This is a genomic window from Nostoc sp. S13 (assembly GCF_029379315.1).
Taxonomy (GTDB): Bacteria; Cyanobacteriota; Cyanobacteriia; order Cyanobacteriales; family Nostocaceae; genus Nostoc.
Window position 1 is genome coordinate 1 of record NZ_JAQYWQ010000021.1, and the last position, 57,671, is coordinate 57,671.

50 protein-coding genes and 1 pseudogene (1 of these 51 running past the window's edge) are annotated in these 57,671 nt (G+C 42.1%); 32 read left to right on the forward strand and 19 right to left on the reverse strand.

Features of this window, described 5'->3' with window-relative positions:
* From PUQ00_RS09575 to ispD, 3 genes and pseudogenes are all read right to left on the reverse strand, one after another.
* Positions 1-242, reverse strand: a pseudogene (locus tag PUQ00_RS09575) (hypothetical protein); the annotation flags it as partial.
* A gap of 39 nt (positions 243-281) precedes the next feature.
* A complete protein-coding gene (gene scpB, locus PUQ00_RS09580; RefSeq protein WP_300415521.1) occupies positions 282-824 on the reverse strand; it encodes an SMC-Scp complex subunit ScpB in 543 nt (180 codons plus the stop codon).
* A gap of 143 nt (positions 825-967) precedes the next feature.
* Positions 968-1,651: a 2-C-methyl-D-erythritol 4-phosphate cytidylyltransferase gene (gene ispD, locus PUQ00_RS09585; protein ID WP_300415523.1), complete on the reverse strand. Its 684-nt coding sequence runs from the start codon at positions 1,649-1,651 to the stop codon at positions 968-970.
* Positions 1,652-1,720: 69 nt separating this feature from the next.
* On the opposite strand from ispD, the gene PUQ00_RS09590 reads away from it, so the two are divergent.
* Entirely contained in the window at positions 1,721-2,680 is a 960-nt protein-coding gene (locus tag PUQ00_RS09590) for a glycosyltransferase family 9 protein (protein WP_300415525.1), read from the forward strand.
* 450 nt (positions 2,681-3,130) lie between these two features.
* Here the strand turns inward: PUQ00_RS09590 and PUQ00_RS09595 are convergent, their stop codons facing one another.
* Positions 3,131-4,516 carry a response regulator gene (locus PUQ00_RS09595; protein ID WP_300415528.1) on the reverse strand — a complete coding sequence of 462 codons (1,386 nt, stop codon included), beginning with the start codon at positions 4,514-4,516 and terminating at the stop codon, positions 3,131-3,133.
* A 726-nt stretch (positions 4,517-5,242) separates the two neighbouring features.
* Between PUQ00_RS09595 and PUQ00_RS09600 the strand changes: the two genes are divergently transcribed.
* From PUQ00_RS09600 to PUQ00_RS09725, 26 genes are all read left to right on the forward strand, one after another.
* A complete protein-coding gene (locus PUQ00_RS09600) occupies positions 5,243-5,917 on the forward strand; it encodes a VWA domain-containing protein (protein ID WP_300415531.1) in 675 nt (224 codons plus the stop codon).
* 50 nt (positions 5,918-5,967) lie between these two features.
* Complete coding sequence (locus PUQ00_RS09605; RefSeq protein WP_300415533.1) at positions 5,968-6,750, forward strand: PP2C family serine/threonine-protein phosphatase; 783 nt, start codon at positions 5,968-5,970, stop codon at positions 6,748-6,750.
* Positions 6,751-6,807: 57 nt separating this feature from the next.
* Positions 6,808-8,976 (forward strand): tetratricopeptide repeat protein, encoded by a 2,169-nt coding sequence (locus tag PUQ00_RS09610; RefSeq protein WP_300415535.1) that lies wholly within the window; start codon positions 6,808-6,810, stop codon positions 8,974-8,976.
* A gap of 730 nt (positions 8,977-9,706) precedes the next feature.
* Entirely contained in the window at positions 9,707-10,480 is a 774-nt protein-coding gene (gene rfbF / locus PUQ00_RS09615; RefSeq protein ID WP_300415536.1) for a glucose-1-phosphate cytidylyltransferase, read from the forward strand.
* A 95-nt stretch (positions 10,481-10,575) separates the two neighbouring features.
* The gene (lhgO, locus tag PUQ00_RS09620; protein WP_300415538.1) at positions 10,576-11,790 is read left to right on the forward strand and encodes an L-2-hydroxyglutarate oxidase; all 1,215 of its coding nucleotides are present in this window, start codon (positions 10,576-10,578) and stop codon (positions 11,788-11,790) included.
* A 312-nt stretch (positions 11,791-12,102) separates the two neighbouring features.
* Positions 12,103-13,131: an SDR family oxidoreductase gene (locus PUQ00_RS09625; protein ID WP_300415540.1), complete on the forward strand. Its 1,029-nt coding sequence runs from the start codon at positions 12,103-12,105 to the stop codon at positions 13,129-13,131.
* A gap of 200 nt (positions 13,132-13,331) precedes the next feature.
* Positions 13,332-14,600, forward strand: coding sequence for a class I SAM-dependent methyltransferase (locus PUQ00_RS09630; protein ID WP_300415542.1), 1,269 nt, complete (start codon positions 13,332-13,334; stop codon positions 14,598-14,600).
* Between the two features lie 209 nt (positions 14,601-14,809).
* Entirely contained in the window at positions 14,810-15,817 is a 1,008-nt protein-coding gene (locus PUQ00_RS09635) for a glycosyltransferase family 2 protein (protein ID WP_300415544.1), read from the forward strand.
* Positions 15,818-15,867: 50 nt separating this feature from the next.
* Entirely contained in the window at positions 15,868-16,719 is an 852-nt protein-coding gene (locus PUQ00_RS09640) for a phytanoyl-CoA dioxygenase (protein WP_300415546.1), read from the forward strand.
* A 284-nt stretch (positions 16,720-17,003) separates the two neighbouring features.
* Entirely contained in the window at positions 17,004-17,561 is a 558-nt protein-coding gene (rfbC, locus tag PUQ00_RS09645; RefSeq protein WP_300415548.1) for a dTDP-4-dehydrorhamnose 3,5-epimerase, read from the forward strand.
* A gap of 102 nt (positions 17,562-17,663) precedes the next feature.
* A complete protein-coding gene (locus PUQ00_RS09650) occupies positions 17,664-18,902 on the forward strand; it encodes a glycosyltransferase (protein ID WP_300415550.1) in 1,239 nt (412 codons plus the stop codon).
* 228 nt (positions 18,903-19,130) lie between these two features.
* Positions 19,131-20,444 carry a Gfo/Idh/MocA family oxidoreductase gene (locus PUQ00_RS09655; RefSeq protein WP_300415551.1) on the forward strand — a complete coding sequence of 438 codons (1,314 nt, stop codon included), beginning with the start codon at positions 19,131-19,133 and terminating at the stop codon, positions 20,442-20,444.
* A 302-nt stretch (positions 20,445-20,746) separates the two neighbouring features.
* Positions 20,747-21,847 (forward strand): glycosyltransferase, encoded by a 1,101-nt coding sequence (locus tag PUQ00_RS09660; RefSeq protein ID WP_300415553.1) that lies wholly within the window; start codon positions 20,747-20,749, stop codon positions 21,845-21,847.
* A gap of 126 nt (positions 21,848-21,973) precedes the next feature.
* Entirely contained in the window at positions 21,974-24,202 is a 2,229-nt protein-coding gene (locus tag PUQ00_RS09665) for a polysaccharide biosynthesis tyrosine autokinase (protein ID WP_300415555.1), read from the forward strand.
* An 863-nt stretch (positions 24,203-25,065) separates the two neighbouring features.
* A complete protein-coding gene (gene hepC, locus PUQ00_RS09670; protein WP_300415557.1) occupies positions 25,066-25,779 on the forward strand; it encodes a heterocyst development glycosyltransferase HepC in 714 nt (237 codons plus the stop codon).
* A gap of 190 nt (positions 25,780-25,969) precedes the next feature.
* Positions 25,970-27,811, forward strand: coding sequence for a heterocyst formation ABC transporter subunit HepA (gene hepA / locus PUQ00_RS09675; protein ID WP_300415559.1), 1,842 nt, complete (start codon positions 25,970-25,972; stop codon positions 27,809-27,811).
* A 108-nt stretch (positions 27,812-27,919) separates the two neighbouring features.
* Complete coding sequence (locus tag PUQ00_RS09680) at positions 27,920-28,759, forward strand: hypothetical protein (RefSeq protein WP_300415561.1); 840 nt, start codon at positions 27,920-27,922, stop codon at positions 28,757-28,759.
* A 74-nt stretch (positions 28,760-28,833) separates the two neighbouring features.
* On the forward strand, positions 28,834-30,036 hold the full coding sequence (locus tag PUQ00_RS09685) for a glycosyltransferase family 4 protein (RefSeq protein WP_300415562.1): 1,203 nt from the start codon (positions 28,834-28,836) through the stop codon (positions 30,034-30,036).
* Positions 30,037-30,331: 295 nt separating this feature from the next.
* Positions 30,332-31,324 carry a glycosyltransferase family 2 protein gene (locus PUQ00_RS09690; RefSeq protein ID WP_300415563.1) on the forward strand — a complete coding sequence of 331 codons (993 nt, stop codon included), beginning with the start codon at positions 30,332-30,334 and terminating at the stop codon, positions 31,322-31,324.
* 432 nt (positions 31,325-31,756) lie between these two features.
* Positions 31,757-32,959, forward strand: coding sequence for a glycosyltransferase family 4 protein (locus PUQ00_RS09695; protein WP_300415565.1), 1,203 nt, complete (start codon positions 31,757-31,759; stop codon positions 32,957-32,959).
* Complete coding sequence (locus PUQ00_RS09700; protein ID WP_300415567.1) at positions 32,877-33,833, forward strand: glycosyltransferase family 2 protein; 957 nt, start codon at positions 32,877-32,879, stop codon at positions 33,831-33,833. Before PUQ00_RS09695 ends, PUQ00_RS09700 begins: the two co-directional genes overlap by 83 nt.
* A gap of 97 nt (positions 33,834-33,930) precedes the next feature.
* On the forward strand, positions 33,931-35,376 hold the full coding sequence (locus PUQ00_RS09705) for an O-antigen ligase domain-containing protein (RefSeq protein WP_300415569.1): 1,446 nt from the start codon (positions 33,931-33,933) through the stop codon (positions 35,374-35,376).
* A gap of 35 nt (positions 35,377-35,411) precedes the next feature.
* Positions 35,412-36,533: a glycosyltransferase family 4 protein gene (locus PUQ00_RS09710; protein ID WP_300415571.1), complete on the forward strand. Its 1,122-nt coding sequence runs from the start codon at positions 35,412-35,414 to the stop codon at positions 36,531-36,533.
* A 939-nt stretch (positions 36,534-37,472) separates the two neighbouring features.
* Entirely contained in the window at positions 37,473-37,976 is a 504-nt protein-coding gene (locus PUQ00_RS09715) for a hypothetical protein (RefSeq protein WP_300415573.1), read from the forward strand.
* A 424-nt stretch (positions 37,977-38,400) separates the two neighbouring features.
* Positions 38,401-39,264 (forward strand): hypothetical protein, encoded by an 864-nt coding sequence (locus PUQ00_RS09720; RefSeq protein ID WP_300415575.1) that lies wholly within the window; start codon positions 38,401-38,403, stop codon positions 39,262-39,264.
* Positions 39,265-39,443: 179 nt separating this feature from the next.
* A complete protein-coding gene (locus tag PUQ00_RS09725) occupies positions 39,444-40,703 on the forward strand; it encodes a glycoside hydrolase family 10 protein (protein WP_300415618.1) in 1,260 nt (419 codons plus the stop codon).
* Between the two features lie 396 nt (positions 40,704-41,099).
* Here the strand turns inward: PUQ00_RS09725 and PUQ00_RS09730 are convergent, their stop codons facing one another.
* The 4 genes from PUQ00_RS09730 to PUQ00_RS09745 all read right to left on the reverse strand — a co-directional run bounded on the left by PUQ00_RS09730 (position 41,100) and on the right by PUQ00_RS09745 (position 45,254).
* Positions 41,100-42,581, reverse strand: a complete 1,482-nt coding sequence (locus PUQ00_RS09730) for a site-2 protease family protein (protein ID WP_300415577.1) — start codon at positions 42,579-42,581, stop codon at positions 41,100-41,102.
* Positions 42,582-42,845: 264 nt separating this feature from the next.
* The gene (locus PUQ00_RS09735; RefSeq protein ID WP_300415621.1) at positions 42,846-43,868 is read right to left on the reverse strand and encodes a spore photoproduct lyase family protein; all 1,023 of its coding nucleotides are present in this window, start codon (positions 43,866-43,868) and stop codon (positions 42,846-42,848) included.
* 103 nt (positions 43,869-43,971) lie between these two features.
* Complete coding sequence (locus tag PUQ00_RS09740) at positions 43,972-44,328, reverse strand: hypothetical protein (RefSeq protein WP_300415579.1); 357 nt, start codon at positions 44,326-44,328, stop codon at positions 43,972-43,974.
* 539 nt (positions 44,329-44,867) lie between these two features.
* The gene (locus PUQ00_RS09745) at positions 44,868-45,254 is read right to left on the reverse strand and encodes a helix-turn-helix domain-containing protein (RefSeq protein WP_300415581.1); all 387 of its coding nucleotides are present in this window, start codon (positions 45,252-45,254) and stop codon (positions 44,868-44,870) included.
* 162 nt (positions 45,255-45,416) lie between these two features.
* Between PUQ00_RS09745 and PUQ00_RS09750 the strand changes: the two genes are divergently transcribed.
* From PUQ00_RS09750 to PUQ00_RS09760, 3 genes are all read left to right on the forward strand, one after another.
* On the forward strand, positions 45,417-45,716 hold the full coding sequence (locus PUQ00_RS09750; protein WP_300415583.1) for a muconolactone Delta-isomerase family protein: 300 nt from the start codon (positions 45,417-45,419) through the stop codon (positions 45,714-45,716).
* Positions 45,717-45,774: 58 nt separating this feature from the next.
* Entirely contained in the window at positions 45,775-46,398 is a 624-nt protein-coding gene (locus PUQ00_RS09755) for an NAD(P)H-binding protein (protein ID WP_300415585.1), read from the forward strand.
* Between the two features lie 236 nt (positions 46,399-46,634).
* Positions 46,635-47,075 carry an SgcJ/EcaC family oxidoreductase gene (locus PUQ00_RS09760; RefSeq protein WP_300415587.1) on the forward strand — a complete coding sequence of 147 codons (441 nt, stop codon included), beginning with the start codon at positions 46,635-46,637 and terminating at the stop codon, positions 47,073-47,075.
* Positions 47,076-47,167: 92 nt separating this feature from the next.
* Here the strand turns inward: PUQ00_RS09760 and coaBC are convergent, their stop codons facing one another.
* The 3 genes from coaBC to PUQ00_RS09775 all read right to left on the reverse strand — a co-directional run bounded on the left by coaBC (position 47,168) and on the right by PUQ00_RS09775 (position 49,483).
* Complete coding sequence (gene coaBC, locus PUQ00_RS09765; protein WP_300415589.1) at positions 47,168-48,403, reverse strand: bifunctional phosphopantothenoylcysteine decarboxylase/phosphopantothenate--cysteine ligase CoaBC; 1,236 nt, start codon at positions 48,401-48,403, stop codon at positions 47,168-47,170.
* A gap of 92 nt (positions 48,404-48,495) precedes the next feature.
* Positions 48,496-48,708, reverse strand: coding sequence for a DUF2555 domain-containing protein (locus PUQ00_RS09770; RefSeq protein WP_300415591.1), 213 nt, complete (start codon positions 48,706-48,708; stop codon positions 48,496-48,498).
* Positions 48,709-48,862: 154 nt separating this feature from the next.
* Complete coding sequence (locus PUQ00_RS09775) at positions 48,863-49,483, reverse strand: alpha/beta hydrolase (RefSeq protein WP_300415623.1); 621 nt, start codon at positions 49,481-49,483, stop codon at positions 48,863-48,865.
* 720 nt (positions 49,484-50,203) lie between these two features.
* On the opposite strand from PUQ00_RS09775, the gene PUQ00_RS09780 reads away from it, so the two are divergent.
* The gene (locus PUQ00_RS09780) at positions 50,204-50,995 is read left to right on the forward strand and encodes a YdcF family protein (RefSeq protein ID WP_300415592.1); all 792 of its coding nucleotides are present in this window, start codon (positions 50,204-50,206) and stop codon (positions 50,993-50,995) included.
* 347 nt (positions 50,996-51,342) lie between these two features.
* A complete protein-coding gene (locus PUQ00_RS09785; protein WP_300415594.1) occupies positions 51,343-51,564 on the forward strand; it encodes a hypothetical protein in 222 nt (73 codons plus the stop codon).
* Positions 51,565-51,569: 5 nt separating this feature from the next.
* Here PUQ00_RS09785 and PUQ00_RS09790 read toward each other — a convergent pair whose 3' ends face one another.
* The 8 genes from PUQ00_RS09790 to PUQ00_RS09825 all read right to left on the reverse strand — a co-directional run.
* Complete coding sequence (locus PUQ00_RS09790) at positions 51,570-51,824, reverse strand: ferredoxin-thioredoxin reductase variable chain (RefSeq protein WP_300415596.1); 255 nt, start codon at positions 51,822-51,824, stop codon at positions 51,570-51,572.
* A gap of 45 nt (positions 51,825-51,869) precedes the next feature.
* Entirely contained in the window at positions 51,870-51,998 is a 129-nt protein-coding gene (locus PUQ00_RS09795; RefSeq protein WP_300415598.1) for a hypothetical protein, read from the reverse strand.
* A 173-nt stretch (positions 51,999-52,171) separates the two neighbouring features.
* The gene (locus tag PUQ00_RS09800; RefSeq protein ID WP_300415600.1) at positions 52,172-52,357 is read right to left on the reverse strand and encodes a hypothetical protein; all 186 of its coding nucleotides are present in this window, start codon (positions 52,355-52,357) and stop codon (positions 52,172-52,174) included.
* A gap of 602 nt (positions 52,358-52,959) precedes the next feature.
* Positions 52,960-54,504 carry a bifunctional phosphoribosylaminoimidazolecarboxamide formyltransferase/IMP cyclohydrolase gene (purH, locus tag PUQ00_RS09805; protein ID WP_300415602.1) on the reverse strand — a complete coding sequence of 515 codons (1,545 nt, stop codon included), beginning with the start codon at positions 54,502-54,504 and terminating at the stop codon, positions 52,960-52,962.
* Between the two features lie 183 nt (positions 54,505-54,687).
* On the reverse strand, positions 54,688-55,194 hold the full coding sequence (locus PUQ00_RS09810; RefSeq protein ID WP_300415604.1) for a hypothetical protein: 507 nt from the start codon (positions 55,192-55,194) through the stop codon (positions 54,688-54,690).
* Between the two features lie 175 nt (positions 55,195-55,369).
* The gene (locus tag PUQ00_RS09815) at positions 55,370-56,899 is read right to left on the reverse strand and encodes an AAA family ATPase (RefSeq protein ID WP_300415606.1); all 1,530 of its coding nucleotides are present in this window, start codon (positions 56,897-56,899) and stop codon (positions 55,370-55,372) included.
* Positions 56,900-56,980: 81 nt separating this feature from the next.
* Positions 56,981-57,580, reverse strand: a complete 600-nt coding sequence (locus tag PUQ00_RS09820; RefSeq protein WP_300415608.1) for a 50S ribosomal protein L25/general stress protein Ctc — start codon at positions 57,578-57,580, stop codon at positions 56,981-56,983.
* A gap of 83 nt (positions 57,581-57,663) precedes the next feature.
* Positions 57,664-57,671: the end of an adenylosuccinate synthase gene (locus PUQ00_RS09825; protein WP_300415610.1), read on the reverse strand. 1,336 nt of this gene lie beyond the right edge of the window; the window shows 8 of its 1,344 coding nt (coding positions 1,337-1,344); its start codon lies off the right edge, out of view; it ends in the stop codon at positions 57,664-57,666.

A 57,671-nucleotide genomic window follows, 5' to 3' on the forward strand; every position in this document is an offset into this window, starting at 1 on the left:
TGGGCATTGGGCATTGGGCATTGGGCATTGGGCATTGGGCATTGGGCATTGGGCAATTCAATTTTGGATTTTGGTGAAGCAGCGCGGGAACAGGGGGTTTCCCCCATGAGCGACTGCACCAAGCCGTTCGCGTAGCGTCTCCCCTTGGGAGAAGGGATTGACGATAGCGGAGCGTTAGCGAGTCCGCGATAGCGCAGCGTTAGCGAGTATTCGAGCGTCGCGTCTTTTGGATTAAATTTCAATTCTTTAATCTAAAATCTAAAATCTAAAATGTAAAATTCTTACTCCCCACTCCCTACTCCCTTTAGTTCTAGTTCTAGTTCTAGTTGTTCTTCCTTCTGGCTGGTGGAAAGTATTTGCGGGAGTTGTTCGATTTGGAAATACTGATGAAATTTCGGCGTTACTTGGAGCGAGTAGGAGCGAGAATCACTGTCTCGGCGCTTTCGGATAAAACCAAGTTCGACGAGTTCTGGAACGTGTTGATATACTCCTGAACCGCGCAAGTTAATCAAGTCAGTCTGGAGTATGGGACTATTAAGGGCGATCGCTGCCAAAGTCCGCAATGCACCTACACCCAATTCCACTGGTATCATAGTTTGCACCAAATCATGAAATTCCGACCGGAGTTGCAAACTGTAACCATCTGGGGTTTCTATCACCTCTAGGGCGCTATCTCGATGGGCATAGTTGTCCATTAGTTCAATTATGCCTTCCTTGACAGTGGCGCGATCGCACGCGGCATACTCGGCGATTTCGCCGAGCGACAAGGGTTTACCCTTTAAATAGAGAATTGCTTCTATCTTCGTCGCTGTGGCTGTAATCATTTAGTCATTGGGCATTGGGCATTGGGCATTGGCAACTCAACAATGGACACCTGATAATAAATAGGTGTGTGGGATTATATACTAATAAGCTAAATATGTCAAAAATATAAAGGGAGTTATTTTCTCCTGACCTCATTTTTCCCTCAAAAGCCTCTACTCGTGAGGATAAATTCTGCGATCGCTAAATCTTGAGGAGTAGTCACTTTTAAATTTGTCTCCTCTCCCTCGATAATTCGGACTTCGATGCCGCACTTTTCAAATAAAGCGGCATCGTCAGTTACTTGCCAATCTTGACGGACACCTTCAGCATGGCACTGTTTCAACAACTTGACATCAAATCCTTGGGGAGTTTGTGCCGCCCATAGTTGTCGTCTGTCGGGTGTTTTTTGAATTATGCCTTGTTCATTGACAACTTTGATGGTGTCTTTGACGGGCACACCAGCAATTAAACCGGGACAGTGGCGAATGGCTTCAGCACAAGAGTTAAATAAATCTGGTGTGGCCAGACATCTAGCGCCATCATGAATCAACACTTGTTTTGCGGCTACTGGTAGCGCCTGTAAGCCATTGTAAACAGATTCTTGGCGGGTGGAACCACCTTGAATCAATTCCACTGGTTTAGTCAGCTTCAGATCGGTGATAATTGCTTTGAAATCAGACCAGTCAGTAGGTTGAGAAATAATCCCGATCCAACTGATTGTAGTGGCGGCTTCTGCGGCTAATAGAGTCCAAGCAATAATTGGTTGCGATCGCACGAGCAGCAGGAGTTTATTGCGGTTACTGCCCATTCTTTTTCCCATTCCCGCAGCTGCAATTAGTAAATACACAGAATTCCTCAATCTTTAAGCTATATATTTTCCCCTAAAATAGGGAGCGAGTAAGCGTCAATAAATATTATGCGAGTAGTAGCCCTTGTACCTGGCGGAATTGGCGACCAAATTCTCTTGTTTCCGACTCTAGATGACCTGAAGCGCCATTACCCTAACGCTCAGATAGATGTCGTTGTTGAACCCCGGTCAAAGGCTGCCTACCGAGTGAGCAAGTCAGTTCACGAGGTACTGACCTTTGATTTTCAAGACCGTAACAGTCTGGCAGACTGGGGTAACTTGATAGGCACAATTCGCGATCGCGAATACGATGTTGCCATTGCTGTTAAGCAAAATTGGTTGGTGGATCTTTTACTCTGGTTGACGGGAATTACTATACGCGTTGGCTACCAAGGCAAAGGATCGGGTTTTCTTACCCACGCTGTGCCGTTCAAGCCATCCCAGTATGCGGCAGAACTATACCACGATTTGCTGCAACCATTGGGCATCAAAAGCCCTGTCCCAGAGTTAGCAGTAAATGTGCCAAAATCAGATATTGAGTGGGCACAGAAGGAACAGAAACGTTTAGGGGTGCATGAAACAGGCTATATCTTGATTCATGGCGGTTCTGGCCAGTTATCCCAGGCTAAAGAACTGGATAAAATCTACCCTGTCGAAAAATGGCAGCAAATTATTCAAAACTTCCAATACAAGCAGCCGGATCTGCCTGTGGTAGTCATTAAGGGACTTGACGATGAGCAATTTGTGCGATCGCTTCTGGGGTCTTCTCCAGATATCAAGGTGACAGCCCCAGATGATATTGGCAAGTTAACTGCCATAATTGCTGGAGCAAATTTGATGTTGTCTACTGATAGTGCGGCACTACAACTGAGTGTTGCAGTTCAAACTTATACCATCGCCCTCTTTGGCCCCACTGATCCAGCTAAGTTATTGCCGAGAAACGATAAATTCCTGGCCATTCAATCCCCCACGGCAAAAACGGCGGATGTTTCACCAAACGCAGTTTTAGAGAAAATTTGGGGTGCCTAAACCAGCAGTTTGCCCCAATTTATGCGCTTCTTTCTGGTATAATTTCTAGTTGCGGTAAGGCATTCCGTGGACTTGAAACAAAGCTCAACGCCTACGCACAGCAATAGCTGGATTGGTTGATAAGACTACACTGTACTGCTTGCAGTCAGTGTAGGAATATGTCACGTTATGCGTTTGTTGAATCACCGCAAAACCTGGACGTGACAGCTAGATTTTGCGGTTATATCATGTCTAAATAATTTTAGTTAGAGATGATTTATAAAGTAAACCTTAAATTGTCGGGTGCGTTATAGCAACGCTTAACGCACCGAGAAACATGGTGCGTTACGGCTACTTCTCACTCTCTCGAACTCCCAAATCCTTGCATAGCCGTAACACACCCTACTTAATATTTACTTTATAAATAGCCTCTTATTCAGAAGCTCAAAGTCGTTAGATTTTGTGATTAATTTAAGTCAAATGCATGAAGACTATTTTCAGTAATTCGGTGCGGGTAAATGGTTTGGTAAGATATCCAGACGCCCCTACTAGTCTCGCTTTTACTTTGTCTATAATTCCTTTATTGCCAGTGACAAAAATGATCGGAGTCTTCTTAAAAGTTAAATTATTTCGGATAATTCGACACAACTCATAACCATCGATTCCGATCATATTTAAATCCAGCAAAATTAAGTCCGGTTTGTGCCTGATAATTGACAAAGCGGCTTTTATTGGATCATTGATAGTCACGACAGAAAAATTTTCATTTTCTAAGAAATAACTAATTGCTTTGAGAATTGTGCGGCTATCATCTACAGAAACGATTTTGTGGACTTTTTCTGCTGTTACAGTAGCAGTAGTTACTCTTTGGGAAGTAGGATTTAGATTATTTGATATTGTTCGTTTGTGAAAGTTTTCTTGGGTTGGCGCAGAAATCTGTAGTAATCGCTGAACAGGAGCTATCTTCTGTTCAGAAATATCTGGGTAAGAGTTGAGGGTGCTAGTTAGCTTTTCTTTGGTCTCAAGTAACCCTGTAATTAATTTTGAGAAAAGCGCTCGCTCCTCAAATATCTTTGGTAATTTATCAAATGGTGGATCAGGTTCATGCAAGATAATCGCACCCTTCAGGATGTAAGGGTATAAATTGCGAGCCACTTCTATTTCATCTTGATTCAAAATTACAGCCAAATGACAGAGGCTAAAACCCTTCATCCAATTAGTTAAATATGGCTGGAGGTTTGGTAAATCTTTTTCCTCAATTTTGCTATTAATCAACAGATATGGACGTTGATATCGAGAAGAAATTTGGGGAATAAAAGCCTGCCAATTCTCTAATCGCCCTTGGCAAACTTCGAGAATTTTTTCTACATCTAGCCCACAAATTTTTGGCATTCTATTCAGTGGTTCTGTTAATTCATAAGTACCTTCTTTGATGAACAAAAATGATTCAATCACCTCTTTAACTAATTCTTGAACCAGCACTGCTGCTTGTGTAGAATGTAGATGTTGTTGACTAACAAGCCAGGATATAGCCTGATACTCAAGAGGGTGGCTTCTGGAATTACTATCATCTTCGATTAACTGACTGTGTGAATCAGGTTCAAACATCAGACGTAATTCAACACGAACCTCGCTAGTAAGCAGTGGAATTTGGTGGCTGAGGCGACGCAAATGACGTTCTAATCGATCAAAAGGTTCCACTGAATGGGTAGCGTAGGTTATTTTGCCCTGTTCTAAGTAAATCGACCAAGAAACTGAGTTACTCAATGCTTGTAAACAAGTAGTGTCGGAGCAATTGGATAACTGTCTTAACAAACTTAGAGGACGTAGTGTGGTGAATGCACCGGAATTATTCATATTTTTCAAGTTTTTTACGGAACCAACAACCGAACATTTGTAAATTGAAAATATGAGCTATGAAGTATTCTCTTCTTTGTAATATTTCTCTATGTATAGATTATTTATTTTAAAATATGTAACAAAAAAACTATCACTTCTATAACTTTTTTGTTACATTTGGCACGTTCTACTTACAGCTAAAAAATAAGTAGGGGGTATAAATAAAGGTAAACACTTATTATTGGCTAGACTATCAGTAGATATTAATTGCTTCTAAGCTCTACTGACTGTCGACAACTATTGGCTGAAGACCTTAATAATGACGTTTATTTATGCCCACTATCTTCAAAAGAAAAATTTGATTTCAAGTTCGCGCAGTTACACTGGTATACTTCTGGAGCTAATGACCTTAATTATGGTTAATTACTTTTCTATAAAGGAAGAATTCTCCTACATAAAATCTTTAAAAACTTATCTGGGAAAGTTTACGTATTTATTGTACTGTAGGTTTAATGGATATAAATTTTTGGTAGATAGATTACAACAGGTAATGCTGGGCTTTGATAAACTAAGCTCTGCTCAGTTCATCTTAAATATATAGAGAACTTCATGAAAATAATTTCTTTAATAAAGATTAGAACATCTACTACTAGATACTATATTCTGTAATGACCTCGGCGACTGAAATTATATACTGTAAGAAAAGGAAATAAAGCATTGGACTTTAACATAACACAAAAAGTTATGCATGATACATTAAGACTTGATGAAGTAGTAGAATTTGCTGAGAACCCAGAACCACGTTGTCCTTGTGTGCTGTTGCTAGACACATCTGGCTCGATGCAAGGAGATCCGATTGAGGCTTTAAATCAGGGTTTACTGAGTTTAAAGGATGAATTAGTCAAAAATTCCTTAGCCGCAAGACGGGTGGAAGTCGCGATCGTCACTTTTGATAGTAATATAAATGTAATACAAGACTTTGTGACTGCCGATCAATTCAATCCGCCTATTTTAACAGCACAGGGCTTGACTACGATGGGTGCAGGAATTCATAAAGCTTTAGACATAATTCAAGAGCGGAAATCTCAGTATCGTGCCAATGGGATTGCTTACTATCGTCCTTGGGTGTTTATGATTACCGATGGAGAACCGCAAGGCGAGTTAGAGCATGTGGTAGAACAAGCATCCCAGCGCTTACAGGGAGATGAGGCGAATAAACGTGTAGCTTTTTTTACGGTAGGTGTAGAAAATGCGAATATGACGCGTTTAAATCAAATAACTGTGCGTACCCCCCTGAAACTGAAAGGATTAAATTTTATCGAGATGTTTGTCTGGCTCTCAACTAGTATGTCAGCTGTTTCTCATTCGCAGGTGGACGAACAGGTAGCACTACCGCCAATTGGTTGGGGGACTGTTTAATTAAAAATCGCAGCTTGATGTTTACACAACTGGCTGTTGGCAAAAAATCTATGAACATATCAAAACAGATTACTCAATGGCGGATTGTGGCTGCGTCTGTATGTGGTACGAGTCACTTAAAAAACAAGCAGTTATGTCAGGATGCTCATCACTGGCAGATATTGTCAGATAATGTTTTGGTGGCGGCCGCAGCAGATGGTGCGGGTTCTGCTAGCCTTGGGAAAGTGGGAGCGATGGTTGCTGTGGAGACAGCAATAGAAAATATTTCCACCAAAGGGCTAACCCAAAAAATGTTGAGTGATGATGCGTTGGTGCGATCGCTTTTAAATGATGCTATGCTAGCTGCTAAAAAAGCTGTGGAGGCTGAGGCGGCTACTTGTGACAAACAGCCTCAAGATTTAGCAACTACCTTAATTATGATGGTCGCCACACCAGAAGTTGTAGGTGTGGCACAGATAGGTGATGGTTTGGCAGTGGCAAAAGATGGCATGGGCAACCTCCTGGCACTGACCATACCTGATAGTGGCGAATACATTAACGAAACCACTTTTTTGACTTCGGCTAGTGCCTTAGATGCAGTGCAGATGAGATTATGGCGCACAGACATTGTAAATGTTGGTATCACAACCGACGGATTACAAATGCTGGCTTTGAATATGGTTGTTGGCGAACCTCACAAACCGTTCTTTTTTCCCCTGTTTGAATTTGTAGCCAATACCAAGGATAAGACAGAAGCGAAGGAGCAGTTGGTAAAATTTTTACGCTCAGAACGGATTACACAACGCACTGATGATGATTTGACACTCATTATAGCTGCATTCAACAACTCATGAGCAATACATCTACAGGTTTGACATCTTACAATAACTCCCGTTAGCGGTAATTTCATTATGCAGGTACTACGTTGTTCCCATAGAAAAGAAATCCTCAGCCTCAATGTCAGTTTGGGGCGTGGCGGTGAAGCTTGTGTTTATACAGTGCCATCCGATAACAACTTGGTGGCGAAGATTTACCACAAGCCAACGACTGCCCATGCTGATAAACTCCAGGCGATGTTAGCCAACCCGCCAGAAAACCCGACGGCTAGTTTGGGGCATATTTCTATCGCTTGGCCAGAGGATTTATTGCGGGCGGCAGATGGCAAAAATAGCATCCTTGGCTTTTTGATGCCACGTATTCAGGGGATGCGTCCAATTATCGACTTTTACAACCCCAGAACCCGTCGCGAACACTGCCCCCTATTCAACTATCAGTACCTGCTCCGCACGGCTCGTAACCTAGCGGCGGCTTTTGCAGCTTTGCACGCTAGTGGATATTGCATTGGTGATGTGAACGAGTCAAATATCCTCGTCAGTGACACCGCACTGGTGACTTTGATAGACACAGATTCTTTCCAAGTACCCGACCGAAACAACAATGTTGTTTATCGCTGCCCAGTAGGTAAACCAGAGTTTACCCCACCAGAACTCCAGAATAAAACTTTTGCCCAGCACGATCGCGAAATCTCTCACGATTTATTTGGGTTAGCGGTGCTAGTATTTCAACTCTTAATGGAAGGCACCCACCCATTTTCGGGGATTTTTCAAGGTGCGATTGAGCCACCACCCTACGAAGCCCGCATTGCATCGGGTCATTTCACTTACAGCGAAAAGCGGCACGTACCCTACCTGCCTACACCGATTGCACCCCCTTGGGAAATTCTCCATCCCGGCTTACAGGAACTATTTGTGCGTTGTTTTGAAGAAGGTCACAACAACCCACTGCTGCGCCCCAGTGCCCAGACTTGGCTCTCAGCAATAGCTGAAGCTGAAGATTCCCTGATTACCTGCACGACAAATCCCCAACATCGCTATAACAGCCACATGCGTAGCTGTCCGTGGTGTGAACGTACTGTGCGATTAGGCGGACGCGACCCCTTCCCATCACATCGCGCTATAGAAGCTAGAGAACATCTACAACCGCGAATCAAAGCGAAAAAGCACTACACCCAGACACCGCGTTTTCCACAGCGAGCCATGTCATCGCAGCTAACTAATTATTGGCAGCCAATAATTACCCAAAAGGGTTCACCTTATAAACGTTCCAAGAAGTCAAAATTGTACCCGGTTATTTGTTGCTTGCTAGGTTTTGGTTTATTGGGATATGCGGACGTCATGATTAAACTTACTCAGCCGTTGGTTTCCCAAAATGCTTACACTCAACAAACATTGAAGTCTCGCCAGACAAATAACGTCCTCAGCTTCATTGATTACTATCAGCAGGGCGACACTGCTTACAAAGACCGAGACTACGAAAAAGCAATTGCCAACTTTACCGAAGCAATTAAACAACAACCTACACATGCCGTAGCGATTGTAAATCGTGGCAATGCCCGTTATAACCTGAAAGACTACGAAGGAGCAGTTGCAGATTATAGCCAAGCTCTCACAATCAAGCCCAATCAAACCAAAGCTCTTGTAAATCGGGGCAATGCCCGCTATATGCTCGCCGAATATAGCAACGACCCTGATCAAGAGTATAACCTAGCGATCGCTGACTATAACCGGGCCATCGGTCTGGATAGTAATGAAATTGAAGCTTATATCAGACGGGGGATTGTCCGCGCCCAAATGGCTAAATATAGCGGTGAATCTCAACAAGCTTACAAAAGAGCGATCACAGATTTTAGCGAGGCAATAAAGCTTAATGTATCCAAAGCCGAAGCTTACTTTCAGAGGGGTGCTGTTTATTATCAAATTGCTCAATATAGCAGCAATTATGAGCAAGAATATAATTTAGCGATCGCTGACTTTAACCATGCATTAACTATTAGCCCCAAACTAGCAAAAGCATATCTCAAACGAGGTATGGTTCGCTATGAACTAGCACAATATGGCGGTAGTCAATCTAACAAAAACCAGACGAAAGCTATCGAAGATATACAGGCATCTGCCAAAATCTTTCTTGAGCAAGATGATATGGATAATTATCAGCAAGCACTCAGTAACATGTGTGTAGTCATAGAAAACAAATGTGACCCTTTATTTCAAAGCTCAGGTAATGTGCAAAAAACTAACTAAGAGGATGTTTGTAAAGTCTAATTTATTACTGCCTGAGTGACTAGAAGTTGCACGCCAGTTGCTTCTCCTGTTCGGAGACGCTACCTGTAGCTTGCTTGTATTGCAGGGGTATAAGCCGGGAAACCCGTCCAATGCACTGGCTTGGCTACAGGAGACTTTACCTGTCTTTATAGATTAACAAACCCTTAAATTTCCCTGCTTTCCACGGAGGTGGACTAAGCTTTGTCTAGGAGCGAATTATATGCGCCCAATACTTTGAAAACATCCTCTAAAACAAGTAAGTTTTGTTACTGGCATATTATTGGTTCTGATTGAAAAAATCAAGCCTGACTAGGGTTAGATGGAGCTAATCCTAGTTATTTTATAGGTGAGATTTTTATTTAATTGAGTAATTTATTTCCGTATTTATAAATATTCATAGAGCTTTTATATAGAAAAGATTTTAATTTATATTGCCTTTATAATTTTGCCGAAAATTATAGTTAGATTATTGACGGAGAATAAAGAAATCAAAAATTAATTTTTCTTTATCTAAGTGCATCCTCTTCATGTCGAGAAAGTGAATTGAAGAAGAATTCAGAATTCATCAGTCAGACTAAGAAAGTGGGGAATTCAGACCCGCCACTTGTGCGGCCTCACCAGTCCCACACAATTAAATTCTGAATTCTGGCTCCTGACTCCTGAATTCTTTGCTGATAATAATATCCCTACAAATCTCCGAGGTAATTGCATGAAAGCGGTGATTTTGGCTGGAGGGCTTGGTACACGCCTCAGTGAAGAAACTAGTATCAGACCCAAGCCGATGGTTGAGATTGGTGGTAAGCCAATTCTCTGGCACATAATGAAAACTTACTCTGCCCACGGTATTAATGATTTCATTATTTGTTGTGGTTACAAAGGTTACATAATTAAAGAGTATTTTGCTAACTATTTCTTACACATGTCAGATGTTACCTTTGACATGCGATTTAACCAGATGAACGTACATTCTGGTTACGCTGAACCCTGGCGTGTCACCTTAGTAAATACGGGTGATAGTACAATGACAGGCGGACGCTTAAAGCGAATCAGCGAACATGTTGGTAATGAAACTTTTTGCTTTACCTATGGTGATGGAGTAAGTGATATTAATATCACCGAGCTAGTGAAGTTTCATAAACAACAAAATACATTAGGAACACTCACAGCCGTTCAACCAGCCGGACGTTTTGGAGCCATTTCCTTAGGATATGAGCAAACTAAAATCACCAGCTTTCGAGAAAAACCCGAAGGTGATGGAGCTTGGATTAATGGCGGTTATTTTGTATTAGAACCAGAAGTAATCAATTTAATTGCTGATGACTTTACGGTGTGGGAGCAAGAGCCATTAGAAAAGCTAGCTGATATGGAACAGCTGTCTGCTTTCAAACATGATGGTTTTTGGCAACCGATGGATACTTTACGCGATAAAAACTATCTAGAGGGGCTATGGAATAATAGTCAGGCTCCTTGGAAAGTTTGGTAGAAAGAGAGTTAGGAGTTAGGAGTTATGAATTTTAACTCTCCACTCCCTACTCCCCACTTCATAGATTTACTGTAATTTAAAGTACAATAATACTAATGTATGATTTTGCAATTATTGGTGGGGGAATAGTTGGACTCTCGACAGCGTTAGCTTTAGGAAAACGCTATCCCAACGCCCGTATTTTAGTAATAGAAAAAGAGAGCCAATGGGCATTTCACCAAACCGGCAATAATAGCGGGGTGATTCATTCTGGTATTTACTACAAGCCAGGGAGTTTCAAAGCTAAATTTTGTCGTGATGGTTCTCGCTCTATGGTAGAATTTTGTCAAGAGCATGGAATTAAGCATGAAGTTTGTGGTAAAGTAATTGTTGCAACTGAAGAACAAGAGCTACCACGCTTAGAAAATCTCTACAAACGTGGCTTAGACAATGGCATAAAAGTCCAGAGAATTAGCCCGGAAGAAGTCAAGGAAATTGAACCTCACGTAAAATGTGTCGGTGGGCTTCGGGTATTCTCAACTGGTATTGTTAATTACAAGCAAGTTTGTTTTAAATACGCCCAGTTAATTCAACAACAGGGTGGGGATTTACACCTGAATACAAAAGTTCTGAAAATCTCCTCAAGTGGTAAAAATCAGGTACTGGAAACAAACAAAGGTAGCTTTGAAACACGCTTTGTAATTAATTGTACTGGATTGCATAGCGATCGCACCGCTAAATTAGGCCAAGTTGAACCCCAAGCAAAAATTGTCCCATTCCGGGGAGAATATTACGAACTCACACCAGAAAAACGCTATCTGGTCAAGACACTAATCTACCCAGTTCCCAATCCAGATTTCCCCTTCCTGGGTGTCCACTTTACCCGGATGATTGATGGTAGCGTCCATGCAGGGCCAAACGCGGTTCTGTCACTCAAACGCGAAGGTTACAAAAAAACCGACTTTGACCTGCGAGATTTTCTGGAAGTCATCACCTATCCTGGTTTTTGGAAATTAGCAGCAAAACACGCTGATGAAGGCATCCAAGAAATCATTCGTTCCTTTAGTAAAGCAGCGTTTACGAGAAGTTTGCAAAAACTAATTCCCGAAGTCCAAGCAGAAGACTTAGTTCCCACCCATGCAGGAGTCCGCGCTCAAGCCTTAATGAACGATGGCAAGCTTGTAGACGACTTTTTGATTGTTTCTGGTCAAAATTCCATTCATGTTTGCAATGCTCCTTCTCCTGCTGCCACATCTTCTCTAGAAATCGGCAAAGCGCTAGTCACTCAAATTCCCCAACTCTCGCATCTAGATAATGTAGTAACTGCATAGATAGATAGTTGTTACTTCCGGAACTGCTGAATAAGGGATGAATCTTGTGAGGTGACTTGCTCGCCCGGAAATACAAGAGACGGGCTTTTCGGCCCATCCCACAACAAAAAAATGTAGTGCATCAATTAAAAACCGTTATAGAGTGCTGCTACCCAATAGGTAAGCCTGCAATAGGTTTTAGTAACTACGTAATAATTGTTAGCAGATTCAGATAGCGGTTCCCTTTTGGATGCAAGACGCTCTTTGGCCGCACATCTGTGCAACCCTACTAAACGAAGAATTTAACTCATTAATACAAAGGTATTAACCACAATGAAAATATTAGTAACTGGCACAGAAGGCTATCTTGGTTCATTATTACCGCCTCTGTTAATTGAACGGGGACATGAAGTTATCGGTCTAGATACCGGTTTCTATAAAGTTGGTTGGCTGTACAACGCTAGTGGTGTGACACCTAAAACGCTCAACAAAGATATCCGCAACATCACCCCTGATGACTTGGAAGGTATCGAAGCAATAGTTCACATGGCAGAACTCTCCAACGACCCCGCCGGACAATTGGCACCCAATATTACCTACGAAATTAATCATGTAGGTTCAGTTCGTCTGGCTAGTCTGGCTAAGGCTATGGGTGTGCGTCGTTTTGTATATATGTCTTCGTGCAGTGTCTACGGTGTTGCTACCGCAGATGATGTCACAGAAAAATCCCCGATTAATCCCCAAACAGCCTACGCAGAGTGCAAAACTCTGGTAGAAAAAGATGTCAGACCACTCGCTGACGATGACTTCTCTCCCACCTTCATGCGGAATGCGACAGCCTTTGGTGCTTCTCCCAGAATGCGCTTTGATATTGTTTTAAACAACTTAGCAGGGTTGGCATGGACTAGCAAACAAATCAAGATGACCAGTGATGGTACACCTTGGCGGCCATTAGTCCACGCACTGGATATTTGTAAAGCAATAGTCTGCGCTTTAGAAGCACCACGAGACATTGTACATAACCAAATCTTCAATGTGGGAGATACAGCAAACAACTATCGCGTTAAAGAAATCGCTGAAATTATTGCTGATATTTTCCCAGATTGTAAATTGTCCTTTGGTGAGAACGGCACAGATAACCGCAGCTATCGGGTATCCTTCGAGAAAATCAACACAATCCTACCCGGATTTAAGTGTGATTGGAATGCCCGACTTGGTGCCCAGCAGCTATTTGATTTATTCAGTCAAATAGATATGGCTGAAGATACGTTCTTATTTAGAGGATTTACCCGCTTAAAGCAGTTAGAGTATCTGATTCGTACAGAGCAAATTGACAAAGATTTTTTCTGGAATATAAAGTAGCTAGGTTTGGCTATAAGTGTGTAAAAAATAATTTAATTATAGGAAGTGTTCGGATTTTTGCCTTTAGTATTAAAGCCAAAAATCCGAGCCAATTAAATCAAAAGTTACACACTAATAACATCAATGTTTCCGAGACTAATAATATTTTATTCGGACTCATTTCATTTATCAAAATATTTGCAATCAGTGAGCTGAAATTTATGGCGATCGCAAAATGTCGTTTCAGTGGTCAACCTCTACACCAAACCTTTATTGATCTAGGAATGTCACCTTTAGCCAATGCTTATCTGACAGCAGAACAGCTAAATAATGCCGAAAAATTTTATCCTCTCCATGCTTATGTCTCTGAAGAAATTCTCTTAGTTCAATTAGAACAGTTTGAAACTCCAGATCATATTTTTAGCGACTATGCTTACTTTTCTTCCTACTCGGTAAGTTGGCTAAAACATGCTAAGGCTTATGCGGATATTATGGTAGAAAAGTTTGGCTTTAATCATCATAATCAAGTTATTGAAATTGCCAGTAATGACGGCTACCTACTGCAATACTTTTTAGAAAAGGAAATCCCAGTTTTAGGAATAGAACCAGCCGCAAATATCGCCAAGGTTGCTGAATCCAGAGGCATTCCTAGTATCAACAAATTTTTTGGAGTTGAAACTGCCAAAGAACTCGTGAACCAAGGGATATTAGCTGACCTTTTGATAGGTAATAATGTTTTAGCTCATGTACCGGATCTAAACGATTTCATTGCTGGGATGAAACTCATCCTCAAACCCAATGGCATTTTGACGATGGAGTTTCCCCACATTTTACAACTTATTCAAGAAAATCAGTTTGATACGATTTATCATGAGCATTTTTCTTACTTCTCATTCCTCACTATCGAAAAAATTTTTGCAGCACACAATTTGCAACTTTTTGACGTAGAGGAATTACCAACTCATGGTGGTTCACTAAGAATTTATGCCAAACATGACTACGCTGAGAATCCCAGCATCAGCGAACGAGTTAGCCATTTGAAAGCAAAAGAAATTGCTGCTGGGCTGCATCGCATAGAGACTTACATTACATTTGCCGAAGAAGTCAAACAAACAAAGCATAAGCTATTAAATTTTCTGTTGACGGCTAAAGCAGAAGGTAAATCAATTGCTGGTTATGGCGCACCAGCCAAAGGCAATACATTGCTCAATTACTGTGGAATTGGTAAAGATTTTATCGATTACACAGTGGATTGCAATCCCTACAAACAGGGTTTGTTTTTACCTGGAACTCATATTCCCATCTTTGAACCAAATAAAATCCGCGAAACTAAACCAGATTATGTCCTCATTTTACCTTGGAATCTCAAGGAAGAAATTATGGAGCAAATGGCATTTATTGGGGAATGGGGTGGACAGTTTGTAGTGCCAATTCCTGAAGTAAAAATTTATCCATGTTCTGTTCCGGATCAGCTTTTAATAGCGTCGTAATTACTAAATAGAAGCAATAAAAGCGCCTTTTTTTACCAATTATTTAACTGCCTAAATAATCGACGGCTTTTAAAAAGTAATTAAAAGGCGTATCATATCTGTTTTGAAAATATTGCTATCAAACCTCAAATAATTAAAATAACAAGCTACTGATTAATTACTAAGGTGTTGCTACTGCCGATTTTTTTAACTACATCTTTTAATTGAATATGAATAAATTGCTTACTATTGCCATTCCGACATTCAATCGTGCTGAGTTACTTGATAAACAATTAGCATGGCTGGCTCAAGCTATTAAAGGTTTTGAAGATAACTGTGAAATTTTAGTTTCTGATAATTGTTCAACAGATAATACTCAGGAGGTGATCCAAAAATGGCAAGCAACACTTAGCAATATTATATTCAAGTCAAATAAAAATTCTCAGAATTTAGGCGTTGTCAAAAATATTATGTATTGCCTAAATTCTACAGCAACAAAATATGTTTGGACAATTGGTGATGATGATCTAATTCAAGATAGAGCCATTGCTTATGTAATCACCAAACTTAAGCAACATGAAGATTTATCGTTATTGTTCCTCAACTTTTCCGGTCGAAACCAACTTACTGGTGAACCAGTTCATCCACCAACAATTGTTGGTAATCGCTGGTTTGATGTAGATAGTGAAGATGGTGATGGTGATGGTAAAGCTATATTTGAGCATTGTTTCTCAAAAAGTGTCGGTGCAGTTATTTTTCTGACTGCTACAGTTTATCGCACTGACTTAGTAAAACGCGCTCTCCAAAGTTGGCAAGATGCTGAAAATAACTGGATATCTTTAGCATATTTAGCCGGATATTGTGCTGCCAATGGCAGTGTAATTGTTACCAAAGAAACTTATTTGGAATGTGTTGTTGGTGTGAGTTATTGGCAGAAAGAGCCAAAATCTGCACTTTTAATGCAATACAAACACATACCCGAAGTGATTTTGAAATTGGAAGAGAATGGATATTCTAAGCAGTTTTGCAGGCGGATGCTTTTGCAGAACGGTAAAGAAGTTAACTTGAAGGTTTTCTTGGGTGCTTTAAGAAGATGGCCTATGTCCGCCATCAAAACAGTAGTGCCATTTTTGGCTTTAGTCAGCTTGTGTGCTTTTGACGTGATGATTTCTAAAGAGTTCATGTTAGCAGAATCAAGTGAAATACCTACTCAACAAGTGCGGGGCTATAAGTCATAAGCTACTAAATTACTGACAAATATACATTATAAATAGAAGGTATTTACGCCATGTTTAGCGCAATTAAACGCAAAATATCTACACTGTCTTCTGACTTTGAATACTACGTAGCCCGTTGGAAGCATAGCAGAAATCTGCCAGTATTGGAAGGACGCGATCGCTACATTCTTAATGCTCTCAAAAAAGATGGGGTTTGCGTCACAACACTGGCAGATTTAGGGTTAAACTCTAGCTCAGAACTACTGAAAGCTGCTTATCATCAATTGTCTCAGATGGAAAATCCTAACAACGACCATCTAGATGAAAAGTTACCCCAAATTTGCACAGTTACAGGTTTACCAGAATTTTATGCTTGGGGAATAGAAAAAAGACTGCTAAATATCATCGAAAATTATATCGGTCTTCCCATTGCTTTTCACGGTGTACATTTACGCAAAGATTTAAAAAATAAACATCAGTTTGGAACCCTACTATGGCATAGCGATGCCGAAGACCGCCGCATTATCAAAATCTTTATTTACTTGAATGATGTAGAAGAAAAAACTGGGCCTTTTGAATACATCCCCCGCTCTTTAACTTCCTTATTTAGTTGGAATTATATTCGACTTTACTACAAACTTTGGAAGTCAGGCTATATGGGTATCGACGATGAACAAGTAAAACCAGTCATCCCCAAATCAGCTTGGAAATCCTGCCCAGGCCCAGCAGGTACAGTCATTCTTGTCGATACGAAAAATGCTTTGCATCACGGCACAGTCCGCACAGAAGAACGTTCAGCGCTATTCTTTTGTTACACTGCCAACCCTCCCGAACGACCAGACCTTTGCACCCAATACTGGGATGATACTTATCCCAGAGCAGAGTTACGTTCTGCATCAGATGCAGTTAAAGTTTCGACTTAAAAACGTAAATTACTCTTTTCTCACCAGAAGAATATTTAATTTAATTAACCGCATAGAGAAGTCGGAGCGGCAGCTTCCGCCGCTCTGAACTTCGGTGGCACAGAGAACACAGAGGAAGAGAAGAAAAGGGTTGCACTCTATTAAATTTGTAACTTTAGGACTGATACAAAATATCTTTCAAACCTCATATCTCCGCGCCCTCTGCGCCTCTGTGGTAGCCTGCGGCAAGCCGCTCCGCGTCTACGTCTATTTTCTGTACTCAACATTCATCTCAAAGGAATTATATGATTTTCACCGAAACCGCACTCAAAGACGCATTCATTATTGATTTAGAAGAAAAGCCAGACCACCGTGGCTTTTTTGCTCGATCTTTCTGCGCTCAAGAATTTGAATCGCACGGATTAAAGCCAACAGTTGCTCAATGTAACCTGTCTTTTAACTACAAAAAAGGCACTATCCGGGGAATGCACTATCAAATTCTGCCAGCAGCAGAAACCAAATTAATTCGCTGTACTAAAGGCGCTATCTATGACGTAATTATTGATATGCGTCCTGAATCTCCCAGCTTTTTATCACACATTGGTGTAGAACTAACCCCAGAAAATCGCCGCGCTTTGTATGTTCCAGAAATGTTTGCTCACGGCTATCAAGCACTCACAGATGAGACTGAAGTTATATATCAAGTGGGTGAATTTTATACGCCAGGGTATGAGAGAGGTTTACGCTATGACGACTCATTTTTTAATATTGATTGGCCTCTAGATGTAACTGAAATATCTGAGAAAGATTTAAATTGGCCTTTGTTGAGAATGATGACTGTTGGTGGTACGGTTTCCAGATAAGTATAGGCTCTTTCTCTGCGCGACGCCAGTTTCTACAACGCTCTTAGCGCAATACACCGGCTCCTATATGTGAGAAAAAATAATTAATTTAGGTAGAAAGAAATGCCAAATAGTATTCTATCTCGTGTTGAAAATACTATCTCTTTTGTCTCCAACAAAGTCCAAGCTCGCATCAATTACGCTAAGAGCTTACAGGTTGTTTCACTAAAGCCTAAACAGCCTTCCAAAGGAAATGTACTTCTTTCTTATCGGATTGAACCATTTCTCATAAAACCAGGTCAGCCTATCCCCAATGACCAGAGTTGGAACTGGGAATGTCTACTAATCGCCCAAACTTTTTTAGACATGGGCTATAACGTTGATGTTATCCAGTTCCACAATGATAAATTTGTTCCTGAAAAAGACTACGCATTTTTCATTGATATCCGTCATCGTCTAGAAGCGCTTGCACCAAAACTGAATAAAGATTGCATCAAAATTTTCCATATTGACATTGCTAATATGGTGTTTCGCAATGCAGCTGAATGCAACAGACTTTTAGAACTCCAACAGCGCCGAGGTATTACCTTACGTCCACAGCGATTTGAAACGCCCAACTTGGGAATTGAATATGCCGATTATGCTACCGTATTGGGCAATAATTTCACGGTTGATACATTCAAATATGCCAACAAACCAATGTATCGTATTCCTATTTCTTCGTCACTCGTTTATCCCTCTCCCGACGAGAAAGACTTTGAAGCGGTAAGAAAGAATTTTCTGTGGTTTGGTGGTAGTGCTTTAGTTCTCAAAGGATTAGACTTAGTTTTAGATGCCTTTGCCCAAATGCCGGAATACCATTTAACAGTTTGTGGCCCGGTAAGTAATGACAAAGAATTTGAGCAAGCTTTCTATAAAGAACTGTATGAAACACCTAACATTCATACTTATGGTTGGATTGATGTTAGCAGCCCTGACTTTTTAAAGGTTACAAATAATTGTTTGGGACTTGTTTATCCTTCTGTTTCTGAGGGGCAAGCAGGAGCAGTAATAACTAGCTTACAAGCCGGATTAATTCCAATTTTAAGCTACGAATCTGGTGTGGATGTTCATGATTTTGGTGTAATTTTTGATAATCTTTCCCTTGAAGAAATTAAGGTAAAAGTTAGAAGTATTTCCAATTTGCCTATTGAAGACCTAAAGCTTATGTCTCATAAGGCATGGGAATATGCAAGAGCAAATCATACCAAAGAAAAGTTTGCCCAAGCCTACAGAAATGCTGTGGAGCAAATTATCCAAAATCACAGCCAGAAAAAACAGACTGGTTCTATAGGATCTAGCAAACAGCTAGTTAGTACTTAGCCCTGGCGATTTCTAATCGCGGCTATACAAACTAAGTCCGCCGGCACGGACTGATGAAAATTAAGGGTTTTGCCTGGGTAGCTGCGACTTCTACTCGCTTGGTGCAAGATGTCGCCAATCCCAATTTTCTCTGAAAATGTACTTAATATTTAGCTGTAACAAATTATTAAGTGCAAAATTATCGATAATTTGTAACACAACAAACAGTTCCAAAAAGGAGTTTAGTTCATGATTATTATCGATCGCGCTTTACAAGCCCGTGCAGCAGCAGGCAATCCCATCAAAGTGGGAATGATTGGTGCTGGTTTTATGGGTCGAGGAATTGCCAACCAAATTGTCAATTCAGTGCCAGGAATGGAGTTAGTTGCTATCTCCAATCGTCAGATTGAGGCAGCCAAGCAAGCTTATTCAGAAGCAGGAATTGAAGAAATTCAAGTTGTTGGAACTGTCAGCGAATTAGAAGATGCGATCGCTAACGGTAAGTATGCAGTCACAGAAGACGCTAAGTTACTGTGTCGGGCTGAGGGCATCGATGCATTAATCGAAGTCACAGGGGCAGTGGAATTTGGCGCTGTGATCGTCATGGAAGCGATCGCCCACTGCAAACATGTGATCATGATGAATGCCGAACTCGACGGCACCATTGGCCCCATCCTGAAAGTGTATGCCGACAAAGCAGGCGTCATCCTCAGCGCCTGTGATGGGGATCAGCCAGGGGTACAAATGAACCTTTACCGCTTTGTAAAAAGCATTGGTTTAACTCCCTTATTGTGCGGTAACATTAAAGGACTCCAAGACCCCTATCGCAATCCCACCACCCAGGAAGGATTTGCTAAACGTTGGGGTCAAAAGCCCCACATGGTGGCTAGCTTTGCCGATGGAACCAAAATTTCCTTTGAGCAAGCGATCGTTGCCAATGCCACAGGCATGAAAGTCGCCAAACGGGGAATGTTGGGATATGACTTCAACGGTTATGTCGATGAAATGACCCAGTTATATGATGTTGAACAACTTAAGGAACTGGGCGGCATTGTCGATTATGTAGTTGGAGCAAAACCTGGCCCAGGCGTATATGTATTTGCGACTCACGACGACCCCAAGCAACGCCACTATCTCAACTTATACAAATTAGGCGAAGGCCCTCTTTACAGCTTCTATACTCCTTATCACCTCTGTCATTTTGAAGTTCCCTTGTCCGTAGCGCGTGCTGTCCTATTCGGTGATGCCGTTATGTCTCCACTAGCAGGCCCGCTAGTAGATGTTGTCACCACCGCCAAAATCGACCTGAAAGCAGGAGAAACCCTAGATGGCATCGGCTACTACATGACCTACGGACAATGTGAAAATTCCGATATTGTCCAACAGCAAAATCTACTACCAATCGGTTTAGCAGAAGGGTGTCGCCTAAAACGAGATATTTCTAAGGATCAAGTCCTCACATACGAGGATATAGAATTACCTGAAGGCAGACTCTGCGACCAACTCCGAACTGAGCAAAACACTTATTTTGCCTCAGAAAAAATCTTAGTCGCGGTTGGTTAATATCGGTTTTCAAAATATTTGCAACAAATGAATTTGGCTGTAGGGGCGTACAGCTGTACGCCCTTAATACGGTTTGGATGAGATCCCCCCGCCTGCGGCGACCCCCTTAAAAAAGGGGTAAAGATCAGAAAAAGCCCCCCTTTTTAAGGGGGGTCGGGGGATCTCCGAAGCCCCTACCAACGTATTTGTAGGAAGAATTTTGTGAAGAGGATAGAAGTTATACTGCTGAACACTAAAGTTGTTGATAAGTAACTTGCTGGGGAGCGTTGAAACAAACCTGATCGAAACTTTAGGTCAAATTCATGAAAATTGCTCTAGTCCATGATTATTTAACCCAGCGAGGTGGGGCAGAGCGTGTGTTTGAACTGCTTTGTAAACGCTATCCCGAAGCAGATATTTTCACATCTTTGTACGATCCCCAGAAAACTATTGATTTAGGCGATCGCATAGTCAATACAACTTTCTTGCAAAAGATTCCTGGTGCAGCAAAATATTTCAGGTCGATGGCTCCTCTATATTTTCCTGCCTTTCGTGCCTTGGATCTACAAGACTACGATTTAATTATTAGCAGTAGCACCAGTTTCGCCAAAGCAGTCCGAAAAAATCCCAATGCCCACCACATTTGTTTTTGCCATAATGTCACCCGTTTCTTATGGGATACAGCAACTTATTTAAGAGAGTACGGAGACTATAGATATTTTGCTCCTTTAATTGAACAAGTATTCCAAGTAATGAGAGAGGTAGACCTGAAATATGCACAGGAACCTGACCTTTACATTGCTAATTCTAGTGTTGTTGCCCGCCGTATTGAAAATATTTATGGCAAAAAGGCAATGATGGTAAACTATCCAATTGATACTAGTAAATTTGTTTTCTCAGATATAAAAGATGAATATTATCTGGCCTCAGCCCGGATGATTAGTTATAAGCGTCTTGATATAATAGTCGAAGCTTTTAATTGGCTAGGATGGCGGTTATTAATATCAGGTGACGGGCCAGAACTAGCACGGTTAAAATCCAAAGCATTACAAAATATTCAGTTCTTAGGACACGTAAGTGATAGAACCCGCAAAGACTTGTTTTCCAAAGCCAAGTCTATTATTGTCGCAGCCTTAGAAGACTACGGATTAGTTCCAGTAGAGGCTAATGCTAGCGGCACACCAGTCATCGCCTATGGAGCAGGTGGAGTATTAGATACTCAAATCCCAGGTGAAACAGGAGTCTTTTTCAAAAGGCAAACACCGGAATCTTTACAAGTTGCATTACTAGAAGCCAAGGGCATTTCTTGGGATTACGATCGCATCCGTAATCATGCAGTAGCAAACTTTTCAGAGAATGCATTCTTTGGGAAAGTTGAGCAAATTATTAATCAAGCCTGTGGCGGGCATCAATTATTCATTTGATTTCTGAATCTCTTCCACTATAAGATTACCTATTTATTTTATCTATTCTCATTAGCGGTTTGTTAAAAAAATAGGTATTCTTCGGAGAATCTCTTAGCGTAAGTCTTAAAGACAAGGATAATAAAAGTGGTTCAAACTAGTCTAAATTCTCAGATAACTTCAAGTTCTGAAAGTGAACCAAGCTACGGTCAATTATTTGCCGTATTTCTGCGAAGATTTCCTTGGTTCTTAGCAGTATTTATTGCTTCTATTGCTATTGCAAGCATGGTAACTTTAAAGACAAAACCTACTTATAAAAGTTCCATGCAACTGCTAGTAGAACCTAACTATCAAGGTAAGACAGAAGGTGCTGGGTTAGACAACCAGTTTACTGACTCTAATGTGGTCATAGATACTGCCACCCAGCTTAACTTGATGCAGAGTTCAGGACTTATCCAAAAAGCAGTTGAAAAACTTCAGTCTGATTATCCAGATATAAGTTCAAGTGAAATTAAAACTTCTTTAGTCTTAACTCAATTAAGGAGCAAAGAAGATAATGTCGCTACGAAAATATTTCAAGTTGAATACACTGCTGGAGATCCAGAAAAGACACAAAAAGTTCTGGGTGCAATTCGACAAGTTTATGTGGAATATAACAAAGAACAGCAAAATTCGCGTTTACAAAAAGGTCTGCAAATTATTAGGGAACAGTTAAGTAAAGCCAGTGAAGAAGTAAACGCATCTGAGACAAATTTACAAAGGTTTCGCAGAAATCAGAACTTAATTGATCCAGAATCACAGGCGAAAGCGATTGAGACAGCTTTGAACAATATTGCCCAAGAACGACAGACAACTCGCGCTCAATATGGGGAAGCTTTGGCACGCCAAAAGTCTTTGGAAGAACAACTTAACCGTTCTCCCCAGAATGCTCTAGTTGCTTCTCGTCTAAGTCAGTCTACTCGCTATCAAGGCTTACTGAACGAAATCCAAAAAACCGAACTAGCACTAGCACAAGAACGCTTACGCTTTACAGATCAAACTCCAAGTGTGCAAAAGCTCAAAGAACAGCTTCAGAGCCAGAAAGAATTATTGCAACAAGAGGTAGGAAGAACTTTAGGCGGACAGCCTAGTGGTGGAGCTACTTCTGGAGACTCTCTTCTCGAACGAGGACAGCTTGGGCAAATTGACCTTAGCCTTGCTGGTCAGCTAGTGGAAACCCAGACCACTATAGTTGCTTTAACTGCTCGCGATCAAACTTTGGCTCAGAAAGAAAACGAACTGCGTCTTGAAATTAAACGCTTCCCACCTCTGTTAGCTTATTACAATCGGATGCTACCGCAGTTGCAATTTAGTCGTGAAAGATTAGAGCAGCTTTTAAGAGCAGAACAGCAATTGCGACAAGAACTTTCCAAGGGTGGATTTAATTGGGAAGTTGTAGAAGAACCTCAAAAGGGCGCACAATTAGGCCCCAATCTCCAGCAGAACTTGCTATTAGGTGCTGTGGTTGGGTTCATGTTAGGAGGCATTGCTGCCTTTATTCGGGAATCGGCTGATGATGCAGTTCACACCACTGCTGAGTTAGAGAAGCAAATGGCCATGCCGTTGTTGGGAACAACTCCCAAGTTACCGCCAGCCAAACCCAAAGAATCAATGATCAAGTTGCCTTTTGGTAAGCCAGAAGTTCTCGCCCCCTGGACAATTCAGGTATTGCAATCTCCACCACGTTGGGAATCGCTGGATCTGATTTACAAAAACATTGAACTTTTAAATACTGTTACTAATTTAAAATCTTTGATGATTACCTCAGCTTTACCCGATGAGGGTAAATCAGCTTTGGCGTTGGGTTTGGCAATGAGTGCTGCCCGTTTACACAAAAAGGTGTTGCTAATTGATGCCAACTTACGCGATCCCAGTCTGCATGAACAACTAAATCTTCCTAATGAACAGGGGCTTTCAACTCTATTGGCGAGTGATGCAACTTTACCCAACCAAATTAGTCTTCAATACTCAGGTTCCGCCTACATTGATATTTTGACTGCTGGCCCCAAACCTGCTGATCCAGCTAATTTGTTGAGTTCCCCTAGAATGATCCAATTAATGGCGGCATTTGAGGAAAACTATGATTTGGTACTCATAGATGCTCCCCCAGTTCTGGGCTTGGTGGATGCCATGCTTACCGCATCATCTTGTCGGAGCGTGGTCATGGTGGCAAGTATTGGTATTGTGACGCGAAGTCAGCTGACTCAAGCTACAGCCATGTTAAGTAAGTTAAATCTGATTGGGGTTGTAGCTAATGGGGTATCGAACTCTAGCATTAATTACGTACCTTATATCAAACAACAGCAATTAGCTCTGCGCCAAGCTGTAGAAAAGTAATTAGTATAGCAAGATTATAGATCCCCGACTTCTTAGAGAAGTCGGGGATCTTGCATTCATTCTCGTTTCTAGCCAGAGGCTAGAAATGCACCTCATCGCGGCTCTGCCGCAAATTCAGGAGGCGGAGCCTCACAATAATTCTAGCCAGGGAAGGAGAGAAATTCTCAAATGCTTATCAGACTTGGCTTTGATGTTAAGTTGATATTTATGCACACCTGTGCAACACTACATTTTGAGCAATAAAATTAAATTTTGTTGGCATCAGGAAAAATTCAGTATATTTATGCTATCTTTATAGGATTTCAGAGAAATCACTGGCTCTTTAAAGAGTAAATAAAGAATTTATTTGAGCGATCGCTATTTCTACATAGTCTTATATTCTAGAGATTAAAGCATCTTGAAAAAGGTTAGAAGACAAGAGTGGACTGGTTTTGTTAAGTAGCTAGGCACAATAAACACCTTAGCCAAATTAAACGTAGATATAGATTCATGGGTAATTTACCTCCCTCTACACTTCTCTACTGTCAGTAGTTCCCGGAAAATCATAATTTACCCATGAATATTAATAGTAGCGTAACTCGTAATTAAGCATAGGGTTTAAGACCCCAAACTCCACAGTTAGCTTTGTTTCAGACTGGGGTTTAGACTACATCTAATGTCATGTTCGCTTCAAGACTCATTGTTAAGGTTGACGCAAAGAGTTTTTTTAATAAGTGATTAGGCGGACATGATATAAAACATAATTACGAATTACGAATATCTTCAACTTTTTGGACTTACAACAAGATGCGGATTTGGGTCTTTGGCATTGATAGCCTTTGATAACTCCTCAGCAATTCACTCCTGTATAATCCCAAAGACATATGACAAGTTCAATAATTCCAAATCTAGAGAATTTATATGATGTAACCCAGCAAGATAATCGTGGGTACTGTACACTCCATTGGCGGCGAGGTAAGCTGTTGGTGAAGCCGCTTGGACGAATTAAACAACCATATCTGCCTTCATTAGATAGTAAGCGATCGCTAGTAGAATGCTTACAACATTCTCCTATAAGTTTGATAAGCATAGATCCAAAACTGGGTGAGGCTTTGCTCAGGTTTTGGGCAGATGCATGTGAAGAAGCTAAAAAACCAATATTTCTAAGCATACCTGCTGGCAATAAACTGCCTAACCAACCCTTGCAGCGACTAATTGATTGGATTGCTGCTTTCGTGTTGCTGCTATTAGTAAGTCCAGTCATGTTGGGATTGATTGTATTAATGCAGGTTTACTCGCCAGGGTCACTTTTTTGTGGTGAGTGGCGTGTTGGAGAACGGGGTAAACTCTTTCGGGCGATGAGGTTTTGCACAACTACAAAGCACAACATCACACCGCTAGGGCATTGGATGCGTAAATCCAGTCTTGACAATTTACCACAGTTATTTAACGTGCTGCGAGGTGACATGAGTTTAACCGGATCTTCTTGTTGGACTTTGGAAGATGCAGTACAGCTAAATAAACTACCAGAAATTACGGCTTTATGGGAAGTAGAAGCCCAGCGACACCTATTACATCTGGATAGCCAAACACTTTGAGAAGCAGTCAGAATTCAGAATCCAGAAGACTTTGATATCCAAGGTTAATAATTTGAAGATAATCAAGCGTGTTACAGCTTCTTAATTTTCCAATCAATCTAACTTTTGATCAGAGTTTCAGAGTCTCCGGCTTTGCTCCTGAATTCTGACTCCTAAATTCTTACATGCCAAATTATTGTTAGAAAAATCCATGCTTTTCAAATTTCCTCAACCAGTCGGTAATCTGCTCAAAGCTACCAGCTTTTGGCAGGACAACTATTTGATATTGCGAGAATTTAAACACTTTCGCAAAATTGCAACTTTAGCTCTCATTTTTTCGATTCTGGCAGCCACTTTTGAAGGTGTGAGTATTGGTTTTTTGCTTTCTTTTTTGCAAAGCTTAACTAGTCCTAATGCTCAACCTGTTCATACAGGAATAGAGTGGTTTGATATTTTTATTTTGGGAGCAAAAACATCGGCAATTAATCGCTTGTACCGCGTATCTTTGCTGATTTTATTGAGTACTTGGTTACGTGCTATCTTCAATTATTTTTCTCAAGTTTATACTGAATTATCTCAACTACATCTTGCCGATCGCTTGCGTAAGCAAATTTTTGAACAGTTACAATCCTTATCGCTAAGTTACTTTGCCAAAACTCGTTCTGGTGAACTAATTAACACAATTACCACAGAAATCGAAAGGATTAGACAGGGTTTCAGTAGCGGAGCCTTTTTAGTGACTAGAGGATTAACAACCCTTGTCTACTTAATATCAATGTTTTTGATATCATGGCAACTAACGTTAATTTCAGCATTATTATTTACCCTGTTAGGTGTAGGATTATCCAATCTCAATGCCAGGGTCAGAGAATCAAGTTTTGGCATGACAACTGCTAATGCTAATTTTACATCAACAGCCGTAGAATTTATTAATGGCATTCGCACTGTTCACTCCTGTGGTACTCAAGAATTTGAGCGCCAGCGTTACTACAAAGCTAGCGACAAGATAATCAGTACTACAACTAAAGTTGTCTTCACTTGGACACTTGTCAAGCCAATTGCTGAAGGGGTCGCTACTACGGTGTTGGTCGGAATGATTATTTTGGCATTCACTAGCCTGGTTACGAATGGAACGCTACAAGTTGCTTCTTTATTAACATTTTTCTTTGTGCTATTTCGTTTTATCCCATTCGTTCAAGATATTAATGGCACAAGAGCATTTCTCAGTACTTTACATGGTTCAGTAGACAACGTTAAAAACCTCTTAAAAAGTGAGGATAAAAATTATTTTCAGAATGGTAAAATCAAGTTTAATTCTTTAAAAAGGTCAATCAATTTAGTATCTGTAGATTTTGGCTACGATGAGCAAAATCTAGTGCTGCATAATATTACCCTAACCATTGAAAAGGGAAAAATGACAGCATTAGTCGGAGCGTCTGGGGCTGGTAAAACAACCCTTGCTGATTTAATTCCCCGATTTTATAATACTACAGATGGATATCTTTACATTGATGAAATTGATGTAGGGGAGTTTGAAATTAACTCCCTGCGTCGCAAAATAGCTGTCGTTAGTCAGGATACTTTTATCTTCAATACTAATGTTTGGCAGAATATTACTTACGGTACTCCAGAAGCCACTAATCAGGAAATTCAAGAAGCTGCTAAACTAGCGAATGCACTAGAATTTATTTTAGAAATGCCCGAAGGTTTCAATACCCAATTAGGAGATAGGGGTGTTAGATTATCTGGAGGACAAAGACAGCGAATTGCTATTGCGCGTGCTTTACTACGGAACCCAGAAATTTTGATTTTGGATGAAGCAACTAGCGCCTTAGATTCTGTATCCGAACGCTTAATTCAAGATTCATTAGAAAAGCTATCTGTTGGTAGAACCGTAATTGCGATCGCTCACCGTCTTTCTACCATTTCTAAAGCAGATAAAGTTGTAGTTTTAGAACAGGGACGGATAGTAGAGCAAGGTAAGTATCAAGAACTTCTGGAACTCAAAGGCAAGCTTTGGGAATATCACAATATGCAATACCGTAATTCGTAATACTTCTCTACGAGAGGCTGCGCTCAGTACAAGTTCGTAATTCGTAATTCGTAAATTACGAATTCATTATCCTACTGAATTATTTATAGTTTTAAGAAGGAAAAATAAATGGTAAATCTAGGCTACCATACTGCTAAAATTCAGGGTAAATTTAATCGCTCTCTATATAAAGCTGCCCTTTCTCAGATTGTCAGCATCCCGATCAAACAAACTCGGCAAGTTCCGATAAGTGTCTATGCCTTATCATGTGAACGCGATCTGTCAGAACAAGTGGCAAGTATTCGCTCCTTTATCCGTCATGTCGGTATTCCAGATACATTCACTGTAGTTTCTGATGGCAGTTACACTGACTCTAGCTGTAATTTACTCCGCCGCATCAATCCTTGCGTTCAGGTAATACTTTTACAAAACTTCCTGAGAACGGATTTACCTCAATGTGTTCTTGATTATGCTCAACTGCATCCAATGGGCAAAAAATTGTCGGCATTAATGTCAATTCCTATTAATGGTAATACGATTTACACTGATTCAGATATTTTATTTTTTCCCGGCGGTATTGACTTAATTAATTTGAGTAACTCCGATGACAAATATTCTCTTTATCTACCTGATTGTTCTCTCTCACTAGACGAACGAATTATTTATGATGAGTCTGAGAAGTCAAATCCAGTAAATGGTGGGTTTATATTATTTAGGCATGAATTTGACTGGAGTTTTGCTATTGAACGTTTAGCAAATATTCAAGAAAATCCCACTTATTTTACTGAACAAACAATTGTGCATTTGACAATGCACCATAATCATGGTAAACCTCTCTGCTCAAAACAATATGTTCTCAATGTAGAAGACCAGTTTATTTATCCAGATAAATTTGCTAGTAAAAAAATTGCTTTGAGGCATTATGTTAGTGACGTTAGACATAAATTTTGGTTTAATGTTGGCGTATAACTCGATGATAATTAGCCTCTATTTATCTGAATAATCGAACTAATAAGGACGTGAAAATAACTGGTGAATAATGAATGGTTAACTCAATCAATGATGTCAAGCCAAACCAGAAAAGTTTGCATAAGGAAACTTTTGAAAAAAACCTGATTTATCAATGCTCAAATTTTAATATAGGTGGGAGCGGAGGCGTTGAAACTTATTTAGGTTCTTTGTTTGAACATCGACCACCTGATGTTAGCGATCGCGTGATAAAATCGCTTAAAAATGTTGATCAAAGCCAGTTTAAACTGCTACATATCCACAGCCCAGATTTGCTATTGCAGCTTACAGGCGAATGTCCGACAATCTTCAGTGTTCATAATCACTCATTCTACTGTCCTAGTGGCACAAAGTATTTAGCAGGGCAACGGACAATCTGCGATCGCAACTTCTCTTACTTAGGATGTACCTGGGGTAAATTGGTAGATAAATGTGGTAGCCGTAGACCTTTAAGAACTTTTAGAGAACTTCAAACCACTCATCAGTTTTTAGATGTATTAAAAAAGATAAAAATTACTTTCATTGCTAATAGCGAATATGTGCGGCAAGAGTTGATTAAAAATGGTGTACCCCCTGAACAAACTGTAACAGTACACTGTGGTATATCTGTACCACAAACAGTAACTGCACCCCTAAGTTTAGAAGTCCACCAAAATCATAGAATTTTGTTTGTCGGACGGATTGTTTCTGATAAAGGTCTGGAATGGTTACTCAAAACATTGATACATACAGACCGGGAAATTCAACTTGATATTGCAGGTGAAGGATGGGAGCGACCCAGCTTAGAAAAGTTAGCAAACACCCTCGGATTGAGTAACCGCATTACTTGGCATGGTTGGTGCGATCCTGATAAAATAAATAAACTTTATCAACAGTGTTTTTCAGTCATATTTCCTAGTGTTTGGCCTGAACCTGCCGGTCTTGTAACTCTAGAAGCTTATGCTCGTTATCGACCTGTAATTGGTAGTGCAGTCGGAGGAATTCCAGAACATTTACGAGATGGAGAAACGGGTATTCTTGTTCCAGGTAATAATATCAAAAAGCTGGCTGATGCGATTAATGAGTTGTATCTAGATCATCAAAAAAGTCGATATATGGGTGAACAAGGTCATGCTTTATTGATGAAGGAATTTACAATGGATGCTCATGTAAATAATCTGCGGACAATTTATGCAAAAACAATCGCTGAATTCTATGGTAGAGATAAAAAATCATATAGTATCTCTCAAGCTAAATAAGTTTAGTAGAACATTTCATTAATTCCTAGCGAATTCTCTGCGTGCCTCTGCGTGCCTCTGCGCTTTCCTCTGCGCGACGGTAGTCGCTACAACGGGGGGAACCCCCCTTCGGGTTCACCAGTCGCCTACGGCGGGAAACCCGCCTACAGCGCTGGATTCACCGCAACGCGCTACCTCCACTTTGCATTTAAATTTCAACCCTCAATTCGCCACAAATTTATGCAAAGTTGTGCTGAGTTTGGTCAAAACCTTAAATCGTGCATCTTTTCTCTATTAAATATAAAGGAATAAAAATATGTCATTGCATCAAGAATACCAACAACCTTTAGTTAGCGTTATTATTCCCACCTATAATCGCCCAGAGTATCTCAAGCAAGCGATCGCGAGTGCTATAAAACAAATTTATCAAAATATTGAAATTATTATTTCTGATAATTGTAGTTCAGAAAATCCCCAAGGACTTGTCGCATCTTTTGGTGATTCACGCATCAAATTTTGGCGACATCAGCAAAATGTGGGTATGTTAGCTAATCAGCAGCATTGTTTCAAGATGGCGCGAGGTAAATATGTTGCTAGTCTCCATGACGATGATATCTGGAATGAAGACTTTTTAACAAAGCTTGTACCACTTCTGGAAGCAAATTCTGAGTTAATTATCGCTTTTTGCGACCAATATATCATCGATGCTAATGGCATAATAAATGATGCTGGAACTGAAGAAAATACACGCGGTTACAAGCGAGATAAACTAACCCCAGGAATTCATCAACCTTTCTACAAAATTGGGTTAATAGATAAAAGTATACCGACTGCGGCAGCTTGTGTGATTCGCAATAATTTTGTGGATTGGGATAGTATTCCCCCAGAAGTTGGCGGAATGTGGGATTTATATTTAACTTACCTCTGCTGTATATCTGGTTATGGCGCTTACTACTATCCAGAAAGATTAACGCGATATCGTGCCCATGAGCAAACTGATACTATGCTCAGTGGTAGTCGAGATGTACAAGCAAAAATCCGCAAAGCTAAAAGCGAAATGTTTTGTTATAAAGTTTTTATGGAAGACACTCGTTTACAGCAATTTCAGACGTACTTTCAACAGAAATGGTTAGAAGCTAATACAACTTTGGGAATTGGTTTGCTACGAAGTGAACAGATAGCAGCAGCACGTCTTTATTTTTGGCAAGTGCTGAATAAACAAAAGTTTAATGTGCGAACTATAGCGGCACTTAGTCTTAGTTTTACTCCACGAGTTTTAGCAAGTAAGTTAATAAGATCATCTAAATAATACAGTAATTGTATAAGTTCTTTTTTTAACGAACCACAGAGATACAGAGAAGCCAGTGCGTTGCGGTGAGGCAGTCGCTCAGAGGGGGTTTCCCCCATGAGGAACTGCCGAACCCAAGGGGGGTTCCCACGCCACTTGCTTTATGCCGGGGAACCCGTCCACCGCAGTGGCTCCCCGTTGTAGCAACTGGCGCGACGCAGAGAGAATAATAAGAAGATTCTCTTAGGAATTGACAAATAAAAAACATCCCAAATTTTCTTGTGGGATGGGTGTCCGCACCCGTCCGATATTCAGGGCGGGCAGGACTTCGGCGTGAGCGCTCAGTCGAACGCTGCCCACCCCACAAGATGGATAATTTATCTTTTGAAAGTTCCTGATGCGTGAGCCAACAAAATATTTATGCAATAGATCTATTCTTAAGGAAGTTAATGTATGAAACTTTGTATTGTTACCCATAAAATCAAAAAAGGTGATGGTCAAGGGCGGGTAAACTACGAAGTTGCTCAAGAAGCAATCCGTCGTGGTCATCAGTTAACATTATTAGCTAGTGAAGTCGCACCAGAATTAGAAGACAATAACCAAGTTAATTGGATTAAAATTCCAGTCAAAGCCTATCCGACAGAATTTGTTCGTAATTTTATATTTGCCCAAAAAAGTGCACGTTGGTTGCGTCAAAATCGCTCTGGCATTGATTTAGTAAAAGTCAATGGAGCAATTAATATGGCTACGGCTGATGTGAATGCTGTACATTTTGTCCACAGTTCATGGTTGCGATCGCCTGTTCATATTTCCCGTAATCGTCGTGATTTGTATGGTTTTTACCAGTGGTTGTTTACGGCTTTTAATGCCCGTTGGGAAAAACAAGCTTTCCAAAAAGCGGAGGTTGTTGTAGCTGTATCCGAAAAGGTAGCTGAGGAATTAGTCAACATTGGTGTGCCGCGTTCTCGAATTCGCGTAATTGTCAATGGCGTTGACCTAGAAGAGTTTGCCCCTGGCCCAAGCAATCGCCAAAAATTAGGTTTACCAGAGAATGTCACCCTAGCACTGTTCGCTGGAGACATCCGCACACCCAGAAAGAATTTAGATACAGTATTGCACGCCTTGGTGAAAGTTCCTGATTTACATCTGGCGGTGGTGGGTCATATCGAAGGTAGCCCCTTTCCTCAACTAGCAGCATCCTTGGGGTTAAGTGAACGCGTGCATTTTCTGGGATATCGACGTGATATCGCCGAAATTATGCGGTCAGTAGATTTATTTGTTTTTCCTTCCCGATACGAAGCTTGCACCCTCGTATTGTTAGAAGCACTTTCTTCAGGACTGCCAGTAATTACTGCCACAGCTACCGGGGGTGCAGAGTTGGTGACACCAGAATGTGGCATTGTCTTACCCGACTCAGATGATATCGATGCTTTAGCTGTGGCACTGATGTCGTTCGTGAGCGTAGACGCGCTAATGGAACAGATGGGTCAAGCAGCTCGCTCTGTGGCAGAACAATATAGCTGGACTACTATGGCACAAACTTATGTGGATCTATTCGAGGAGTTAAGCAAGAATGCGGAACACCGTTCTCATACCGACTTATCGCCGTCCACAAGACCTCTCACGCTGCCTTTTGGCGCTACAGGAGCAAATTAAACCCGTTGATCAGGTGATAGTGGTTGTTCGCGATACGGATGCAGAAACTTGGCAATTTCTCGCCCAATTCAACGCGCCCAATCTGCCATTGCATACCGTGAAAGTGACGCAACCGGGCGTAGTAGCAGCTCTCAACGCCGGACTAGCAGTTGTGGAGGGCGATATTGTTTCTATTACTGATGACGATGCCGCACCCCACCCAGATTGGTTAGAGCGCATTAGTGCTCACTTTATCTGTGATAGTTGCATTGGCGGTGTTGGTGGGCGTGATTGGATACACCACGGCAGCAAATTAGAAGACGAATCCCGCCTAGTAGTTGGACAGTTGCAGTGGTTTGGGCGAGTGATTGGCAATCATCACCTGGGAGTGGGAGAACCCCGCGAGGTCGATATTCTCAAGGGCGTAAACATGAGTTTTCGTACCCAAGCAATCGGGCAATTACGCTTTGATGAACGGATGCGCGGTACAGGAGCGCAGGTTCACTTTGAAATGGCATTTACTCTGACATTAAAGCGGGCCGGTTGGAAGATAATTTATGATCCTAACGTTGCTGTAGATCATTATCCGGCACAACGTTTTGATGAAGATCAGCGAAATAACTTTAATGAAATTGCCTTTATTAATTTAGTCCATAATGAAACTTTAGTTTTACTAGAGCATTTGCCATTTATCCGCCGGATTGTATTTTTGCTCTGGGCAGTATTCGTGGGTACATGCGATAGTTTGGGTTTCATACAATGGCTGAGGTTTTTACCTAGCCAAGGGCAGTTGGCGGGTAAGAAGTTGTTGGCATCCTGGCGTGGGCGTTGGCAGGCATATAAACAATTCAAAATTCAAAATTCAAAATTCAAAATGAATTCAATTTCTTCTTAGCTTTAGTTCCCAGATTCTACCTGTGAATTAAGACGGGTGGGTTACTGTCTCCAGAGAGCCAGTAATCCAAAATCCAAAATCTAAAATCTAAAATTGAATGAATTCTAAGCAGATACTTTTTAATAGTTTTTTACAAGAAAGCTATTCTCCTGAAGAGCGATCGCAACAAGGTTGGATGGCGATCGCGGGCTTTGTATTATTGACTGTAGTTTGCTATTTTGCTGGTGCTACTGCCGCATTGCGCCTAATTTATCCGGTGACAGCTTTAGCAGTAGGCGTATTTTTATACTTGCGGCATCCCATTCTTTACATCAGCTTTACCTGGTGGATCTGGTTTCTCACGCCCTTAGCTACTCGCTTAGTTGACTATCGGGTGGGCTGGGACGCTACCCGTCAAATGCTTATAGCACCCTACTTAGTGGTGTTTGTAACTATAGCAACTTTCTTGCGACACTTTCCCCGCGCCTCTCGCCAAGGGGGCTTACCGTTTGTTTTGGCTTTTATCGGAGTGTTCTATGGCTTTCTAATCGGTCTGATTTACAATCCACCTATCCCTGTAGCACGCGGATTGATGGATTGGCTCAGTCCGATCATCTTCGCTTTTCACTTATTTATAAACTGGCGAGATTATCCCAGCTATCGCCAGAACTTTCAGCGAACATTCCTCTGGTGTGTGTTGATTTTAGGAACTTATGGCGTATATCAATTTGTGGTGGCTCCTGAGTGGGACAGGTATTGGCTCATCCAATCAAAATTATTCATGAGTTCTGGAAACCCTGTGCCTTTCGGGATGCGTGTCTGGAGTACATTGCACTCAGTTGGGCCCTTTGGTTCCGTCATGCAAGCTGGTTTACTGTTGTTATTTACCAGTTCAGGAAATTTAATTTTTCCGGCTTCAGTTGTTGGTTACTTATCCTTCCTGTTGACACAAGCACGTACTAATTGGGGAGGCTGGTTATTTGGGATAATTATGATTATGGGTTCAGTCAAAGCGCGGATTCAAATGCGCTTAATTACCATAATTGTGGTCATGGCAATTTGTGTTGTGCCATTGACAACTATCCAGCCAATTGCTGGGGTTGTAGCAGCCCGTTTGGAAACTTTTTCTAATCTTGAAGAAGATAACAGTTTTAAAGATAGATCGGGAAGTTACGACAAAAACCTTGGTTTAGCCCTTTCTAATGGTCTAGGTAACGGCTTAGGAAATATCTGGAAAGTCAACGAAAAAACTGGTCAAATTGAAGTGGTGGTAATTGATAGTGGGATTTTAGATATGTTTTTCACCCTTGGTTGGTTTGGAGCCATCTTTTATATGGGTGGATTAATCTTGTTGATTATTAGTGTTAGCAACTATGGGGAAGGTCGTTTCGATAGTTTTGTCAGTGCTGCCCGCGCCATTGGCATCAGTTCTTCTGCCCAGTTAGTTATCGGTAGTGGTATGTTGAGCGTCGCAGGTATGATTCTTTGGGGATTTTTAGCTATGGCTATGGCAGGACATAAGTACTATACCAATCCTCAGAACCCCGATAAGTCGAGGTTTTGATAAATTTTACAACTTAAATAGGACTCTTATAAATTATGAAAGTAATTATTGTAATGCCACTAGCCGAGCAACGAGGCGGCGGTGAAATGATGCTTTGGGATTTGGTACAGCAGGGACGTAATGCCGATGTTGAGTGGCTGGTGATATTTTTAGAAGACGGCCCGATGGTAGAACAAGTAAAGTCCCTTGGTATTGAGGCGCGAGTTGTGGAAAGTGGACGTTTACGCCAAATCCACCGTTTTATTGGCGCTGTTTTTCGGATAGCTGCGATCGCCCGCCGCGAACGTGCAGATATAATTGTCAATTGGATGTGGATCACGCATATATCTGGAGGTTTGGCGGCGATGTTGGCGGGCTTGCCTGCTGTGTGGTATCAACTAGAAGTACCTAGTGACAAAACTTGGTTGGTGCGAATCGCAACTTTAATCCCAGCCCAAGCAATTATCACCCTTTCCCAAGATGGCAAGCAAGCACAGGCAGAGATTTGGCCTCACAGACAAACACCTTTGGTTTATCCTGGTGTAGCACTAGATCGATTTGAGCCTAATACTTTACCTTCTCCTGAAGAAGCACGGCGGAAGTTGAGCTTACCTTTGCACGGCCCGTTGATTGGAATTGTTGGACGATTACAACGATGGAAGGGAATGCACGTACTGGTGCAAGCAATGCCCAAAATTTTACAGAAGTATCCTGATGCTCATTGTGTAGTGGTTGGCGGTAAGCACGATTTGGAACCGGATTATCAGGACTTCTTAAAAGCCGAAATCGCCGCATTAGGTTTGAAAGAGCAGGTAATTATGGCTGGGCTACAGCGTAATATCCCTGAGTGGGTGCAGGCAATGGATGTATTTGTTCATGCCTCAGATAAAGAACCGTTTGGGATTGTAATTATTGAGGCGATGGCGTTGGGTAAACCTGTAATTGCTGGCAATGCAGGCGGCCCGACAGAGATTATTACCGATGGCATGAATGGACTATTAACACCTTACGGCGATGCAGATAAATTAGCGATCGCAATTCTCCGCTATCTTGACGAGCAAGAATTTGCCCAGAGTGCGGGAATGGCTGCACGACAACGCGCCCTCGATTTCTCAACCCAGAATTATGCCCAAAATTTTATTAGTGCAATTCGTTCTGCGATGCCGAGTGTTTTATAGGTTGAATGAAACGGTAAACTTCTTGCAAAAGTCAATTTTATCAAAACATAATTCAGAATTCAGGAGTCAGGAGTCAGAATGAATTCTCTACGATGATTACTGAGCTTGTCGTTCGCGCAGCGTCTCGTAGAGAAGTACTGGCCGATAGCGTAGCTCCTTCTCCTTCTCTACGAGAGGCTCCGCCAACGAGTCTGCGAGCGTCAAGATTGCTGCATTCTAGATTCTGGATTCTGGATTCTTCTTCAACAAAACATAATTCCGACATCTTCGATCTACAGTTCTATCAAACGGATGAGTTAATTGGGGTTTTCAGTACCTATTATTGCTAATTATTAGGTTGTTGCCTCCCAAAGTCATTTTTGTAAAGAAGTCTGGTCTGGATAATAATGCAGCCACATAGCATAGTAGGTGGTAGATAAGCGTTAATTTTAGTTAATTTTGATTAATTTTATTGGAAGAATATTTTCCTATCTTGGGCTAATACCATTCCACTATTCCACACTCTACACCCACCCCGAAGTAGTTTGGCCAAGGAAAATGATTTGTAGCCAGCTATGATCGTAGGTGATAGTAAACTACTAGCCAGTTAAGTTTATTCCCATTTCCCAATGTTTGTTGTTAAGCTTTTACTGAGCATTTTTTTTACTTTATCTGAAGGAGTAATTACTTGATTGCTGAGAGATGCGAAAATCTATAAGAATACAGTAATAATTCTTCGCCTGTTCCGTTTTACTTAGATTGTGTTGATACTACCTTTACATTATCCCTTAATTGTAAATATGAGATAATACACTATATGATTGTTGGTTATATAATGCTTAGTATTACACAGAAAACCTGATTCAAATTACTCTAATAACACCTGGGAGTAAAAGTTAATAGGGTAGAATCACTGAATATTACTCAGACATTTTGAAAATTAGAAGCAGGATTTTTTTAATGATCAGCTTAAGTAATTCGGAAAACGGCACAGTTAGCACCACAGCAGCCACTAAGAGGCTGGCAAGGGCGATGATGTTTTCTGGTGGAGAGTTTTCACTGTTATTAGCCTGTTGTAACTCTGTTCAAAGGCAGCAGCAAGTGTTGAATTTGTTAACAGAATTTTCATCAGCAGATATCCACGAAGTGCTACTCTCACCTGCGGCTGACACATTGTATACACCTATTACAACTGCAATTGGTACTACTCAACCCGAAGCTTTGATGGTAAGGGGTTTAGAATCTGTAGTGGCAATTAACCAACTAATCATCAGTACCAACATCATGCGAGATCAGTTTCGCAAACAGTTTCGGTTTCCCTTGGTGTTGTGGATCAATGATGATATTCTGTGCAAGCTAGTCTGGCTAGCACCCGATTTCAAAGACTGGGCAGCTAGTACCATTAGATTTGATGTACCTCACAATCAGTTCGTTGAATCTGAACAACAAGCCATCAGCGCCTAATATTGGCTGAGATTACAAAATCTAAGCTCAGGTTCTGTCCTATTCTTTTCTAAAATTACTTTATATTCAACCCCGCTTATTAAGGTGAGGCAATAAGCTTTACCAACTTTTCTCGCAAGCTATTTTCTAAATTAGAAAATGGTAAAGGTGTAGGGTAGTTAGTTGCTACAGCAGTTTTATATTTAATTCAACCCACCTACTCAATGAAGCCTGAGTTTCTGAATTCTTAATTGATTTCCGTAGGACTAGAGGGCGTTTTGCTCCAGAATTTGTCTAAGGAACAAACAATTAGTACATCAGCGTCTGTCTTTATATCTGTTTCAGAACAAAGATACTAAACTAATTCCAACTGGTGAAGTTCTGGAATTATCTGCTTTATATTGTCCATTTTTAATTGGATACTATCTCTTAGTTCTATATTACTATGAAACTCATGCAGAAACACTACCTTAATACTAATCAAGCGCGAATTTTTACTGCTTTGATTTTGACTGGAATTTTGTCTGTTGCTAGTGGTTCAATACTTGTCAAAGAGGCTACAGCTGCTTCTGCGAACTTCTCGCTAGAAACAAGCAATGAAGTTCTCAAAGACAATATTAAACCAAACCGCTTGCCACGTCCAGTAGCTAACGCGGTACTGGGAGATTTAGCCCGCAGACAGGGAATTTTAACCAAAGAACTGCAAATTATTGATTATAATCAACAGACTTGGCGCAATGGTTGCTTGGAACTGCCTCAACCTGATGAATTCTGTACCCAAGCATTAGTTCCTGGTTGGCTGGTTGTGGTATCTAATGGCAAACAAAACTGGATTTATCATACCAATCAAACAGGTTCCGCAGTCAGGTTGAATGAAAAAGCGAATGAAAGTACACTAGCCCCTGTGCAAATTCCAGTCAGCGAGTTGCCACCACCGTTAGATAGAAATGTAGTATTTCGGCAAATCTCCAGTGGTGGCTTGACTGGCAGAACCTACGAGACTGTTTTACTCAAAGATGGGCGATTGATTCGCGTACGGATTGGTGATGCCAATGATTCTGAACGTAGTGTTCGCCGTGTTTCTGTGCAACAGGTGCAACAATTTCAGAGATTTTTAGAACGTTCTAAATTTAGTAAATTCCAGAATCTGAGTTACCCAGCCCCCAGTGGTTCTGCTGATTTTGTCACCTTCACTCTCACCAGCCAAGAGGGTACGGTTCGGTACAACGATATTTCTCAAAATAACCTGCCAAAGAATTTACAAGCAGCAATCAAAGCCTGGAATCAGATTGCAGTCAGGGCACAATAATCAAGAAGAATTCAGAATTCAGAATTCAGGAGTCAGAATTCAGGAGCGGAGCCGGAGACGCTTCTAACTCCTGAATTCTGTTTTGATGGAATGAAATAGCGATTGTTTTAGCGCTTACAATCGAAACGATCGCTATTTATGGTGATTGTTCATAATTTGATCATCTCTGTAGCCAAATGATGAAAACGTTTATAAAGTGGTGTGTTGAGTTTCATTCTTGGTGGAATATTCGCCAAAGTAGAAAGTCTCTTTTGTTTGCCGTTCTCGTTACCTTGAGTGTGGTAGCTACAGTGATGCTATCGTTCCCCTTGAACGCTCAAATTAATCTGCCGCCAACGTCCGCATCTGAGTTAAGGGGGGTGTGGTTAACAAATATTGATAGTGATGTGTTATTTGAGCGCGATCGCCTCAAGGCATCTTTGCAACGCCTTGATGAACTCAATTTTAACACTATATATCCGGCGGTTTGGAATTGGGGATATACATTGTATCCTAGCAAAGTTGCAGCCAAAGTTATCGGGCGATCGCTCGATCCCACACCCGGACTAAAAGGACGAGATATCCTCAAAGAAATTGTCGATGTGGGACATCAAAAAGGGTTAACAGTGATTCCCTGGTTTGAATTTGGCTTCATGGCACCGGCGGATTCTCTATTAGCTAAAAATCGTCCCCAATGGCTCACCAGTCGCAGTGATGGGACTCAGATTGTCAAAGAAGGCAGAGATAATCGCGTTTGGCTAAATCCCTTTCGCCCAGAAGTACAACAGTTCATCCAAGATTTAATCGTTGAAATTGTTAGAAATTACAATATTGATGGTATTCAATTTGATGACCATTTTGGCTTACCATCAGAATTAGGTTACGATGCTTATACAGTGGCACTTTACAAAAAAGAACACCGTGGCCAAGCTCCCTCCAAAAACTCTCAAGATCCAGAATGGGTACGCTGGAGAGCTGACAAAATCACCGAGTTTATGAAACGGGTATTCAAAAGTATCAAAGCCACTAAAAAAAATTGCCTGGTTTCCGTTGCTCCTAATCCTCAACGTTTGTCCTACGACTTCTCTTTAGCAGACTGGCAGAAGTGGGAACGGCTGGGAATTATTGAAGACTTAGTTTTGCAGGTATATCGGGATAACTTGAATGTTTTTATTAGTGAATTAGAGTATCCAGAAGTGAAAGCAGCCAAGAGTCATATTCCCGTGAGTGTGGGCATTTTGGCTGGGTTGAAAAACCGATCTGTGCCGATGCAACAGATTCAGACACAAGTGCAAAAAGTACGCGATCGCAATTTTGCTGGAGTATCTTTCTTTTTCTATGAAACCCTTTGGAACATGAGCAAAGAAAAGCCACAAGAACGCCAGATTGGTTTCCAAAAAATCTTCCCCACACCGATAGCTTACCCCAATTTGCTAGCAGGTTGGAAACCGTTCAGTTAATTTTACTAGCAAGCTGTCGGTGAACACATCACTTAATTACAGTAAAGGTTCACTGACAATAACTTAAGAATTTGTCTTGAAAGATACTAAGCTTTTTTAGGAAAAAAGCTTAGTATTGGAGAATACCTGTATTTTTTAATTTCAGAGTTAGTTAAATTGGTAATACTTGTATTGTGTTAGTAGGGCATTTAACTACACTGTTTATATATTCTATTCTTACACCCAGCAAGAAGGAAACTTAGAGAAATAATACTAAAAACTAATAATCTTAGAGAAAGGTAAATAAATTGATTACTATAATTACGAATCGGGTTTAACTTTTCTAAGTATCGTATGTGCTTCACTCCTAACTCCTGTACAGACGCGATTAATCGCGTCTGTACTCCTAACTCAGCACTATCCTATTCCCAAACGCCCAGCCAAGCCCGGAGTTAGGGGTAAAAGCGTGGTAATCATCAAGAATAGAGCCAAAAGCCCCAAAGCAGCTCTAGCATCATCAGGTTCAGTAACTTCATTCAAGCTGGGGCGTTCTTGATCCCGTTGCAAGAAGAAAATCACGATCGCCCAGTACATGGCAAGAGTATTACCGAGAGACACTAACGCCAGTAAAATTAAAGTTGCGATCGTTGCCCGTCCTGCGGTTTTGCGTCCATAAATCGCCTGGACAATGCGCCCACCATCTAGTTGTCCTGCGGGCATTAAGTTTAAAGCTGTGATAACTAAACCCAACCAACCAATCACCACTAACGGATGAACACTTACCAGGGATGATTGCAACGCCGAACCAAGGACAACTCGCGCCAAACTTCCCACCAAAATCGACCCTTGGAAAAACTGATTTGGCAATTGAAATAAACTACCTGGGTGGGAAAGTAGCAAGCCCGTCACCAGCATTAACAAAGAGACAATACCACCTGCGGCTGGGCCTGCCAAGGCAATATCAAATAATACCTTGCGGTTGGGCAACAAAGACTCAAAGCGGGTAATTGCACCAAAGGAGCCAATTTGCACAGCAGGCAGAAAGAAAGGCCAGCTAAGGCGAATTTGGTGACGCCGGGCAAGTATCCAATGGCCAATTTCGTGAGCTAGTAAAATCGTAAGTATCCCAACGCCTATGGGCAAAGCTTCTCTGAATCGCCCTGGATTGCCGAAGAAATCAAAATTTAGCAATAAGCCCGCAGCTTCTAAACTTGTGGCAATAGTTCCGATCAACAGAATACCTGCAAAGACTTTTTGCGATAACAACATCGGACGGGGATCATTGCGACTGGGCAGGACAATCACCACTGGTCTGTCATCTGTGTTTTCCACTAAAAACAGGCGATATTGATCACCTAGTCGTTGCTGTAAACTTGCAGTTAGACGGTTGTGAACCTCTTCTGGTTCTCCCCGCAGATTGCCTTTGAAAATGGCTCCATCTTGATAGGCGATCGTTTCTGTGGCAAAAAATGTATCGATACCGAAAATACCTTTAACTGCATTTAAGTCGTCTTCTGGTATTGGCGGAATCTCCGGTTTCAGTTCTGCGACTGCTACTTGTGAGGAATTTGCTTCAAGTGAGGCATCAGCCGCGAGTCTTTCTGTTGCGCGTTGCTTGAGGATGGCATCTTGCCCATCTGCGCGTAACTGTCTGCCCAAGTAGACGTACAATCCGGCGGAAGTCACCACTAAGAACAATATACCCGCTATATTGATGTAAATCCCTGCGGCAAACAATCCAAAAAACAGCAGCCAGGGAGTCATCAACACCACCGACTGTAACCAGGCTAAGATTCCCAGCTTACCAAAAGGTCTGGCGCGATAAAAGCCCCAGCCCAAAATGCCTAAAGCTACTAGTAGGATTGCCGCCAGGATAGAAGTTTCTGATAAAGTAAACATCTCCAAACCTTTGCTATTGAGACTAAGCCAGAACAAGTCCGGTATTGCAGATACACTTATTAATGTATAACGCCGCCTGTAATCTGCCCAAATTATCCCACTTTGTACGTAGTGCCCATCATAAAAGAACCTCACCCCGCCTGTAGCTACGGTGTACACACAAGTCCTAAAAACCTAGCTTGATCACCCTTGACTTAATGTCTGACTTGAGGCGGAGCTTCCAATACGCATTCCCAGTCAGAGACTGGGAACGAGACATTTCTTCTAAGTCCAATAAAAAATTTCAGCGTTTGGAAAGCGTCTAGTAATCTCACTCTCAAAAAAGCTACGCAACGCCTTCATTGTGTCCTTATCGTAAACGTACTTCATCCCACCAAACTTATTACGCTTGACACTGCGTTTTGCCTCATCCATCTCTAATTTTGATTGCGGATACCAAGTTTGTAACACTTCTTTTGACCCAGGTGTGAACCGATGCGAGATGAGTTCAAAGGTAAGGTTACAGTCAAAATCCAGTGCCTCGTTTATCTGGTCAAACAAACAACTATAGTGCATCTGCCAATCGTCTATCGGCATAATTGGCGCGATCACCAAGCCGACTGGATAACCGCCACCGCCACGCTCTTGTGGTAGCGCCAACCGTCGCAATGCATTAAGTCTGGATGCTACGGATGCTGTGCCACCTTCAAACTTACCAGAAATCGGTGCGGCATTAACGCTCATCCGACACCGAGTATGCCCATTGTGTGGTAAATCGAGTAATCCATCCACAGCATCAAACTTTGATACCCAACGTAGATGTGCGTTGGTACGAGTACCAAAGTAACGGATACATTCAGCAAGACTTCCAGTTAAATGCTCAATACCCAATGGGTCAGTATAACAGCTAACTTCAAAAGTCGTGGTTTCCCCCTGTTGCTCGTAGTTAGCTAAATTTTGTAGTATCTGCGGTAAATTGGCAAAAACGCGGATGACAGGTGGTCTCGACAAGCTACCAGCTAAGTAGCAGTATTGACAGTGAGCAGGACAACCCTCAGCAATGTGAAACTGCCAATCGGCAGAAGGTGGGATGGGACTGAGTTTAAAAGAACTGGGTGGTGCAGTAACCACCGCTAAGGTATGCTTGGCGATGTTGTAAGTATCCCGCTCAGACTCACCGCGCAGACCTTTCAGGCGGTTCTGTGATAATTCTTCTATTGATAAGTTGAGTGACTGCACGCGTTCAAGAATCTGCTGCCCCCAAACCTCATCTAGGGCAGCAGGTGTAAACAGTACCCGTTCAGGTATCCACAACCTTGGCGATCTTGTTTGTGTATCTGATACTGAAACCTGGTCTGTAATTGTATTCAGCAATATCGTTCTCCGTTATTTAGTTTGCTGATTTTTGGAATTAATTTTCAAGGACTTGCTTAATTCGGCGCTCTAACAAATCAAGATCCAAAGTACCTTCATCACGGCTAATTCGTCGCACAGTCGAATTAACATTACCTAAATTTACCAATAAATCTTGAAGAATTTCCTGCTGCTGACGGGCTTGCGTAACCTCGCGTGGCTCCTGTACTAAATCGCGCACGATGGTATCTTCAGCACGAGAGGCGATAATTGGATCACCTTGCCCTTGAATGTGAACAAAGGTTCGTCGCCCTGGCCCTCGCTCCTCTTCTATTGGTATAACTGCTGTTACTTGGTCAGAACGCACATATTTGCCAAATCCCAAATGGACTAGTTCTGATGAGAGGATTTTCATATAATTGAAGCGTGATTTTTAAGTCTTGCTTATATTGTAAAATATAGATAAGTGACCTTAAAGCCATAGACCATACGGGTTATACCCAATTTACAGTAGTAGTTTCCTTTGCCAATTCCTGTTTGATATGTTTATGTCAGTCAGACTATTTCTACCAGCTTTTGGGCTTGTTCTGCGGTTTCACCAAGCTCAATAAACCCAAGTTTTAGGTTAGGAGAACTCCAAGAAATAAATTATCCAATTTCACGCCCATCAAAACGACTTTCTCTCAAGAACTGCTAAGAGCTCCCTGCCCCCCTGCCTTAAAAGCGTTCATGTAGTGTCCCGCAGGGATGGGATATTTATTTGGAAGTCCTTAGAGTCCTAACTTTGCTTATTAAGTACAGCATTTTATTAATTCGTAGCGAATTAAATTTGGACAATACCTTACAATGGCAATGCATCGGCCGCATTGTTAATGCGTCTTATTACAATGCCAATGCATCGGGATGCATTAAAAATGCTACGCTTTTACGCAAAACTATACTAACGCTCTTTCATCACTCTGCGAATGATTGAGCCGATACTTCTGCGTCGTAGGTAGAACGTGCATCATGTATTTCTGAGCGATGTTCCAGCGACCAAAGCACAAGCGCTTGAACGAGCGGAACGAGCGACTTTCCAAGCGGCGTAAGCGAATATTCGACCTTGGGTGGAATGCTGGGGTAGACGGTCCGAAGTAAGATGCCATTCCGTTCAAGACCGCGCAGCGTCTCTGTCAGCATCCGCTGACTGATCCCCGGCAACCTTCGTTTGATCTCGCTAAATCGTAAGCTCCCGCCCACAAGGTTCGATAGAATCAGGGACGTCCACTTATCGCCGACGTGGTCGAGAATCTCTCGAACGGGACAATCTTCGTCATTAAAAAATTTTGGGATTCGGCTCATGGTTACCTTCCTGTGCCTTAGGCAGAAAAAAGTGCCGTCTTCCATTTTGCTTTATTTTAGTACAGAATGAACCAAGTTATGAAAAGGAACCGTGCAGATTCCTCTTCAATATGCGGATTGGGCATAGGTTTCACAACCAAACAAGCTAAATAGAGGTGACATATGCAATATCTTGTTATCTTCACGCCCAACAAGAAGTTCGAGATCGATGGCGTGCCGTCTGACTTCGCAGAGACAGAACTCAAGGAACAGGCGCAAGTGCGAGTTCTTTACGCGGGGGGAGGCGCCCGTCAAGTGTGGGCGCTGGACACTAAAACCCGCGGCGGGGTTATCCTGTTCGAGGCGGAGTCGCCGGAGCACCTTCAGGAGATGATCGACAGCTTCCCACTCATTAAGGCCGACTACGCCGACTACCAGATCCTGCCGCTCGCGCCCCATGCGGCATTCTCGAAGAAGTCCTAATCAAAGCCGCATTTCTACGACCGGAAAACCCCTAAGTGTTGCATAGGAGAGTTAAAACATGAAAGTCTTAGTCATAGGAGCTGCCGGCAAGACCGGTAGAGCTGTAGTCGAGCAGGCTGTGGCCGCTGGACACCAGGTCACGGCCTTCGTTCGCAAAGCTGACGAGTATGAAGTCTCCGACGTTGGCGTCATCGAAGGTGATGCCACCAATAGTGTCGATATCGACGCAGCAGTCCTCGGTCAAGATGCTGTTCTTGACACAATTGGTGGCAAAACGCCTTACAAGGCAACTACCCTCGAATCGAGTGCCGCCAACACAATCATTGCTTCCATGCAGCGAAACAGTGTGCGCCGTCTGGTGGTAACTTCCATGATTGGCGAAGGGGATAGTGAGGCGAATACTACCTTTTATGAGCGCTTACTTGTTTCGACCTTTTTGCGCGGCGCGGACAAGGACAAAGCGGCAATGGAGTCCGCTGTCGAATCGAGCGGTCTGGACTGGGTGATTCTTCGCCCAGCCCTCCTTACCGACGACCCCGCCAAGGGGAACGTTCGAGTCTTCGATGCCGATACGGGCGAGAAGGCTCATAAGATTACACGTGCCGACCTGGCTTCCTTCATGCTTGCCCAGCTTGACAATAACGAATACCTCCATCAAGCCGTTACTATCGCAAATAGCTAAGAACTCTTTGGCCACGCTCTCTGGGGTTGGCAGCGTGTTCGTTGAGTATCCAGGACAGTCCTAGACAAACAAATGGAATATTAAAGAGTTGAGGCAACATAACCCTTCGTAATGCCCTTTAACTAGAGCCGATGGCGACGATTTTGGTACAGTTCGCTAGTGTTACAAGGCTATTTCCCCAGGTGGCACTCAAGGTGCTACGCTCCTAAGCGGTAGTTCTTGAATACAAATCATTAGTGAGAACAATCATTATGTCTACAACAGAAACTAGTGCAAAGGATGAAGCGGCAATCAAAGCAGTGATTGCCGCGTTTGCCGAGGCGTGGAACGCTAAAGACGCGGAGCTTTTGGCGAAGTTGTTTGTCGAGGATGCCGATTTCGTAGATGTCATAGGTCGTTGGTTTAAAGGGCGAACCGAGATCAAACAAACACACGCGCAGGCGTTCGCGTCGTTCTTAAGCGATAGCCAGATGACTATTACTGACACTCAAATCAAATTCCTCACCCCGAATGTGGCAGTCCTACATACCACTTGGGAAACCACTGGACACAAGAGTCCTGATGGAGTATATCGAATACAAGATACAGGTGTCTTGACAGCCGTAACAACCTGCAAGGAGAAGACCTGGCAGATTACCGCTTTTCACAACACAGGGACTGTGCCAATTCCTGACTGAAGCGTAACAAAAAGTTTGCTTTAAGCGGCGTTGGTAAATGACGAGATGAATTAGGCAGGAACAGGCACATCCCTAAACTTGAGGCAGATTTATCAAGTGATGACAAAATCAAATAATTGATGGGCCATTTCTAATTTAGAACAAGGTGCAATTTCTACCTGATTTCCTTGACTATCTAAAAATATCGCTTGATTATTATCGCTACCAAAACCACTATCAGGTTGATCGATGGGATTGGCAACAATAGCATCGAGTTTTTTATTATGTAACTTTTCTAATGCTGGCTTGACAATATCACCAGTTTGTGCAGCGAAACCGATTAATATCTGATGCGGCTGTTTAAGTTGTGCTAATTGGGCGACTATATCCGCTACAGGTTCCAAAGGTAAAGCTTGGGGGAGCGATCGCTTGGGCAATTTCTCTGTACTATAATCTCGTGGCTTCACATCTGCCACGGCTGCTGACATGACAATTACATCAGCGTTGGCTAAACATTCCACCATGACGTGCTGCATTTGGTCGGCACTAACGACGGGAATTGCTTGCACTCCTAATGGTACATCCCAATTAGCTGGCCCATGTACCAGGGTGATACTTGCCCCTCGGTGAAGTGCGGCTTGCGCTAAAGCTAATCCCATTTTACCTGTGGAAGGATTACCAATAAACCTCACTGGGTCAAGATACTCTCGCGTTCCCCCAGCACTAATTAACACTCGTTTACCTACTAAATCTCGTTTGCCTTGAGTGTGTAACAACGATTGGATGTGAGCCAAAATTTCTGGAGGTTCTGCTAATCTACCAGCACCAATGCGATCGCACGCTAATAAACCCGATGCTGTACTCATTCCATGATATCGGCTATCGATCAATAGCTGTTGCCAATTTCGCTGCACTGATAGCTGTTGCCACATATCCGTATTCATTGCGGGTGCTAACAGCACGGGACAAGTAGAAGCCAGCACGGTATTTGTGAGTAAATTATCAGCCATCCCGTAGGCTAACTTTGCTAATGTATTAGCCGTCAAGGGGGCAATTACCATGACATCTGCCCATTCACCCAATTCAATGTGCAACGGACGAGAGTGAGTTGGCTGCCAGAAATCATCATCTGTGTAGGCGGGATGACGGGATAGAGTGGCTATTGTCAGAGGCGTGATAAATTCTTGCGCTGAACGGGTGAGAACGACTCGGACTTCTACGCCAGTTTTAAACAGCGTCGAAACCAATGCACAAATTTTGTAGGCGGCGATACCGCCACCTACACCAATTAAAACCCTGGTCAATTTGGGATTTGGGATTTGGGATTTGGGATTAAGTGGTAATGGCATTAGAAGTTTCGGAGCAACCAAGTGATACATTAACCCTGATAATCTCTGATTCTAGCCAGTTGGCCCAATCTAAAATCTAAAATCCAAAATCGTTACGCTTCATCATAGGGTTCCAAGTCTAAGAGGTAGATATAGGGTTCAACTAACTCTGGACGCTGAAATGCGATCGCTCGCAATAGATGCCAATCATTTAAGCCCTCAAAAGCATTGCTATAATTATCTAGCTCCAGACGTGTAGCCAGGTCTTCTACTTCTGCCACAGTCATGGCAGCAATTTCTTTCTTGGAAATGCTTAGAGTTGTCATAATGCTCGCCCCTCCCTTATGCAGCACTCGCCTTCAGCATGGGTTAAGTTGCGCTGAACGCAGCCACCCAATATATATTACTCATTAGAAGTCATTAATTTCGTAAAAATTGTCAGAATTTCTACCAGAATTTATAAAAAATTTGTAATGCTGACTAGCCAATTGTATTTACAACGAAATTCCGTAGCACCTCTAACGTTTGTGGATCTATTTCATGCCCCATATCAAATTCGTGGTATTCTACAGCCACTCCTAGAGACTTTAGAGTTTCTCGTGCCTTCCAAGCGGCTTGCACGGGCACAACTTCATCATATCTACCGTGGGTGATTAAAGTCGGCGGAATTCCGCTTTTACCTGCTCTTATTGCGTCTGGATGTAAATACCCACTCATGACAACTAAACCTGCTAGGGGCAATTTTGAGCCGACATCTAAAGTCATTGCTCCCCCTTGAGAAAATCCACTTAAAATGGTACGTGATAAAGGTATGCCAGTGCTACTTTCTAAAGATTCCAAAAAATCTGTTAGCAGTTGCCGACTTTCTGCCAACCCTTGATACATATTCTCCACCCGCAGGTCATACCATGCCATCCCTACAGGGGAATAGGGATAAGGAAAAGGTGCATTAGGCAATACAAACTCGTAATCGGGTAAGTTGATCAAAGGTAACAAAGATGCTACATCCTCAGCATTAGCGCCCCAACCATGCAAAGTGACAATTAAGCCTGCCGGGGCTTGAGAAGTTGCTCTCTTAACGGTAATAGCTTGTAAGGACAGAGGTTTACTCCTAAAATTCTATTCTTCTAATAGATCCTATCTCTTTAAGCAGACTTAGTATTTAGCGGCATTTGCAGCTTGCTCAAAGAATGCGATTGTCGTCAAGGGAATTTATCGAAAACAGAAATACGAATCACACCGATATAGTGCTGAAATCATCATCCGCCAACAAGACTTTATCTTAAAGGATGTTTTAAAAGTGGTCGGCTGTGATTTAGGCATTTATTGATCCCCCCTAGCCCCCCTTTTTAAGGGGGGGAACCTGATCAAAGTCCCCCTTTTTAAGGGGAGCCACTACGTTGGGGAGCCAGTGCGTTGGGGAGCCAGTGCGTTGGGCGGCTCTGCCGACTTGAAGCACCTGGCGTCGGCTCTGCCGACTTGAAGCACCTGGCGTGGATTTAGAGGGATCTAGAACGTTTTGCTAGTGACAAGAGGACTTTTAAAACATCCTCTTAAAGCCAGATTTAAATGCAACACTGTTTTAGAAGCCGACGAATGGGAACGCCAGTCGCCTCAAGTCGGGAAACCCGCCCACGGCGCTGGCTCCTCTTTATGTGCCACCATTAATAAAAATCCGATCCCGTCCAAAAAACCACTTTATAGAAATATTAAGAAAGATGTGACTCATGGATAGCCTACAAGGGAAGGGGGCTGGGAGGTTAAGTTTTTGATTACTGAATCGGTGTTCTAGTCCCCACTCCCTACTCCCTACTCCCCGGTATGTTTCTATATCTATCTAAATTACTGCCACTATTTTTTTATCCACTAGGACTAGCCTGCGTAAGCTTGGTAGTAGCATTAGTGACATTGTGGAAACGACCGCGCACTGCGGCGATCGCAATTGCTTTTGCCTTAACTTTATTGCTATTTTGTAGTAACGCTTGGATTGCTAAATCATTAGTGCGATCATTAGAATGGCAATATCTTCCACCCGCCCAAATACCAGTTGCAGAAGCAATTGTGGTTTTAGGTGGCGCAACTAAATCAGCTTTTCCCCCAAGACCTACTGTAGAATTGAGTGAATCAGGCGATCGCGTGATTTATGCCGCACAATTGTATCGCCAAAAAAGAGCGCCTATAATCATTCTGAGCGGGGGTCGCATTGATTGGCGTGGAGGTGGTTCACCAGAGTCGGCAGATATGGCAACAATACTTACATCTATTGGTATTCCATCTGAGGCGATTGTTCAGGAACCTGAATCTCTGAATACTTATCAAAATGCGGTAAATGTCCGAAAAATTTTGTCAGATCGTGGTATTATTCAGGTATTATTAGTCACTTCGGCAATGCACATGCCGCGATCGCTTCAGGTTTTCCAGCGTCAAGGAATCAATGCCATTCCTACACCCACTGACTTTCTTGTGAGTGAGGGTGAGTTGCAAGAACTCGGTAGCAGTCCTAAAGCCGCTATACTGAATTTATTACCTGATACCGACAACTTGCACCAATTTACTAGCGCTTTAAAAGAGTACATTGGTTTTTTAGTTTATCGCTTACGCGGTTGGGTTTAATGAAGTTAGGAGTTATGAGTTAGAAGTTATGAGTTATTAATTATAAAATGTAGTAAGTGCCTAAATTCCCAACTTTAGAGGATGTTTGAAAAGTATTTTTGCTAGCATCAAAGGCTCCCAAACCTAACACAGTGGGACTCCCTTCCCTCACGGTGAAAGGGGGTTTCAAAGCCTCTCGGACTTTAAAATAATTCGTAATTCGTAATTAAGTTTTGTAACGGAGGATTTAGAACCAGACTTACATACTTGCGGCTTGTTAGAAGCCGGGGACTTAAACCCATCGAATTTGTTAAACTCCAAACTTCAAACTCCTCACTCCCCACTCCCCACTCCCCACTCTTAACTTTATGTCTAAAAATTTACCTTATATTATGCCATCCCCTCAACCCCAAGTTGAGGAAGCTTTTGGCGCTTACCAAACAACCCACCAGTTTTACCACGAAGTTCGGTCACGGTCAGAGTTTCAGCGTTATTGTGAATGGTATTATACAACAGCAGAACAGCACCGCCAAGAGCTTAAAAGAATGCGCGGCGAACTGAATATTTTCCAGTGGTTTCGCCGCAGATGAGTCATTTAGATGACTTCTAACTCGTTTTCACGTAAATGGGCTTTAAACTTTTTACTAAACTGGACTACAATCGGCAGATTAGCGCTTACCGGTCTGCCTTGCCATTGGGTGGCAATACCTACTACATCGCCTTCTACGCCTTTGATGTCAAAAGGCTGATTCCGATGTTCAGGATGATGATACACTACTACCGAATCTTTAACGCGGATGCGATCGCCAACTTTCATAACAACATTTACACCTAGCATTTGCTTTTCCATAAGTATCTGCTACAAAATATATGATTAAACCGCCCAACATTTGATTTAATCAGCTATTTCTTGACCCTTTTTCGGGGTAAGACGGCGCATTTGACCCTCTACCGTCCAGGCAAGGGAGCGTGTTGCGGTAAATCCAGCGCTGTAGGCGACTGGCGTTAGCGCAGCGTTAGGCACGTTCGTCTAGCGTCTTGCAGAGAAGGAGCGTCACCCGGAAAGGGTTCCAAGAGTTATAGCAACTGCCGCACGTCTTAGTAATCCGTGCGTACTTTTTTAAGTATTTTGCCGCGTCAACTTTTTGGAATACTTTTAATTAACCCTTTTATCTTCAGGGTAACTGAAAGTTTAAGTCAAGAAATTTTACACAATTCAGCAAACACAAGGTTTACCAGCTTACTCATGAGCTTGCCTTGGATATGCCTACCACCTAGCAGCTTTTCGCCCTGTTCGCTGACGTTAGCTTTGAGTGAGTCATGGTAATCAATCAATTCCTTGGTCAGTTCGTTCTTGGCCAATTGGATCAGAAGATTAACCATAAATTTAAAAGACTATTGTTTTATACTAGTACAACACGGCGTAAATAGAGCAACCATTTAAAAACCCTAAAAAGCCTATTCCGTAATACAAGTGACTTTTACTTCTCTACGAGAGGCTGCGCCAACAACTACGCTCAGTACAAGTGACTTTTGACTTCCGCCTTACGGTACTAGGGATGTGCAGAGGTTTTTGCAGCGCCATACCTTAACATCCGGGAGGATGAAGAGAACACCCAGGAAGAGTAGTAACTTCTGGGGATTCAGTGTAATTTTTATATTTCTATATACAAATTAAAAAACACCTGGGAGTGTTGCCGTGTTTCCACCCCAGGCATTTCTTATTCTCAACTTGCTCCTCACACAAATAAACAATATCACTACTTGTATCAAAGGGCAAATATATTGATTTAACTTTCAAAACTGCACAAGCAATCCAATTTCTGACAAATTAAAAAGCGCTTGGGAGTGTTGCCGTGTTTCCACCCCAGGCGCTCTTTATTTTTAACTTGCTCCTCACACACGAATCTATAATATCACCGCTTCTATCAAAGGGCTAATATATTGAGTGACACTTTCAAAACTGCACACCTTACAATCAAAGTTTAGTGTAAAAAATGACGGACACCAGTTAAGACCATCACCAAACCCAGTTCGTTAGCAGCTTTGATTGAATCTTTATCGCGCAAACTTCCCCCTGGTTGGACAATGGCTGTAATTCCTGCTGTTGCGGCTGTTCTGACTGAATCATCAAAGGGGAAAAATCCATCGCTGGCGAGAATTGCCCCTTTGGCTTTTTCTCCAGCTTGTTCTAGGGCAATTTTAACTGAGCCGACGCGGTTCATTTGACCAGCACCCACTCCTAGTGTAGTGCGATCACTCGTCACAACAATGGCATTGGATTTAACGTGTTTGCAAATTTTCCAAGCAAACAGCAATTCGGCTAATTCGCTAGGGGTGGGTTGACGTTCGGTGACTATTTGCCATTGACTGGTATCAGCAATCACGTCATCGCTAGCTTGGAGGAGGAAACCACCTGCGATCGCTTTCACTGTATCCTTAGGGCCACTGCTCAAATCTGGTAGAGTCAAAACTCGCACGTTGGATTTTTTGTCCAGGATTTCTTGAGCTTCTGTATCACAACTTGGTGCAACCACACATTCTAAAAATGTTTTAGTTAACTCCCTAGCTGTAGCCGCATCAATCGGGCGGTTGAGTGCGACAATTCCACCAAAGGCAGAAACAGAATCAGCGTTAAAAGCTTTTTGATACGCTTCAAAAATACTGCTTCCCAGTGCCGTACCACAGGGATTTGTATGTTTGATAATCGTTGCTGCTGGGGTATCAGTGAATTCAGCAATAATTCGACGTGCGGCTTCTAAATCAACTAAGTTATTGTAACTAAGTTCTTTGCCTTGCAGTTTTGTAGCGGCTGTCCATCCCGTTGGGGTAATACCAGTTTGATACCAGGCGGCGGGTTGATGGGGATTCTCCCCGTAACGCAGAGATTGCAATTGTGTACCGCTAAGGTTGTAATGTTCTGTTCCTGCGAGATAAGATGCGAAGTGAGAAGTCAGCGCTTGCGCTATCGCTTGATCATAACTAGCAGTATGTGAAAATCCTTTTAATGCCGCCTTTTGGCGAAATTCTAGGGATGCTTCGCCGTTATTTTGCCGCAACTCCTGCAAATACTCGTCATAGTGTGCTGGATCGCATAATACAGCCAAATGGGCGAAGTTTTTCGATGATGCTCGTAGCATAGCAGGGCCACCGATATCAATTTGTTCAACAGCTTGGGATAATGTCACCCCTGGTTTAGCAATAGTTTCTTCAAAAGGATATAGATTCACCACCACTAAATCAATCGGGCGAATTTGGTTATTTTCTAAATCTGTAATATCTTCGGGAACATCTCGCCGGGCCAAAATTCCGCCATGAATTCGCGGATGTAGAGTTTTGACTCGACCACCTAAAATTTCTGGAGAACCTGTATAATCTGCAACTTTGGTAACAGGGAGTCCCGCATCTTTGAGGGCTTGGGCTGTTCCCCCACTGCTGATTAAATCAAAGTTAAATTCTTCAACCAAGCTACGGGCTAGGTCAATTAAACCAGTTTTGTTAGATACACTCAGCAGGGCTAGACGCGCCATTAATCAATTCCTTAAAAGTAGGCTGGAAGCGAAGGATCTCAAGTTTTACATAAGCCTTGGTTCACTTCAAGACCTTTAAGAATCATTCTGATATCCGGTAGTGGCGTGGTAACAAAAGGAGGTGGACAGGTTTTTCCTAACTCCTTTGACAAATGATTGTAGAAAGAGGTAATATCCCAATTATTACTTTTCCCAAAACCTGAAATTGAAACTACTTCCAGGAGTACGACGGTAACGGCGGGCGGTTCTTCTTGTTTGCCGTTTGTTAATCCTCTCGTTGGGTTCTTCAACTTCGCCCTCTTCTGACTCTTTAACTTGCAACTGAGTTCTAGTTTCTTCCTTACTTCCCCACCAAGCAGTAATCCAGCCTCCAGCGAAAGCGCCTATTCCACCTAGCAAGATACTCATGGGTGCTGGATACCCTAAATATACAAAACCAAGCATGAAAAATAACCAGTATTTCAGTCCTGTATCGACACCATCAGAGGAGGCGACAGTTGGTGCTTGGGCGCTATTACTCGTTACATTTGTGATCCAGCTTAAGATGAAACCCCCCATGATTCCTAAGAAGATGCTTAGGGCTGGTGCGGAGCCGGTCATTATTAATATAAATGTTAAAAATGCCCCAAATAACAGTTGAGAAAAGAAGCTAGGAGAAATACTGAAAAAGTCGTTCTTTTTGTCCGCCATAGGGTAAAAAAAAGCCTATTAATTAACTAATTACTAACGACGCTTTCTACCAGACGCGCGAGGGACGCGGACTCGCTAACGCTACGAAGACAGTAATTCATAATTTTTGATTCAATTACGAATTACGTTCGCTTTCGCGTAGCCTCTCGTAGAGAGCGTCATTACGAATTACGAATTATTTTAATTGTGCCTGTTGTGGTTGAGTTGTATCCCAAATCTTTACATAGGCTTGTTCTTCTTCAGTGAAAGGTTCAGCTTGCTTGAGTTGTGAGGCTAATAAATCGGCGGTGGCATCAGCAATATCACCAGTGCGATTGTTCAAACGCTCTTTTAAAACTTCAAGGGGTGCTGTGCATTGGATAATCTGAATAGGAAGTTGGTGCTTTGTAGCTTGAGCGATCGCTTCTTGCCGTAACTGCTGTCGATCATACTTGGCATCCAAAATTACCGAAAATCCTTGTTTAGCCAGGATAATTCCCAATTCCAACAGCCGTGTGTAAGTTTTCTCGGTCATCTCTGGTGTATACAAATCATCGCCACCCTTTTCCCACAGGGGAATTCGCTCTAAGTGTTTCCGCACTGCATCCGAACGAAGGTGAATTGCTCCCAGTTGACGGGCTAAATACCGTGCTGTGGTACTTTTACCAGAACCCGACAACCCTGACATCAAAATTAGTTCTCCCAGCTTTGGTTTTGTGTAGTCCCAAGCCTGTTTGTAATACTCAGAGGCGGTTTTTGTCGCTTCTTCTTTAACTGTCGCGGCTACATTCGGATCGTCGAGCAAAAATGAAGTTACCTTTGCCCGGACATAAGCCTGACGACTTAAATACAAAGGCAGCACCTGTAAGCCTTCCCAGTCTCCAGTTTGCTCTACATAGGCATTCAAAAAAGCATTACCCAAGTCTTGGCGCTGCCGCGCTTCCAAGTCCATCACCGTAAACGCCACATCGTACATCACATCGACAAAGCGAAACGGCTCATTAAACTCAATGCAATCGAACAGCAGAATTTTATCGTGCCACAACGCAATATTTCTCAGGTGTAAATCCCCGTGACATTCACGAATATACTGGTTGTGAATTCTGCTAGCGAATAATTCTGGACGCTCGGCAAAAAACTTATCTGTATATTGCTTTGTTTCTGTAAATTGTGCCTGAGTCTGGGGGCCACCAATATACTTGTCAGTTTGCTGATAATTCTCGTCAATTGCAGCCCGAACTTTTGGGATTTCACCAAAACTGCGAATATAATCATTCGTCTGTGATTCAGCATGATATTGAGCCACTACCCGTCCCAACTCTTCTAGGTGTGTCTCATTTAAGTTGCCCTGTTCAAAAAGTGTACTTAATAGTGACTCTTGAGGAAACTGGCGCATCTTCAGCAGGTATTCTACAACCTCAACCGTTCCCCCTAACTGATATTGCTCCCCTACCTGAGTTATGGGCAAAACTTCTAAATACAGTTCACCAGCACCCCGTTGATTTAACCGCAACTCTTCCTGACAAAAATGCTGCCGCTTCTCCAAGGTGGAAAAGTCCAAAAAGCCAAAATTCACAGGTTTTTTCAGCTTATAGGCATAATCCCCAGTTAACAGCACATAAGAAATGTGGGTTTGAATTAGTTGAATGGGTTCTGTTACCGGATGGGGATAAAATCCCGGCTGCAACATTTGCTGAATTAAAGCTGGAAGAGTCACTTCTGTCATCTCTGGCCTCTGCGGTTCAAATACAAAAAACCAGGAGTTTCCCCCTGGCATCATCAAGAATTATTACACAGTTTACCTGGCTTAAGAAGCTGTTTCAGTTTCAGTCTCAACATCTTCAACGCTGATTTGCGGTGGCAAAACGCTGACAACAAGTCGCTCTGATTCAGCTAGAGGTGTTACACCTTCAGGAAAAACTATATCACCAATACTCAAGCTGTCTCCCATTTGCAGGTTAGTGACATCGATTTCAATTACATCTGGGATGTTTTCTGGCGCACAACTTACTTGCAATTCAGTGACTACAGTGTCTAATACACCACCATCTTGTTTAACACCAATAGAAGTTCCCACAAAACGGAACCGAACTTCTACAGTGGTGTCGCCGTGGCCTGCAACCGCAAAAAAGCTGAGGTGGTAAGGCGTACCTTTTGCTGGATGGATCTGAAGTTCCCGCAGCAGGGTTTTGCCGCGCCAAGGTACATCAGTAATGTTTAACTCAATCAATGTATTGTTGACTGAAGCCCTTTTGAGCAAGCGCTCAACAGTTTTGGCTTCAATGGTCAAAGAAATTGACTCTGTACCTTTATGACCATACAAATTGGCAGGTATTAGTCCAGAACGGCGCAAAGCTCTAGGCTTGCTGCCTTCTGGACGTTTTTGAGATTCGACTGTAATAGCCATAGAAGTTGTCCTTTGTCATTTGTCAGTTGTCAGTTGTCATTAGTCATTAGTCATTTGCTAATGACCAATGACTAATGACTAATTTACGCAC

Coding starts and splice junctions, on each gene's coding strand:
- scpB (WP_300415521.1), bottom strand. CDS start 824: ATGATTACAGCCACAGCGACGAAGATAGAAGCAATTCTCTATTTAAAG.
- PUQ00_RS09590 (WP_300415525.1), top strand. CDS start 1,721: ATGCGAGTAGTAGCCCTTGTACCTGGCGGAATTGGCGACCAAATTCTC.
- PUQ00_RS09595 (WP_300415528.1), bottom strand. CDS start 4,516: ATGAATAATTCCGGTGCATTCACCACACTACGTCCTCTAAGTTTGTTA.
- PUQ00_RS09600 (WP_300415531.1), top strand. CDS start 5,243: ATGCATGATACATTAAGACTTGATGAAGTAGTAGAATTTGCTGAGAAC.
- PUQ00_RS09605 (WP_300415533.1), top strand. CDS start 5,968: ATGAACATATCAAAACAGATTACTCAATGGCGGATTGTGGCTGCGTCT.
- PUQ00_RS09610 (WP_300415535.1), top strand. CDS start 6,808: ATGCAGGTACTACGTTGTTCCCATAGAAAAGAAATCCTCAGCCTCAAT.
- rfbF (WP_300415536.1), top strand. CDS start 9,707: ATGAAAGCGGTGATTTTGGCTGGAGGGCTTGGTACACGCCTCAGTGAA.
- lhgO (WP_300415538.1), top strand. CDS start 10,576: ATGTATGATTTTGCAATTATTGGTGGGGGAATAGTTGGACTCTCGACA.
- PUQ00_RS09625 (WP_300415540.1), top strand. CDS start 12,103: ATGAAAATATTAGTAACTGGCACAGAAGGCTATCTTGGTTCATTATTA.
- PUQ00_RS09630 (WP_300415542.1), top strand. CDS start 13,332: ATGGCGATCGCAAAATGTCGTTTCAGTGGTCAACCTCTACACCAAACC.
- PUQ00_RS09635 (WP_300415544.1), top strand. CDS start 14,810: ATGAATAAATTGCTTACTATTGCCATTCCGACATTCAATCGTGCTGAG.
- PUQ00_RS09640 (WP_300415546.1), top strand. CDS start 15,868: ATGTTTAGCGCAATTAAACGCAAAATATCTACACTGTCTTCTGACTTT.
- rfbC (WP_300415548.1), top strand. CDS start 17,004: ATGATTTTCACCGAAACCGCACTCAAAGACGCATTCATTATTGATTTA.
- PUQ00_RS09650 (WP_300415550.1), top strand. CDS start 17,664: ATGCCAAATAGTATTCTATCTCGTGTTGAAAATACTATCTCTTTTGTC.
- PUQ00_RS09655 (WP_300415551.1), top strand. CDS start 19,131: ATGATTATTATCGATCGCGCTTTACAAGCCCGTGCAGCAGCAGGCAAT.
- PUQ00_RS09660 (WP_300415553.1), top strand. CDS start 20,747: ATGAAAATTGCTCTAGTCCATGATTATTTAACCCAGCGAGGTGGGGCA.
- hepC (WP_300415557.1), top strand. CDS start 25,066: ATGACAAGTTCAATAATTCCAAATCTAGAGAATTTATATGATGTAACC.
- hepA (WP_300415559.1), top strand. CDS start 25,970: ATGCTTTTCAAATTTCCTCAACCAGTCGGTAATCTGCTCAAAGCTACC.
- PUQ00_RS09680 (WP_300415561.1), top strand. CDS start 27,920: ATGGTAAATCTAGGCTACCATACTGCTAAAATTCAGGGTAAATTTAAT.
- PUQ00_RS09685 (WP_300415562.1), top strand. CDS start 28,834: ATGGTTAACTCAATCAATGATGTCAAGCCAAACCAGAAAAGTTTGCAT.
- PUQ00_RS09690 (WP_300415563.1), top strand. CDS start 30,332: ATGTCATTGCATCAAGAATACCAACAACCTTTAGTTAGCGTTATTATT.
- PUQ00_RS09695 (WP_300415565.1), top strand. CDS start 31,757: ATGAAACTTTGTATTGTTACCCATAAAATCAAAAAAGGTGATGGTCAA.
- PUQ00_RS09700 (WP_300415567.1), top strand. CDS start 32,877: ATGCGGAACACCGTTCTCATACCGACTTATCGCCGTCCACAAGACCTC.
- PUQ00_RS09705 (WP_300415569.1), top strand. CDS start 33,931: ATGAATTCTAAGCAGATACTTTTTAATAGTTTTTTACAAGAAAGCTAT.
- PUQ00_RS09710 (WP_300415571.1), top strand. CDS start 35,412: ATGAAAGTAATTATTGTAATGCCACTAGCCGAGCAACGAGGCGGCGGT.
- PUQ00_RS09715 (WP_300415573.1), top strand. CDS start 37,473: ATGATCAGCTTAAGTAATTCGGAAAACGGCACAGTTAGCACCACAGCA.
- PUQ00_RS09720 (WP_300415575.1), top strand. CDS start 38,401: ATGAAACTCATGCAGAAACACTACCTTAATACTAATCAAGCGCGAATT.
- PUQ00_RS09725 (WP_300415618.1), top strand. CDS start 39,444: ATGAAAACGTTTATAAAGTGGTGTGTTGAGTTTCATTCTTGGTGGAAT.
- PUQ00_RS09730 (WP_300415577.1), bottom strand. CDS start 42,581: ATGTTTACTTTATCAGAAACTTCTATCCTGGCGGCAATCCTACTAGTA.
- PUQ00_RS09740 (WP_300415579.1), bottom strand. CDS start 44,328: ATGAAAATCCTCTCATCAGAACTAGTCCATTTGGGATTTGGCAAATAT.
- PUQ00_RS09745 (WP_300415581.1), bottom strand. CDS start 45,254: ATGAGCCGAATCCCAAAATTTTTTAATGACGAAGATTGTCCCGTTCGA.
- PUQ00_RS09750 (WP_300415583.1), top strand. CDS start 45,417: ATGCAATATCTTGTTATCTTCACGCCCAACAAGAAGTTCGAGATCGAT.
- PUQ00_RS09755 (WP_300415585.1), top strand. CDS start 45,775: ATGAAAGTCTTAGTCATAGGAGCTGCCGGCAAGACCGGTAGAGCTGTA.
- coaBC (WP_300415589.1), bottom strand. CDS start 48,403: ATGCCATTACCACTTAATCCCAAATCCCAAATCCCAAATCCCAAATTG.
- PUQ00_RS09770 (WP_300415591.1), bottom strand. CDS start 48,708: ATGACAACTCTAAGCATTTCCAAGAAAGAAATTGCTGCCATGACTGTG.
- PUQ00_RS09780 (WP_300415592.1), top strand. CDS start 50,204: ATGTTTCTATATCTATCTAAATTACTGCCACTATTTTTTTATCCACTA.
- PUQ00_RS09785 (WP_300415594.1), top strand. CDS start 51,343: ATGTCTAAAAATTTACCTTATATTATGCCATCCCCTCAACCCCAAGTT.
- PUQ00_RS09790 (WP_300415596.1), bottom strand. CDS start 51,824: ATGGAAAAGCAAATGCTAGGTGTAAATGTTGTTATGAAAGTTGGCGAT.
- PUQ00_RS09800 (WP_300415600.1), bottom strand. CDS start 52,357: ATGGTTAATCTTCTGATCCAATTGGCCAAGAACGAACTGACCAAGGAA.
- purH (WP_300415602.1), bottom strand. CDS start 54,504: ATGGCGCGTCTAGCCCTGCTGAGTGTATCTAACAAAACTGGTTTAATT.
- PUQ00_RS09810 (WP_300415604.1), bottom strand. CDS start 55,194: ATGGCGGACAAAAAGAACGACTTTTTCAGTATTTCTCCTAGCTTCTTT.
- PUQ00_RS09815 (WP_300415606.1), bottom strand. CDS start 56,899: ATGACAGAAGTGACTCTTCCAGCTTTAATTCAGCAAATGTTGCAGCCG.
- PUQ00_RS09820 (WP_300415608.1), bottom strand. CDS start 57,580: ATGGCTATTACAGTCGAATCTCAAAAACGTCCAGAAGGCAGCAAGCCT.